Genomic DNA, 57,671 nt, shown 5'->3' with positions numbered 1-57,671 from the left:
TACGCCTACAAATAGTACAAAAGCAGATATTGTTACAATGGACTGGTCGCCAATTATTACACCACCTTATACGTATTGGGCAGTTCACAACTGGAATCAAGGAGGAGAAGGAGGAGGTTATGCTGGCTTTCAACAAAAAACAGGGACAACTAGTGACGGTCTTAGAACGGTTCATTTTGCGATCTGGGATCCGATTGCGGTCAGTAGTCCGATCTTAGCAGAGTATATGCTTCCTAATGCAACGACTTCGCTTTTCGGTGGAGAAGGTACTGGTCGGAATGTGGCGACTCCTTATAAGTGGGATAACAATGAATGGTACACGATGACGATGCGTGCTTGGCAAGAAAATGGACGATCTAAATTTGGTCAATGGGTTCGCGACAATCAAACAGGGGTTTGGGAGCAAATTGCGGTGTTAGATTTCCCAGTTGCAAGTGTCTACTTTAACTATGGATCACTTATGTTTCAAGAAGACTGGTGGAATACTCCAGACGCTTTACGTAGTGCTCGTATTAAAAATGGTTATAACCGCAATTATCAGACGAAATCTTGGGTTTCATGGAACTCACAAAAAGTGGCAAGCCAAGCGAAAAATGCTTCAAATTGGGATGGCGGTGCGACCTCTGAGTATTTTTGGTTCCAATCTGGAGGAAATCAAGATTCAAGTATCGGTAGTGGCAAAGTGTTTACGATTAATCAGCCTGCAATGCCTGATCGAGGACAAATTAAATTTGATAAAATACAAGCTAAATATGAAGCAGGTCAATTAGATGTACTTTGGAAGTTAGAAAATACAAGTTCTCCGCAATTTAAAGCTGCAGCTTATATTAAGGATAAAAATCAAAATATCGTAAAAACCATTACGGATATTAAATCTTATCAATCGACTTTAAGTGAAAGTCTTACACTGGGAAATGACTATACACTTACACTGCAAGTGACAGATATTTTTGATCAAACGGCATCATTTAGTGTACCGATTGAGATGGGGAAACTTGATATTACACCACCAACGATTACCCTTGACCCGATACGTGCAACCTATACAGTGGTTACAGGAAAAACAGAAGCTGGTGCAAAGGTAGAGGTTTATGTGAATGGTAATAAGATTGGGGAAGGTGTGGCTGCTACTGATGGAAGCTACTCAGTTGTAATTCCTAAACAAGCTGTTGGAACAACTGTAAAAGCAATTGCAATAGACGAATCAGGGAATGAAAGTGAAGCAGTAAGTCAAGTCGTGAAAGGAAGAACTTTTGTATCTACACCGATGCTTAATTCGATCTCTGATAAAGATGCGGTTCTTACAGGGGAATCTGAATTGTTTGCTGGTATTGAAGTACGGATTGAAGAATCGGATGGAAGCACATGGATTAAAACGGGGGAAACAGACCAAACAGGTACTTTCAGTATTGATATTGGAAAATGGCCGGCTGGAACGAAGATAGACGTTTATACGGTGGTTGAGGAAGTCTATTCGGATAAAGCAACAGTCACGGTTACGGATAAAACGGCTCCAGATATGCCTTCTGTTGATCCAGTGACATCAAATGATACTTTGGTAAAAGGACAAGCAGAAGCAAATTCTTTAGTTCAAATCAGTGTAAATGGTAACAAAATTGCAGAGGGAAATGCGGATGCAAGCGGTAAGTTCTCGCTTATTATTTCTGCCCAAAAAGCAGGAACGATTTTAAGCGTGACGGCAACGGATGCAGCTGGAAACACGAGCGAAGCGAAGACAACTACGGTAAGCAGTGCGGCGCTTGCTGCTCCGGTCGTAAAGCCAGTCGGCGATAGCGATATGTTTGTCGAAGGTACGGCAACACCTGGGGCATTGGTTGAACTCATAATTCCACATGAAAGCGGCGGTTACTTGGCATTTGAAGGAACTGCAGATTCGGATGGGAAATTTAAAATTGCGATTTCTAAGCAAAAGGTTGGAACGGTAATTTCTGCTGTGGCGAAAAAAGGGACATTGACAAGTCCGAAAAGTACGTTAACAGTAACGGATAATACGCCACCAGAAAAGGCAACGATTGATCCGCTCACGGAAGATTCAACAATCGTTTCGGGAACCGCTGAGCCTTATGCGACTGTTATTGTCTATGATACGTTTGGCAATATGATTACTGCTGGAGGTGCGGATGGAAATGGACGCTATCAAGTAGTAATTTCTAAACAAGTGGTAAACTCGGTCATACAGGTTGCAGTTATGGATAAGGCTGGAAACATGAGCGAGCGTGTTAGTCAAACTGTTTTGGCGGCGCCGCTATTAACGCCGACTGTAAATGAAATTTTGGATACGGATACGGCTGTAAGTGGGACTGCCGCGCCGAATGCTTCTATTGAACTTGCAATTCCAAGAGCTGATGGCGGTGTTTTGACTTATTCTGGCAAGGCAGATACAGATGGAAAGTATTCGATTTCGATTGTGGCACTGCAAGCAGGGGCAAAAGTTGAAGTAACAGCTTCTTTAAACGGCAAAAAATCGGATAAAGTGACTGCAATAGTTAGGGCTTCAGCAAAAGCGGATTACAGCTTGACGGTTCCAGCTGGATACACGATTGGAAGCAGCACGATCAAAGGCACATTCGGTAAGGATGTTTTCCGTGTTCGCCTTTGGGTAAACGGCAAAGTCGTAACGCAAGCTGTAACAGATGCGCTTGGAAATTACACGATTAACAATGCGGCTCAGTATATTTCAAAGAAAACAGATCTTGTTGAGATTGTCGGCGTGGATAGCGGCTATGCAGAAAAAATTCGCAAGGCTGTAACTGTGGAAGGGGAAGAAGCCGCGGACTTCTCGCTTACTGTTCCTACAAGTTATAAACTTGGGAGTAGTACACTTACTGGGAAGTTTGGCCAAGATATTTTCCGTGTCCGCCTGTGGGTAAATGGTAAAGTAGTAGCGCAAGCCACAACAAATTCATCGGGCACTTATACATTCAGTAATGTTGAAAAATATATTACGAGTGCAAGTGATAAGGTTGAAATTGTCGGTGTAGATAGTCGCTACGCGGAACAGGTGCGCGAAACGGTTGCTGTAGAAAATAATACATTTAACTATGCTCTAACGGTTAGCCAAAACCCGTATGAGATCGGAGCTTCAACGTCAATCACTGGAACGATTGGCAAAGATCTTTGGAAAGTGCGTTTGAAAGTGAATGGAACAATTGTTGCACAAGCAATGACGGATGCGCTTGGAAATTATACGTTTACGAATGCGGCGCAATTTATCGCTTCTGCATCTGATGTGGTTGAAATCGTAGCGGTTGATACGCAGTATGTTCAACGTGCAAGCATTAGTGTAGCAGTGAAACAAAGTGGAGCAGAGATATATGCACTTACTGCTAATCCGTACAAATTAAATCAAGCTGATTTGACTGGAACTTTTGGAAAAGGAATTGCCAAGGTACGTCTTTTCGTAAATGGTATTGTTCAGAAACAAGCGGTAACTGATACAGCCGGAAATTTTAAGTTCACAAGTATTGCCTCTTTTATTAAAGCAGGCGACAAAGTGGAGCTTGTTGGTGTTGACAGCCGTTATGTGGAACAAGCCCGCATTGAAGTAGTGTTTTAAAACAAGTCAAAATTGCAAGGAGATAGGGGGCGGGACGCCCCCTATCCTTTTTTGTTGAGCAAAAAAAATCCCCCGCCTAGTTTTTACCAAGCAGGGGTTATTCTTTGGTCAATAACCTGTTTCTACGGAAGCGTTCACGATGTACATCATTTCATTTTTATCTTGTTTGTCGGGAAGAAAAATACCACTCGTTGTGACCATACCGCCATCCATGACTTCTACTTCAACCGATCCGTATGGGATCAGTTTTTTAATTTCGGATTTGTCAACGGTATCTTTATCGGTCGGAACGGCGAGCTTAACGCGGACGATCATCTTATTTAAATCACCATCCGGTAGCATTGCTTCGATTCCTGGCATTGAATTGTGATAGATTGCATGTCGGACAGCACGTACTGCTGCTTTTGTGACATCTTGTCCATGAACATCTACGCCAAATCCAGTTTGAATAAAAAGTAATTTCTCCATCTTATTTACCTCCTAAAATTGATCAATAAATGGCATTCCTGAACGATTTTTAGCGAATTCTTTTAGCACCGCCGAAAATATTTTTCCTTTTGGATCACCTGCATTTTTCAGTGCATCGCCAAGTTGTTTGCGTTGAACCGAGTCAAGTTCGCTTATGAGACGAAGCCCTGCTGATGTGAGGAATAGTGTTCGCTTTCTTCGGTCTTGTTCGCTCATGCCGATGTGAAGCAGTCCCTTTTCTTTTAAATCTTGCAATGGTTTTTGTAGTGCTTGCTTTGAAATCTCAAGTAGTTTAATCAGCTCACCGGTTGTAACACCTGGAATTCTAGCAGTGAAAAACAAGATGCGGTGATGAAGCCGGCTTAATCCATGTGTAGTAATGAGCGTATCTGTTGTGTCGCTAAATGTTTTACAAGCTAAATAAAACAATGCGATTTGCTGATGAAGCTGTTTTTCGCTATCCATTTTTTTACCCCTTTTTGTTCGATAAATTAAGTATAGCACAGCTTGAATCATCAGAAAAAAAGAAAGGATTTTATGAAAACAGGCGTAAGGGAAGAGGAATGCGGGTAAAGAAAAACAGGGAATTCAACTTAGGAGGTTAGGGTATGGAAAATTATAAACGTATTTTAGTAGCGGTGGATGGATCAGATCAAGCGGATCGGGCTTTTCAAAAAGCGCTCGAACTAGCAAAAAAAATATGAAGCAGCACTTGCAGTAGCCAGTGTAGTGGATTTAAGATCGTTTTCACCGAATATTTCGTATGACGGAACGCTTGAAAAGCGGGCGGCAGATCTTGCAAAAGAGCGTGTTGGAGCATACCGTGTTATAGCGGAGCGAGCAGGGATTAAAGAAATCGTTACTTATGTGGAAAGCGGAAATCCGAAACTTATTCTTGCTAAAGATATTCCAGATGAATTTCATGCAGATTTAATTGTAGTCGGAGCAACGGGGCTGAACCGGGTGGAGAAGATTGTGCTTGGAAGTATCTCGACATACATTTTGGCGCATGCCGAAGTGGATACACTGATTGCAAGATAGAGGATAGTAAAAACCCGGCGGCTGAGAGATACTTAGCCGCCGGGTTTTTTACATCATACTTATTTATTAAAGAAATTTGGCAAATATTCTTTGTGTGCTTCAAGCAGTTCATCCAGAAGTACACGAGCTTCTGCGTCACTTGGAGTAAGCGGATTGATCGTCATTGCAAGAAGAGCTTTATCGTAGTCGCCTGTAACTGCTGCTTCAGCAGTCAAGCGTTCAAACGTTTTGATTTCTTGAATAATCCCGTTGATTGCAATAGGAAGATGTCCGCTTGCTAGTGGGATTGGACCTTGGCGCGTAATCACACAGTTTGTTTCAATCGCAGAATCTGGATCGATATCAAGAATAGCGCCGTTGTTGCGTGTATTAACAATTTGAATATCACGTTTGTCATTATAAATCGAGTTGATTAAATTACATGCTGCTTCACTATAATAAGCTCCACCGCGTTGTTCAAGTTGTTTTGGTTTTTCAGCCAATTCTTCTTGTTTATAAAGCTCAAAAAGTTCAGCTTCCACTTTTTTCACAACTTCTGCGCGTGTGCCATGTTCCGCATACGCTTTTTCTTGATCTTCAAGCTGTTGCTTCGTTTGCCAGTAGTAACGCAAGTAATCGATCGGAATCATATTAAGCGTACGCAAGAATGTTTTATCCCAACCAGTAGCGTTAATATTTTTCAGTGTAGAACCAGAATCGCCTTCCGTCATTTTATAAACAACGTCGCGCGTTACATCTTTCCCTTGATAATAAACCGTTTTCGCAAAAACCATGTGATTAAGCCCAACAAATTCCACGTAGATATCAGATGGATCAACACCAAGCGTTTCAGCGATATTGCGTTCGATACCAATTGGCCCGTTGCATAATCCGACTACTTTCTTCTGATTACTATAGCGTAGCACAGCTTCTGTTACCATTCCTGCAGGATTTGCGAAGTTAATCAGCCAAGCATCCGGACAAAGTCGCTCCATATCTTTACAAATATCAAGAATAACAGGGATTGTACGGAGGCCTTTAAACATACCGCCAGGTCCGTTCGTTTCTTGCCCGACAACGCCGTGTGAATTTGGAATGCGTTCATCTTTAATACGAGCGTCCAACAAGCCGACACGGAGTTGCGTTGTGACGAAGTCTGCGTCTTTCAAAGCTTCTTCTCGGTCGAGCGTCAAATGAATTTCGATATTAGCTCCAGCCTTTTTCACCATCCGTTTTGCAAGATTACCGACGATTTCAAGTTTTTCTTTACCTGCTTCGACATCTACAAGCCAAAGTTCGCGTACAGGAAGTTCTGCTTGGCGCTTGATAAAGCCTTCAATAAGTTCAGGTGTGTAGCTCGAACCGCCGCCGATTGTTGCAATTTTGATACCATTTTTTTTCATAATCGCTTCCTCCAATATTTTAGGCGCATCAGTTGTGATTGCGCTTTCTATTTTGTTTACGTTTGTTCTTTACAAGATCAAGTATAGAAAGAATAACAGAAAAAAGCTAGCCTTTTTCCACTTTTAGGTAAGCATTTTCAAAGATGGAAATTGTCACATTTGAGTAACAAGGTGTTACATGGTAAAATGACGAAAGGAGGGATTGGGATGCTGTTTTTGGAACAAAATATCGAACTAAATGATACTGAATTAGAAATCTATAATTACATTACCGCAAATCTGAATCAAGTCGTGTACATGCGGATTCGCGATTTGGCGGACGAGACGCATGTCAGTACCACAACGATTTTACGTTTTTGCCGCAAGTTTAAATGCAATGGTTTTTCGGAATTTCGCGTCAAATTGAAATTATACGCTGAAAAGCAACGCCGAATTGCGATTGACATGTCGGATGAAACAACATACATTGATTTTTTTAAAAAAGGACAGCCGGGGATGAGTTCCAAAGCCAACTTCAAGCGGCAGTTGCAATCCTTCGGAAATCCGAGCTGGTCTTGTTCGCGGGAATTGGTTCCTCAGGTGTTATTGCTGAATATGGAGCCCTTTATTTTTCCTCATTATTTACTCTTGCACTTCATATCGAAGATCCGCTTAATCACCCGTTTTACCATCTTTCAAGTAAACTATCTGATAAAATTTGTCTTGTAGCCGTTTCAGTCGATGGTGAAAATGAAGATATCATCCGTTACATCCATGAACTTAAAACTCAAAAATGCCATGTCATCTCGATCACAAACAGTTCAAAATCGACGATTGCGCGACTTTCAGATGCCAACATTGCCTACTATATCAACAAAGAAATGTATCAAGACGCTAATATAACGTCGCAGCTTCCTGCACTCTATACGATTGAATGTATCGCGCGAGAAATCAGGCGTCAAATTGATCAGGAAAACTAGAAAGTGTTCGCAGAATCAGGTGTAAAAGTTAATAAAAAAGCTGTTTTTCAGCAGTTTCAATAAAATGCGAAATGTTATTTGAAAAAATGTAACATATCGCCTGTTTTTTGATATAATAAATAAGTAATTATGAATATCACATCATGAGGAGGCAATCAAAAATTTGATTGCTTTTTTAAAGTTTAAATTTGATAAATGTAATACAATATCTAGGGGAAGATAGAAAAGAGGGATGAAAAATGATGCCGCGAGCAGCGAGAACAAGGAAAAAACGAAAATCCGAAGATATCAAGCTGTTCTTTATGCGTCTGCTATCATTTTTGACTCCCGGAGCAACTGCTGCACTTGGTGTTCTCGTTGTTGGCATCATTGTACTGTTTATCCCGCCATATATTGGAATAGCGGATAATGGCGATTTCTTTCGTGTATTCTCAAGCAATGGCCTTTATGTCAACCAGTCTGGTTATGATGCTTCGCAGTTTGGTTATTTTGTGAAGCAGTTTGGTATTTACCAATACTTTAATGAACAAGGCGCTGCATTCATTTCTTCGCAAAGCCTATTCATTCAACTGGCTATTTTTTTCAATAAATTATTCTTTTCAACAGAAGTATTTGATGTGCGCTTCCTTGCAGCAGTCCAGTTCTCCTTGTACATTCCCACCGTTTATTTGTTGGTGGAGGGACTTACTGCTAAGCTGTCAGGTGCTAGAAGATACGTAGTAGCCGTTTTTGCTGTCTTGATCTTCGGCGATACAGCTTATCTCGCTTACTTTAATTCCTTTTTCGGCGAGGGGATCATGTTGATTGCTATGATGTTGATCGCCGCTTCATTTCTTTTATTTTACACAAGACGTTACCCCGATTATTTTTTACTTGGGCTTTTTACCGTAGCGAGCCTCTTACTTGTCACCGTAAAACAGCAAAATTCTCCCATGGCTCTCATTCTCAGCGTACTCGGAATACTTTTCGTTTTTTTAACAAGAGAAAAGAAGTTTCGCATAAGCGTCGTAATTTCTCTTGTGCTTATTCTGGTTACCGGTGTGCTGATGTATGCTTTCATTCCGAAAACCTTTGTTACAATTAATCAATATCAAACAATGAGTCGTGGTATTTTATTAGAATCTAAAGAACCAGAGCAAGCTTTAAAAGATATGGGAATGAATGAGCAGTATGCACTTTTAAAAGGAACAACTTATTATCAAAAGTATAAAATGATTGATCCGGATGATCCGTTTCTTGAAAAAGAGTTTTATGAAGAATATGGCTTTGTACCTGTTCTGCAATTTTACTTGACACACCCTGACGAATTTTTATCCTTGCTGAACTTGTCTGCTAAGCATTCCTTCCAAATTCGGCCGAATGAAATGGGAAACTATGAAAAAAGTGTCGGTAAGCCTTTTGGTGAAAAGACTCAGTTCTTTACGCTTTATAGCAACTTTAAGCCGAATTTAGCTCCCTCTTCTATCGGGATGATTGTTTTGCTTGCTGTGGCTCTCTTAATTGGGTACGGACGTGGACTTTTGATTCGCTTCAGGCTGCAAGATTACCGCGGATTGCTACGTTTTGATCTAGTACTGGTTTTAATTGGAACTGGATTCGCCGTTTTATTGATTACGCTTGTCGGCGACGGGGAAGCCGATCTTGAAAAACATGAGTTTTTATTTAATGTCTGCTATGATATTGCGCTTCTGATGGTGCTGACTTCGCTTGTTGATTACTTAGCGAAAAAATGGCAGAAAAGGAGGCGCACAAAAAATGGCAAATAAGCGTTTTTTTCTGATACTCCTAGCAATTTTGCTGCTTGCCTTTCCATTAGATGGACACGCGAAAGAAGCGGAGCATCCGGATACTCTTGTGATTTATGATAGTCTAGGGAAGGAATCGCAAAATAAAGATAATGTTGAGACATTAATGCGGATGCTTGCCTCGGCGGGAAAAACCGTGAAGCTTGCATCCATTCGAGAAAAATTCGATTTGAACGTGTATCAGCACATTATTGTTCTTAAAAACAAACCGGATGCATTGCCGGAACAGATTAGCGCGGCGCTTGAACAAGCTGAGACTCCAATTATGTTGGTCGGTGAAAATCCGCCAGAATGGTTCAGCAACCGGATGCATTTAACAACGCATGACGTTCAAGACGTTTCGCTGGGACTTAAAAATGCTGAAGGACGCGAATTGACACCATTTCTCGTGAAAGAAGCTACTATTATCACGGACTTTCAAGGCGAAAAAATCGGTTCGCTTCACACGGATGAATTTTCAAACCAAGCTTTTGCTGTGAAGCAAGGACAAGATATTTACACAAGTTTTTTCTGGAAAGGAACGCCAAGCGAGCTTGCTTTTCTCGATGTCGTTCAAAAATTTTATGGGTTAAAAGTAAGCCGTGCGCAGTTCGTTGTTATCCGTGATGTGAATCCATTTGTCGACTTTGAACGTGTAAAAAAAACGGCTGATGCCTTCTATGAAGCAGGTATTCCATTTGTCATTAGCGCTGGTCCAGTCTTTGAGAACACCAAGTTGCCAGCTGCGAAAAACTACGCGAACCTTTTAAAATATGTGGAGACACGAGGCGGGCGAATGGTGTTGAATGTGCCGGTCGTTACGTATGGCGACAGCCCGCAAGGTGAACTTACATCTGTAATGAAAACTGCAATTCGCTTTTTTGCTGAAAATGAAGTAGCTCCCCTTGGTGTCAGTGCAGAAAACTACTGGCTACGCGATCAAGTTTATCAAACAGAAGGACTTAGCCCATTTTCAGCCGGAATTTTCTTTCCAGATGAAAGAGTAATTTTTACGAAAGAAACGAACCAAACGGTGGCACTTGATTCAGCCCCGTATTATATAGACGGTTCAGACTATGAAGGAATGCTTGATACCCTTTCTGAGAAACGATCATTCCCAGTTGATATTGCGATCGGGTTTTCGCTTTTCAAAACAGATCATGCACTGAAAGAAGCCGTGAAGTGGCTGAAGATGCTTTCGCTGAATGATTTTGCTGATGTGGATCGAAAAGTTACAACGAGCGAAGATCAAATTATAGCAGAAAACGGTTATATCACGATTGATGGAGCCGCACTTGATCCAAATATGCAAGAGGATAAATTGGCTAGTGCATCTAAGCAGAAAGAAGCGGCATCTTTAACCGGATTCTTTTCCGTCCAATCAAAGGTTTTTAGTGTGATCATTAGCATTACGCTGTTTGTATTTGTCGTGTTATTTATCTTTGGTTATCAAATGTACCGCCGAAAATATATGAAATGAGGGATGAAAAATGACTGCTGCCGATTATATTTCACTTTTTGCAGTAATTTGTATATGGGGACTGCTGCTTGTGAATATTGCGCTGATTGTCGCCGGCTATGTGTATTATTTACGCAATGAACGCCGTGCCGTCCCTCAAGTTGAAGGGGAAGCCCCGTTTGTGTCGATCATGGTGCCCGCACATAACGAAGGAAAAGTGATCGTCAAAACGGTTGAATCGCTGCTTGCATTTGACTATCCGCATGATCGCTATGAAGTGATCGTAATCAATGATAATTCCTCAGATAATAGTGCTGAACTGCTTGCAGAAGTGAAAAAACGTTATCCAGATCGCTTTTTTACCGTGATCAACACGGATGCGGAAACCGGTGGGAAAGGCAAGTCAAATGCACTTAATATCGGCTTTGAAACGAGCCGAGGTGAGTATATTGCCATTTATGATGCAGACAATACGCCTGAAAAAACAGCGCTCCGCTACTTAGTCGGCGAAATCACACATGATGCCAAACTCGGCGCTGTGATCGGAAAATTCCGCACTAGGAATCGTGATGCGAGCTGGCTGACGCGCTTTATCAATATCGAAACCTTATCATTTCAGTGGATGGCGCAAGCAGGACGCTGGTCGCTCTTTAAGCTTTGTACAATTCCTGGGACGAATTTCATTGTTCGCAGATCAATTCTCGAAGCAATCGGTGGCTGGGATGTCAAAGCGGTTGCCGAAGATACAGAAATCAGTTTTCGGATTTATATGATGGGCTACCGCATCAAATTCCAATCCAAAGCCGTGACATGGGAACAAGAACCGCAAACATTGCCAGTTTGGTTTAAACAACGCTCGCGCTGGGCAAAAGGTAATATCTATGTCATTCTTAAAAATGTACCGCTACTGTTCCAAAAATCAGCTCGTCGTATTCGTTTCGATATTTTATATTTTTTATCAATTTACTTTTTGCTACTAAGCTCGCTTTTATTAAGTGATACACTGCTCATCTTGCATTTGCTTGGCTACGTCCATACAACGCTCGCCGGGTTCAGCTCAACGCTTTGGATACTTGCGATTATTTTATTTGTAACCGGAACGTTCATCACGCTTTCGACAGAAAAAGACGAAATTTCGCTATCCAATTTCTTTTATATCTTATTGATGTATGTGACTTACTGCCAGTTGTGGATGATTGTCGCAGCTTATGGTTTTTATATATTTTTAAAAGATACGATTTTAAAACGGGAGACAAAATGGTACAAGACAGAGCGATTTTAGGAGGGAAACTATGAAAAAAGTACTGGCAGGATTATTGCTTGGCTGTTCCTTGTTATTCTTTGCCAATTTACATGCCGAAGCGGCCGATCATTCCTATCAGTTTGTTTTAGGAAACGACCAGGATGCACGGGGAAAATACACAACAACGAAACAAAATTTTACGCTTGAAGATTACTGGGACACAGATTCGGTCAAGTTTAAAATGATCTATAAAGTAACACAGCTTCTTGAACAAGAGGCTTCTACCATTACTTTTAGCATCAATGATGTACCGTTTTACTCATTTAAACCGGATAAAAATGATCCAGGGACGAAAGAAATTGAAGTCGAAGTACCAAAAAACAAGCTGAAAAAGGGTGCCAATGTCCTGACAATTGAAGGCTATGTGTATACGACGTTGTCTGATGAACGTTGTACGATTGATGAAACACCTGCCAACTGGCTACATATTGATAAAGCAACGACCATCAACGTACAGTATAACGAACGGGCTTTTAAAAATACGATCGCAGATTTCAGCAAGCGTTTCACCGGCATTGACACGGTGAAAAACCATTGGAGCGGCATCTTCACCTCTGCGAAGAATACAGATGCGGAACTGGAAAGCGGCTTGCGCGCGTTGTCCGCTTATGCGGCACGAAATCCGCTTGATGATGAAGCGCTTGGATTTTCGAGTGTGGCGGACAGCGAGCGACGCGGAAAAACAGATTATCAGCTGGTGATTGCCAAGTTTAAAAATCTGGATGCTGACTTTCAAAATGATGTGACAGACAGCAGCCGCTTGAAAGAAGAAGCGCTTGTGAAGCTTGTGAATCATAGCGGCAAGCACATTCTGATCGTGACATCAAAAAATGATGCGGCACTTGAGACGGCCGGGCGTTTACTCGCGAATAAAGATTTGACGGCACAGCTTGGTTCAGATGAAAAGTGGGTGAAGCAAGATGAAGATGTGGCGACGGAAAAAACGAAAATCGACCGTGAAATCAAGCTAAGTTATGCGGGGGATAAAGTGAAGGGCATTGGGCATGTGGAGCAGGAATACTTCGTCAAAGTTCCTTCGAACCGAATGGTTGCTGATGGTACAAAAGTGAATCTGCGCTTTCGTTATTCGCAAAACTTGGATTTCAAACATTCTCTTGTGACCATTTTAATTAATGGCAAGCCGATTGGCAGTAAGAAACTGACGGCAGATAAAGCGAATAACGACAGTTTTACGATTAATGTACCGAAGGACATGAATATCATCGGTAATTTTAATGTTACAGTTGCTTTTGATTTGATTCTAGAAGATAATTATTGCGGTTTTATCGGAGATTCAGAAATTCCGTGGGGCTATGTAACGTCGGATACAACATTTGATCTCCATACGAGCGAGAAACAAGAGCTTCTATTTAACTACTATCCATATCCGTTTATTACAGACGGCGCTTATGAGAATACGCTTGTTGTTTTACCGAATAAAGTTGGTTTAACTGAACTGGCAACACTTGAAAATTTATTTAACTTGCTCGGTCAGTTTACAGACGGTAACAATGGAACGCTTAATGTGGTAAATAGTAAAAATCTTACGAACCAAAATAACAAACAAAACATGATTGCGATTGGAAAGATGACGAGCAATCAAGTTCTCAAAAAAGCCAATCCAAATTTGTACTTTGCCTATAACAAGACTGGAACAAGGTTTGTTTCCAATGAAAAAATGAAAATTGATTCGAGTTATGGCGACCGCATCGGAAGTGTCCAACTACTTCCATCTGTCTATAATAAAAATCGAGCGCTATTAGCTGTCACTGGAGCAACACCTGAGATGACTGAACTAGGTTCGACGCTACTGAGTTCGAGTGAAATGCTCAGCAAGACATATGGGGACGGGGTGTTGATTGATCAAGATGAAAATATTCACGCCTATCGTTTCAAAAAAGTTGCGGGTGATACTGAATCGTTCAACTTAAAACGGGCGCTTGAAGAAAATAGTTCGGCGGTTCCTTTTCTTATTGTTGCAGCTCTTGCTCTTGGAATTCTAGTTGTTGCAGTCGTTCTTTTAGTTCGAAAATATCGGAAGAAATGAGGGAGGAGAAATTATGAAGAAAAATCGCGAAAATTTAATCACTGATATTGGTTTCTTACTTTTCATCCTTCTTTCTTTCATTTGCATCGCTTTTGTAGCGAGTAATCCCGATACGTATCTCGATCATTTAATTTTCCTCACATTGGCACTATTAATCGCAGTCATTACTTATTTTACGAATTTGACGCTCGGTTTAGTGCTCAATGTAGTATTTATTTTCGGTTATGCGAGTTTCATTTTATTCACGAGCTTGATGAAAGGCGTGGAATACTCGGCAAGCGCCTATTTTTGGCTGATTATGACACCACTTTTGACACTTGCTGTATTTTTATTTACACGCAATACAACACAGTTGCAATCGGAAAATGCACGTATTCGCAATCAAAATGAATATCTTGGAACAATTGATCAGGATACGCTTTTAAAAAATATTGTTTCCTTTCAAAATGATGAAGCGATTTTTGCAAGCATTTCGACACGCTATGATTTACCGCTCAGCTTGCTGATTGTGAAGGTGAGACACTGGAAAGAATTGAGAAGATTTCAGAGCAGTGAAGAGATGCGTATCGCCATGCAGGATATATCGTCGCTGCTTGAGTCATCAATCCGAACAAGTGATGTGCTTTATCTGCTTGATAAAGAAGAAGCAACATGGGGATTGCTTCTTCTTACAGATGATCCTGGCAGCAAGCTAGTGATGAACCGGATAAAAGAACGAGTGGCTGAGGCGAATAATAATGAATTTGCGACTAAATACCGCGTTCGGATTGAACTACGGATTGGTGCAAAAGTATTTGATCCGAAGACAATTCAAACGCCATTCGATTTTATCGAACAAGCGGAAAAAGAATTGGAATATGATGTGTAGAAAAAAGTTTACTAAAGTGAAAAAAGCTGTAAGTCTGTTTTGCGAAAGCAGAGCACTTGCAGCTTTTTTTTCTTTTTCAATAAAATAAAGGAGAGTAAATTTATTCACATATTATGCTATAATGAAGTGATGAAGAATAGAGATTTTACAAAGCGAGGGAGAACTGAAGAATGATTTCAGCAACTAAAATAGTGCTAGATGAAACGAGCCAAACATGGCAGATTTTTATTCCCAAGAAAAAGACATTTACAGCTGTTTTGGCTTTTTATAAAGAGCGGCGAGAGTTTATCCGTCCTGCTAAGAAATTTCCGTTAGAATTTAAAGAGATTAACGGAGAATACTGCATTTCTTTTCCATTTGAATTAGCGGCAAAAAATGCGATTCCTGATCGAGAAACCATCTGGCGTTTTCTCATTCAAACGAAAAATGAAGAATTTGAGATCAAAGCAGAAAATCCGCTTTCTTTTGAAACGATTGTCTCAAATGAGTGCTTTCATACATTTGCTTTTGAATTCCCAGAAAAAGCATTCACATTTACGAGCCGCCCAAAAGTTTTCAAAACCATGTTGCAAAAATTCGATTTCACTGAGAAAAAAATCAATTTAACCATTCGTTTTGAAGCGGATTTTCCAGTAGACGGATTGACCGGCACACTACTTTTGAAACGACGTACCCGCCCTGAACTGTACCACTTTTACGAGCAGACCAAGAGCTTTGATATAGGGAAAATAAACGGAGGAGAAGCAAGTCTTTCAATTCCACGTGACGCCTTTTCAACTGATTTCCTGATTGATGCCACGAACAACATTGATCCAGTGATCGAACTCATATCAAGCTATACAAAATCGAAACAAGTATACATTGAGATTGATCCTGCAGCAAAAATGATGATCGCCAAAAAAATCCAGTTGAAAGAACCATACGACAGTTCACTTGAGGCTTACGTGACCGGATCAAACCGACTTTCATTTTACTACCGTAAGGAATTGAATAAAAAAGCAGAACTCACTAGTTTGAAAGAGGGCCTCGGAAACTATCAGCTGAGTTTCAAATTCTCCGAACGGTTGAAGCCGCAATCGTTTGTACTGAAACGTCGTGATAAGAAATTTTCTGCTGTTGAATATTTAGAAGAAGCACTTTTTAAACTCGACAAAGGCTTTCGTTCTTACAGCGTGAAACTACCTAAAAATTCGATTTATCCGCTTAAAACCTATAATCCTCATGAAATATGGGATGCTTTTATTCGGACAGAAACTGGACTTGATTTGCCAATTTTTGCACCGAATGACATCCAACTAGGAGCAAAATTCGAGGATGTGAATAACGGCGAGTACCGCTTGCGAATGAAGCGAAACGGCATCGGCAACCTTCTGTTCAACTTCATTGCTGCACCAGCCAAAAACGGTGATCCAAAACCAATTGTCGTGATGGGAACCTGCTTTAGTCGCAACGCATTCAATTCCTCGGATTATTTCAATCCGAACTATAAATCGTTCTTCAATGTGGCTTTCACACAAACTCACACATCTTTGATCAGCGCAACAACGCCGAAATACCAAGGTGAGATTCCATTTAAAAAACATGCGGCGTCCATTTCGGCTAATGAAATGAGCTACATCCAAGATGATGTCCGCAAGGACTTCTTCGAGCGGCTTGAAGAAGCAAACCCAGCGTACTTCCTGTTCGATTTGTATCCCGATGCGATTCGTCCAATCATCTGGTTGGATGAAAAATCGGCTGTTACAGGAAGTTACATTCTTGAAGGAACTAAGCTGTTTGACGACATTCCCGTGCATCATATTCTTGACCATACGAACGATGATGCGTACTTTAAAATTTGGCAGAAACATGCGGATGAATTTATCAAACGACTGACACAAATAATTCCTCAGGAACGAATCATTTTAAATAAAGGCGGCTTTACGTATACTTATTACGATCAAACTGGGAAAATTGCAACCTATCCGAACAAAATGGCAATCGAAAAAGCCCAATATCTCTGGGATCGCTTAAATAATTATGTCCTATCAATTGCGCCGAATGTGCGTGTGATCGACTTCCAAAACAAAGGGTACATCGGCGACTTTTACTATCCATTCGGCCATTCATTTTCACATTTTGAGTCTGACTACTATCGTGACTTCTTGAAAGAACTGATTTATATTGATCAAACTTCACAATTTCTTGACTCTTGATAAAAAAAGTCAGTCTAACCTTTGGAAAACAAAAAGTTGGACTGACTTTTTTGTTCGATCTGTTCAGCAAAGAACTATGTAAAAATGTTTTTAGAAAAGGTACAACTTTTAAGATTCTGCATCCTTCAACATTTCTGTAGCTGTAATCTTTGCACTAGTCAACACGATGGGGACTCCGGCTCCTGGATGAGTGCTTGCTCCAGCAAAATAAAGATTTTTATACTCAGAACTTACATTCTGCGGGCGATAATAATTACTTTGTTTAAGTGTAGGTCGCAATCCGAAAGCAGCTCCGTATTGGGCATTATAGTCTTCTTTAAAGTTTTGCGGGGTGAAAACAGTCTCGGATACAATCAATGATTCCAAGTTTTTGAGCGCTGGAATTTCAGCTAGTTTTTTAAAAATATTTTTTTTAACTTTATCAATTAGCGCAGGATCATTCCAGTTTAGCGGAGCTGACTTTAATTCGGGAACTGGCATGAGCACATAAAGTCCAGTTTGCCCTTTTGGTGCTAGCTGATCTTCTATGATGGAAGGTGCATATAAGTAAAGAGAAGGATCATTTGAAAGGGTACCGTCAAAAATCTCTTTAATATTTTGATCAAAATCACCGGAAAAAAGCACATTATGAACATTGAGGTCATCCTTCAAGTCCTTATTTACACCTAAATACAGTAAAAAGGCAGAACAGGAATAATCCATTTTCTCTATTTTCTTTTGTGGGTATTTTTTCAATGTAGGAATGAGCTTGGATGCAGCATATGGAAAATCAGCTGTACAAAGGATTTGATCAAATTAAAATTTTTTCCGTTGTTTCAATTCCAATAGCAGTTTTTGTTTGTTCATCTGTCAGTATTTTTTTTGACGGAAGTATCAGTAAGGATAGTAACGCCAAGTTCACCAGCTAATTGTTCCAGTGCACGTGCCATACTATACATGCCACCTTTGATATAATGTACGCCAAACATTAGCTCAATCATTGGAATAATTGAATAAAGAGAAGGTCCCTGTTTAGGATCAATACCTATATATAAAGTTTGAAAAGCAAGTAATTTTTGTACTTTATCGTTTGAAATATACTTTTTGATTAATTGGTCTGCACTATCAAAGGTTTTTAAGCGCAACCCTTGAAATAGTGTATATGGATTATAGAAATCTCCAGGTTTACGGAAAGTTCGCTCCAAAAAATGCTTCCTTGCAATTTCATAACGTTTATAGATGTCTGCTAAAAATTTAAGAAACCCTTGAGTTGTTCCAGGTTCAATGGTCTCAAGTAAATTTTGAAGCTGTGGTAAATCAGTCGGAACGGTAAATTTGTCTTCGTTTGGGAAATAAATGTCATAGATAGAAGGCAATTGCTTCATTTCAATGAAATCATCAAGTTTTCGGTTGGCTGCTTGAAATACATCTCGATAAATTTCTGGCATCATCACAATAGTTGGACCCATGTCGAACGTGAAGCCGTCTTTTTTTTAGTTGGTTCATTCGCCCACCCACTTGAGTGTTTTTTTTCAAATAAAGTCACATGGTGTCCTTTTGAGGCTAGTCGAATAGAGGCGGCAAGCCCAGTAATACCAGCTCCAATAATAGCAATTTTCTTCATTCTTTTCCCTCTTTTCTTTTCTAATTAGGAATAAAAGTCTGTCTATCCACATTTCTTGGTTTTTAAATTACTCTTTTTCGGCTATAGAAGAACAGTGGTTGAAAACCATTATATTTTTTTACTTTTGATTTATCAAGCGATAAGCGTAAGGAGGTTGACGATGCGAGACGCATTAGAAGAATCTTATAAATACTGTTACCAAGTCATGGAAAAGTATTCCAAAAGTTTCAGCTTTGCTTTCAACCATTTACCACAAGAAAAAAAAACAATCCATTTGGGCAATTTATGCTTTTTGCCGCCAAGTAGATGACAGCATTGATTTAGAAAAAGATGCCAATAAATTAAAAATTTTAAGAAAAGTAATAGTTACTTTATTTGAAAATGGCGATAAGTCAAGTGAAATAGAGCATACGCGTCTTAACTATGCGTTAAGAGATACACTTCAAAAATTTTCATTTCAAGAAGCTCCTTTTCTAACTTTAATAGATACCGTTAAACAAGACTTGGCATTTCAACAGCCAGAAACAGAAACAGAGCTGATGAATTATTGTTATGGAGCTGCTGGGACGGTAGGGGAAATGCTTTTGCCTATTTTAGCAAGAGAAAACCTAGAACTCGCACGACAATCTGCCATTTCATTAGGACAAGCTATGCAGTTAACCAATATTTTACGTGATGTCGGAGAAGACTTTTTTGAAGGAAGGATTTATTTTAGTAAAGAAAAAATGAGGGAGTTTGATGTTGATCTTTATAAAGTTCTTCAGGGTGACAATAAAGAAAACTATATTCAATTATGGGAATATTATGCCGAGCAAGCAAATCACTTGTATCAGAAAGCCTTACAAGGCATCAATTTGTTTGATTCAGACAGTCAATTCGTTATCCAGCTTGCAGCAAGGATATACGGTGGGATTTTAGATGAAGTACGTGAAAATAATTATACATTGAAAAAAAGAGTGAAAGTCAGTTTTCTTAAGAAAAAGCAAATTTTCAAAGAGATACAAGCGAATAAAGTTTATAGTAAGTAGCAATTTTATCTAATGGCAGTAGAAGAGTATTGATAAAACATGATGGAAATATATCAATACTCTTTTTAATTAGAAAAACAATTTATATAAATAAAACATAATTCTCTTTAGTAAACATTGAGGCATGTTGTTCTAAGTTGTTTTTCGTTCCACCAAATAAAACTGCAATTTAAGCAAGTCTTCCGTTTCATCGACGAGTTTATTATGGATGATCGTGAAGGCATTTAACGCTTGCTTATCAATCGGATAGTGAATCGTCGTCATGTCAAGCAAATGTGCGACTTCCATATCATCAAAGCCGCAAACCGCGAAATCATCTGGAATTTTTAAATGCTGTCGCCTAGCTTCTGAGATAATACCGGCGGCTAAATAATCATTCGGCGTGAAAAAAGCATCGGGTTTATCATTTGCTGTGCGAAAAAAGTGAACAAGTTCTTCGCCTTGTGCGCGTGAACCCATCCCGTAGAATTGTTTTACCGCATGTGGATTAAGATCATGCCGCTTGCAGAAGTCTTGATAGGCTTGCATACGGCTTTGCGTATTTAAGCCGCTTGTCATACCGTAAACGTTGCAGATACGACGATAACCTTTCTGATAGAGATGCTCAAGTCCGAGTGTGTAGCCCTCATATTGGTCCATAAAAACAGAAGAGATTTGTTTGTGCTCCACTCGCTGCCATGTCACAATTGGTCCGTATTTCGTATAAGGCGCAATCACGTCCCAATCATTTTGCCGTATCACTAAAACTAGCGCATCAATCTGCTTCCGGCGCAGCATTTCCAAAGCTTCAAGCTCTTTTGCCTGGTCGCCTTTTGTCATAAAAAGCGTCACATTATAGCCGTGTTCTTGTGCGGCATTAGTGAAATTTTGCATGAAAATACCCGGCGAATCCATGAACATCGGTGCGACGATTCCAATCAGCTTCGTTGCTCCTTTTTTAAGCGACACCGCATTTAAATTCGGAACATAATCTAGTTCATCAATGACTGCTTGAACCTTGATACGCGTCTCTTCACTAACATAGTCGCGTTTATTGATGACGCGGGAAACCGTAGCCGAAGAAACACCAGCTCGTTTCGCGATTTCTTGAATATTTGCCAACATTTACACCTCGCCTCTTTAACCTCTTTCAGTATAGCATAAAAGCAATAAAAAACATTTTTTTTAAAAAAGTGCTTGACCTGTAATGCATTACATAAAATATCATAAGGGTGTACGAAGAAAGCGCTTTAAAATTTATTTGGGAGGTTTTCGAGTTATGAAAAACGGTGTAAAAATTGTGACAATCGGCGGGGGATCAAGCTACACGCCGGAGCTTGTGGAGGGCTTTATCAAACGCTACAGCGAGCTTCCAATCAAAGAACTTTGGCTCGTTGATATTGAAGCAGGAAAAGAAAAACTTGAAATCGTCGGCAACATGGCGAAACGAATGGTGGAAGCAGCAGGAATCAATTGTGAAGTTTATTTAACGCTCGACCGTCGCGAAGCTTTGAAAGATGCGGATTTTGTTACGACGCAATTCCGTGTGGGACTGCTTGATGCTCGCATTAAGGATGAACGAATCCCGCTTTCGCATGGAATGATCGGTCAGGAAACAAACGGTGCCGGGGGAATGTTTAAGGCTTTCCGAACTATTCCTGTCATTTTGGGTATCGTAGAAGATATGCGTGAATTATGTCCGAATGCTTGGCTAATCAACTTTACAAATCCAGCTGGGATGGTAACCGAGGCGGTTCTTCGCTACGGGAAATGGGAAAAAGTCATTGGGCTTTGCAACGTTCCGATTGGCGCTGTTAAAAGTGCATCAGATGTTCTCGGAAAACCAGAAGAAGACTTGTTTTTTAAATTTGCAGGTATCAACCATCTGCACTGGCATCGAATTTTTGATAAAGACGGCAGCGAACTGACTGAGAAGGTAATAGACGGGCTGTACGCGCCGGATGCGAATCCAGAAACTGTAGTTGAAAACATCAAAGATATGCGTTTCCTTTATGAACAAGTGAAACATTTGAAGATGCTTCCTTGTCCGTATCACCGCTATTATTATATGACAGATAACATGCTAAAAGATGAACTGGCTTCCTTCCATGCTGAGGGAACACGAGGCGAAGTCGTGAAGCGCCTCGAAGAAAGCTTATTTGAACTGTATAAAGATCCAAATTTGGATCATAAACCAGAAGAACTATCGAAGCGCGGCGGTGCGCATTACAGCGATGCGGCTTGTGAAATCATCAATTCGATTTATAACAATAAAGGAACCAAAATGGTTGTTTCAACGCGTAATAACGGTGCAATTGACGATGTACCGTATGAAAGTGCTGTTGAAATTACAAGCATTATCGGAGCACACGGAGCAGAGCCAATCAATTTTGGCAAATTCCCTCCAGCACAGCGCGGGCTTCTTCAAGTGATGAAAGCGATGGAGGAATTAACAATCGAAGCAGCGGTCACTGGTGATTATGCTACAGCCTTGCAAGCCTTCACATTAAATCCGCTCGTGCCAAGCGGCGATGTCGCACAAGAAGTACTTGACGAAATGCTCGAAGCTCATAAAGATTATTTGCCGCAATTTTTCGTGAAACAACGCGTATAATGATTTTTTAAATGAATAAAAAGGAGCTTTTGGCGGATATTAAATCATCCGCCAAAAGCTCCTTTTTTGATAAGCCGTCAAAATTCGGCTTTCAAAGCAGCTAAATTCCCGTTATTTCAGCTGCCCATCTATTAGAGAGAAAGGTTTGAATAGTTATGGGTGAGTAGAACTTGTATCAAAACTATTTTGCCAGAAGGAAAGCAAAATCGACTGTTAGGAACGACAAATTACTGAACATCGACCTCAAAGGAAGTTGAAAGATCGCCGCCATACGATAAATTGACATGTGTTTTCCCTTGAACACCGTCTTTTGCAGTGATTACGATACTGGAATCTTTTGCTGTAACTGAAACATTGTCATTATCTGTTTCGATCTTCATGTTCTTCCCGTTTACAAAATCTTGCTGATGTTTTGTGAAGCTCTCAAATGGCGGGAAGTTAGTACCTTCTTCGACCCATTCGATCGGAAGCTCTATTTGTTTTCCAGCCTCAAGTGTTTGATTCGACCATTTTTTAATATCATTTTGGAACTTTAGTCCATGTCCGACAATGAAATTGCCATTCAAATCGGCCGGTCTAATTTGTGCCGCAAAATCAGGATAAGTAGTGAGTAAGTTGTGAGCTAAGAAAATACTTGGCGGATTTGGAAGATCCAGCATTTTCTCGATATTCGTATAATCTTTAATTTTATTTCGATCTAAAGAAAGAATACTTAAATTTTTACTATGCGACAAATCTGGAGCTATGCTGATATTATTTCCTGAAAAACTAGCATAATCGAGCTTAGAAGAAGCTTTTAGCGTAGGAGCTGTCGTTAAACCAGTGTGCAGAGTGATTTCGATCAAAGCCGGCAAATCATCCAAGCTTCCAACGTCTCGAACCGCTTCTCCTAAATCAAAGTAACTAAGAGTAAGTATTTGCAAGCTTTTCAGAGAATCGACTACTTTTTCAGACGCATCCGCAATAGGCTGAGCGTGAATTTCTAAACGTGTTAAGTCTTTCCCTTCAAATGGTTTCAGTGAACTTAGTTGACCATCAGAAAACCAAAAAGTAAATTCTTTCAGTTTGTCTAAATGGCTGAGCGGAGTGGTATCGAATGTTTTCGCTCCTGCACTTGCAGCCAGATTAACGGTTTGCAAATTCGGCATGTGAGCTAAATCATCCAGTGTTTTTAAAGCAGAACCTGCAAAAGTACCTAAATAAGTAATTTGATTTAAATTCTCTTGTGTGAAATCAGCATCTGTTGCTGGGCGTCCTAAAATTACACTCAACTCGAGCGTCACCATGGCTTTGATGTTTGAATCTTTAAATTCAATCACATCTGCTTTCTTTATTTTCTGCTCGATTTTCTCTTTTTGTCCTTGAGCAGCAGTTGCTGAAGCTTGTGGAAGACTTAAGAAACTTCCCAATGCCACAGCAGGGACTAAAACGGAAATTACAACTGTCTTTTTCATTTCATCATCTCCTATTTTTTTTACACATCACAATTCTATTTTTCGCCTCCCCGATTTTATCCCGTCATTGTGATGATATGCACATTATAACGCGCCATCTGGAAAATAAGTTTGACAGCTACCAAATAAATAGAACACAAAAATGAAATTATTGTGAATGAAAATATATTTTTCAGAAAATCGTGGTTATAAAAAGCCGAAATTTGGTTAGACTTTCGCTTCTGTCTTTTCAGAGCGCCAATTTCATGCTACGCTTAAAAGAACGAAAGGGGAGATCCATGTGGAAACCGAATCATCACTTCAAACTGAAAAGCATCCGAAAGCGTGGCTTGGCATTATTTGGGTGGTACTCTTTTTCATCCTGGACACAATTGGTCAATTTTTCGCTATCTTCCCACCGGTGATAGAAGCGATTCAAAGCGGGCGTTCGGTGGAAGCTACGCTTGATACTATTCAAATTTCTTGGTACTTTAATGCAGCCGAAGCATTTGCAATTGCAGTTGTACTATTTCTTGCCTATCTGACCGGAATGAAATTTTTTTCACTTCGACCATTCACGAAAAAAGTTTGGTTCCAGTTTATCTGGATCAGTCTGGCAACCCTGATTCTCTCAAGCGGAGTGGAAGTCCTGATCAACTATTTGAGTCCAGATTTTACAACAGCGAATCAATCCGGTCTTGAAGAGATGATCATTCAAGCAGCGCCGCTCACTATTTTTGTTTCGGTCGTCATTTTAGCGCCTATTGTTGAAGAAGTTATTTTTCGTGGTTTTGTTATGAAAATCATTTTTTGGAAGTATCCGAAAATCGGCTTTGTAGTGAGCACCTTGCTGTTCACGTTCGCTCACATTCCGACAAATTTTTCGAGCTTCCTGATTTACTTTGTGATGGCGTTTGGGCTTGCGCTGATGTATTACAAAACGAAACGGCTTGAGGCGTGTATTCTGCTCCATTTTGCTAACAATTTAATCGCCTTTTTCTTTCTCTTTTAAGCATGAAAAAAAGCCCTCCGGCACAGGAGGGCTTTTTTATTTATTTTTCAACTACATGAACATCTTCAAGTGTGCCGTATTTTGTCCACCATGGAACAGCACCTTGGTCAAGCAACGCGTTGAGCGATGTGATATTTTCTTTACCTTGTGTACGAAGCCATTCACGAAGTGCGTCATCGCCTTGTTTACCGTAAATTTCAATGCCGTCTTTCCAAGTAGCGCGACCGCATAATACACCGCTGTATTCGACATTATGCTTGTTCGCAAATTCAATGGTTTTGTGGAACATCTCTGCTGTGACACCTGCACTTAAGTAGATAAAAGGAAGCGGGCTTAAATCCGAGCATTCTTCAAAGTGACGTGCAGCTTCATCTTGCGAATAAGCCGTTTCGCCTTGTGCGAATCCTTCCACATAATTGAAATTGACTGGAACTTCAAGTTTCAAAACGTCAACCCCATAACGCGGTTTTGAAAATTCTTTGATAGCTTTTTTAACTTTAGTCGGTTTTAACTTGGCATATTCAAGTGATCCGGAATCCGTCACTTTCGAATCATACGTAATCGGCTCAAGGAAAAATGGAATATCAACTTCGCGACATTCCGCTCCGATTCTTTCTAAGAAAGCATATTTGATTTCATTAATTTCTAGAGGTTCATCCGGGTCATAATAAACAAGGATTTTTACTGCATCGCCGCCATTTTCCTTGATTCGAAGAGCCGAAAGATTTTCAATCAAGTCAGGTAATTTACCTGGGATTGTTGTATCGTAACCAGTTTTTTCATAAGAACTAAGCAGTCCACATCCGGCGTGGCGTGCTTTAATAGCCGGTGTACCATATTCATCATCTAAAAGAATGGCAGAAGCGTATGGTGTAAGTTCTTCTGAAACCATTTCCTTAAAGTCTTCTACATCTTTTTTATCTTCTGTTCCTTTTGCAGCTTGAATCATTTTTTTTTAGTGAACCGCGCTGATCAATCGCAAGCGCTGCGATGACACCTTTATCATTAGAAAGCCGATTCAAACTGTCGAATTTTCCTTTAGTCATGGTAACCATCTTACATCAAACTCCTTCTCGTGTTTTCACAGATTTATCACGCTTAATCCATACCCTTTGTAGTTTTTTTTAAAACCTGCCGAATTAAAAATGAAAGATTAATTCAAAATTGCTTTTTAGCGATTTTTCCACTACTATTCATATATGGAGTTATCGAAGTTTTTGGGAAGATAAGCATTTTTTCGATAAATAACAAGCTAGGAAGTGTTGTTGTGATAGAAAATCGGAGAAATCGGGGAAGAACAAAAAAAGAAACGGCTGAGAAGGCAGATTTTCCTGTTCAGCGGAAGTTTGATGATTTTACTGGCCGTTATTTATGGAGCGATCTATATTTTAGCTCCTGAAAAAATTGAGGAACCATCTAAAGCAAGTGAACATCCAAAACCTGAATCAAAACCGACGCCGAAAAAAGAAACACAAACGGAGTCTGAATCAAAAACGATCATGAATAATTCAACCATTGATGAATATTTAAAGAGCATCAATTTTAGCGGTACTGCTGTTGTTGTACGTGAAGGTAAATTTGTTTTGAATAAAGGTTATGGCTATAGCAATCGGGATACAAAACAACTTAACACGCCGGATACGCGTTATTATATCGGCTCAGCTCAGAAAGCTCTTACGGCAGTTTCCATTTTACAGCTCAGTGAGCAAGGTAAAATCCAAGTGGATGATCCGATTTCACGTTACTTATCTGAATTTCCAAATGGCAGTCAAATTACAATTCGCAACTTACTAAACCATACAAGCGGTATCAAAGGACACATCGAAACAAACGATGTTATTACTCCCCTTGAGCTCGTGCAGGATATTGAAAGACGAGGAATCAAACGCGGACCTGGCAAATGGAACTATCAAGATTCAAACTATACAGTGCTTTCTTATCTTGTTGAAAAACTAAGTGGCGAAACGCTAGCAGATTTCTACAAGCGACATATTTTTGAACCGGCAGGCATGAATCAAGTTGGATTTTACTCCAGTTTTAAAAACGAAAAAGATCGGTCAGTTGGCTACTTTTTGAAAAAAGATGGAACATATAGTGTACCGTCAGTGCCTGATTTATCGCAACTATTTGGCGTCGGCAACTTATACATGTCTGCAAGCGATATGTACCGATTTGATCAAGCACTAAGTAGCGGAAAGCTGCTGAAGCAAAAAAAGTTTTTCAGAAATGTTCACGGCTGGTAGTAGTTCGGGATATGGAATGGGTTTTTATGTTGATCCTGGGAGCTACAATAATCATGGCGTAATGAACGGCTGGAATGTATCGAATAGCATGAGTAAAACCGGAAAAACATTCGTGGTGCTGTTCTCGAACATTCAAAATAATATTGACTCGTTTGGAAAAGTTAATAATAAGATTTATGAGTTGCTTAATCAAACAGAATAAGAATAGACCTTGCTTTCAATGTATGTTGAAAGCAAGGTTTTTTTTAAAATGTTGATAGATTGACATATTTCTCTTGAACAAAATAGACTTTGGGCTATAAAACGATTTTTCTCCTTTTGCTAAGATGGAATTGTCGCACCTAGACTACTTTAAGAAAGGGAGTTTTCTATTTGAATAAAAAGACAAACATGAAAATCGCAAAGGTAGGTCTTGCAACGCTGATTGTCGGGAATTCTTTTACTATTCCTGCCTTTAATGTTTTAGCTGATCCAGTTGAAGCGAAAAGTGATGTGAAAAGCAAGACAGCCGCTGCTCGGGCTGCAAATGTAGTTCAACTGGTAAATGGAGATTTTGAACAGCCGCTTCTAGTAGGAAAAACAATGGATTTCATAAATGCTAGTTCTGTGCCAGGATGGAACACAACGGCAACGGATAATATGATTGAAATCCAAGCAAATGGTCAAGGCGGAAAGACTGCTGCAAGTGGAAGACAGTGGGCGGAGCTTAATGCCAATCAAATTTCAGCACTCTATCAAGATATTCAAACAACACCTGGTCAAGTTATTCGTTGGCAAGTTTATCACCGTGGTCGTATTGGAACTGATAGTGCCATTGTAGAATTTGGGGCACCAGGGGGTCAACTGATTCAACAAGCGTTGATGCAAACAAATAGTGTAGCTTGGAAAAAATATTCAGGAACTTATGTAATTCCGGCTGGACAGACGACTACACGCTTTCAATTTCGCGGAGTGACTGGGCAAAGCACTACAGAAGGAAACTTTTTAGACAATGTTATTTTTAGTTCTAAAGCTGAGATTGAATTAAGCGGGGGCTTCCGCACAAATCCAATTTACTTAAATGATCAAGTAGATTATGATTTACGTCTCACGAATACTGGTGGGATGACTGCTGCAGATAATAATGTAACGGTTAACCTTCCGGCTGAGACTGCATATATACCAGGATCAATCGTTTCTTCTAATGGAACGGTTTCTAATCCAATCTATAATCCAGCATCTAACACGCTTACCTTTACAGTAGATCGTGTGTCAACTTCTTCTCCAGTTGATGTTAGCTTTAGACTTTCAGGGACAGCGCCTGGAGTGAACTTATCGTCATCTGCTCAAGCTAACTATCATGATGAAGGTTTTACAGATTTAACGTATACATCAAACGGTATTAATAGTCCGATTACAATTCTCGGTGGTTCGAGCCCAACTATTGCTGGTGATGACATGAGAATTCGTGTGGGTACGTCATTTGATCCGATGAGCGGCATGTCTGCAAATGACAATGAAGATGGGAATTTGACTTCGCAACTTGTTGTTGTGAATAATCCAGTGAACAATATGGTACCGGGAACTTATACGGTGACTTATCAAGTAACAGACAGTCATAATAATACGACCACATACACACGTCAAGTTATTGTCGAATCAGATAATCCACCGACGATTACTGGTGAAGCGGAAACACGTTTAAATCCAAATGATAACTTTAATCCTCGCAGTACAATGGCTGCAAGCGATGCTGAGGATGGAGATTTGACTTCTGCGATCGTAATTACAAGCAATAATGTCAACACGGCTGTGCCGGGAACTTATCAAGTGGAATATGAAGTGACGGATTCAACAGGAAATAAAGCCCAATTTACACGTAAGGTTATTGTGACAAATCCGCCAGTCATTACTGGACAGCAAACGGTGTACTTGCGTGTAAATGAATTATTCAACGGTTTAAGTACAGTTACCGCATCAGATGTGGAAGATGGCAACTTGACTTCTGCGATTCAGATTCAATCTTCGAATGTAGATGTGACAATGGCTGGTACGTATAATGTGATTTATTCTGTTAGAGATTCGGATGGCAATACAAGCACCTTTATCCAAACTGTTGTTGTGACGGAAGCACCGATCATCACTGGGGACAAAGAAACGCGTCTTAATGTTGGTGCAAGTTTTGACCCGATGAGTACGATGCAAGCGATGGACAAGGAAGACGGTAATATCACGAATAAACTTGAAGTAACTTCGAATAATGTGAACACGGCTGTTCCGGGTACATATCAAGTGGCTTATCAAGTAAAAGATTCGGATGGGAATGTAGCGACATTTGTACGAGTTGTAGTCGTAACGGAAAAACCGGTGATTACCGGCCCGACGATGACGCAAATTAATGTCGGCGGAACGTTTGATCCGCTTTCGGACATGAAAGCAAATGATAAGGAAGATGGAGACCTCACAAGCAAACTGCAAGTCGTTTCGAATAATGTGAACACGGCTGTAGCTGGCACATACAAGGTTGAATATTCGGTTGTGGATTCAGATGGCAACACCGCAACGTATTCGCGTACAGTAGTCGTAACGGAGGCTCCGGTGATTACCGGTGAAGCCGAAACTCGTCTTAACCAAGGGCAGGCTTTTGATCCAATGAGCACAATGAAAGCCATGGATAAAGAAGACGGCGATTTAACGGCGCAACTTGAGGTAACGAAAAACACGGTCAATATCAATGTTCCAGGCACATACGAAGTGGAATATAAGGTTTCAGATTCGGATGGCAATGTTGGTACATTTACACGTAAAGTAATTGTGACGGAAAAACCTGTTATTACGGGTGAAGTAATTACGAACTTACAGCTGAATGAAGCGTTTGATCCGATGAGCACGATGAAGGCGACTGACAAGGAAGACGGCGACATCACGAACAAACTTCAAATTCTTTCTAACAATGTCAACACCGCGGTTGTTGGCGAATATCAAGTGGTTTATCAAGTGACGGATTCGGATGGGAACAAGGCGACATTTACGCGTGAAGTAAATGTTTTTGGTGGACCGAAAATTACTGGGGAAGCAACTACACGCTTAAATCCTGGTCAAGCATTTGATCCGATGAGCACGATGAAAGCTGAAGACAAAGAAGACGGTGACTTGACGGCGCAGCTTAAAGTGACGAAAAATACGGTGAACGTGAATGTCCCAGGCGACTATGAAGTGGCTTATGAAGTAACGGATTCGGATGGGAATAAATCAACGTTCACACGTCTCGTGACGGTAACTGAAAAGCCAGTGATTACCGGCGAACAAGTGATTTACGGCAAAGTGAATGAACTTGTGGATGGGAAAGCTTCGCTACGTGCGACTGACAAGGAAGACGGAGATATTACGAACAAAATTGAACTAGTTTCGACAAACGTGAATATTGCGGTTCCAGGTACGTATACGAATGAATTTTCAGTGACGGATTCGGATGGCAACAAGGCGTACTTTACGCAAACTGTAATTATCACAGACGGTCCGCAAATCACAGGAGAAAAAACCACACGTCTCAATCCGAATGCGGTCTTTGATCCGTTAAGCACGATGAAAGCATCGGATACGGAAGATGGCGACATCACAAGTTCAATCCGTGTAGTGAGCAATAATGTGAATACTGCAATTCCGGGCACATACCAAGTGTCTTATGAAGTTTCAGATTCAGATGGGAATAAAGCGACGTTTATCCGCGACGTGATTGTAACGGAAGCTCCGACGATTACAGGGGAGAAGACGATTACGCTTAATATTGGTCAGGCATTCGATCCAATGATGCAAATCACAGCCGCAGATAAGGAAGACGGCAACTTGACAAGTGCGCTTAAGGTAGTGAGCAACAATGTGGATGTGAATACAGCTGGTAGCTACAAAGTGACGTATGAAGTGACGGATTCGGATGGCAATAAAGCAACATTTACTCGCGATGTGATTGTGACAGAAGCACCAGTAATTACGGGTGAAAAAATCACGTATCTGCAACCGAATGCAAGTTTTGATCCGCTAAGCACGATGAAGGCGATGGATAAAGAAGACGGTGATCTTACAGCGAAACTTCAAGTTGTGAAAAATAATGTGGATACAAAAACGCCTGGCACGTATGAAGTGACTTATGAGGTGACGGATTCTGACGGCAATAAAGCGAATTTTGTTCGCACAGTTGTTGTGGCAGAAGGTCCAGAAATTACGGGCGAAGTATCTACCCGACTTAATCCAAACGCAAGCTTCGATCCGCTAAGCACAATGAAAGCGATGGATAAGGAAGATGGCGATATTACGGCAAAACTTGTGGTAACGAAAAATACGGTTGACACAAAAATGCCGGGTACGTACGAAGTGAACTATGAAGTGACGGATTCTGACGGCAACAAAGCAACATTTATCCGTGAAGTGATTGTAACGGAAGCGCCAACGATTACGGGTGAAAAAACGACACGTCTAAATCCGAATGCGGCTTTCGATCCGCTAAGCACAATGAAAGCTGTGGATAAAGAAGACGGCGATTTGACGGCCAAACTCGTTGTATTAACAAACAATGTGGATACAAGTGTGCCGGGTAATTACCAAGTGACGTATCAAGTAACAGATGCGGATGGCAATAAAGCAAGCTTTACGCGTACTGTAGTTGTAACGGAAGCACCAGTGATTACGGGTGAAAAAACGACACGTCTAAATCCGAATGCTGATTTTGATCCACTAAGCACAATGAAAGCTGTGGATAAAGAAGACGGCGATTTGACGGCCAAACTCGTTGTATTAACAAACAATGTGGATACAAGTGTACCGGGTAATTACCAAGTGACGTATCAAGTAACAGATGCGGATGGCAATAAAGCAAGCTTTACGCGTACTGTAGTTGTAACGGAAGCACCAGTGATTACAGGGGAAGCTTCGACGCGTCTAAACCCAAATGCCGACTTTGATCCACTAAGCACAATGAAAGCGGTGGATAAAGAAGATGGGGACTTGACTTCAAAACTCGTTGTTGTGAATAATCCTGTGGATACTGCTATTCCTGGTACGTATCAAGTAGATTATCAAGTAACAGATGCAGACGGAAATGAAGCTGTGTTTACGCGTGAAGTGATTGTAACGGAAGCACCAACAATTAAAGGTGAACTGGTTACGCGCTTGAACCCTGGACAAGCTTTTGATCCAATGAGCACGATGGAAGCAATGGATAAAGAAGACGGTGATCTAACTGCAAAACTTGAAGTTGTGAATAATCCAGTTGATTCACTTGTTCCGGGTACATGCTTTGTGACATATCAAGTAACAGATGCAGATGGCAACAAAGCGACATTTACGCGTGAGGTTATCGTGACGGAAGCACCAGTGATTACAGGAGAAGAATCTACACGTCTGAACCCGAATGCTGACTTTGATCCAATGAGTACGATGAAAGCAGCAGATAAAGAAGATGGCGATTTGACTGCGAAGTTGATTGTTCTCACGAATACAGTAGATACAAGTATTCCGGGAACGTATGAAGTGACGTATCAAGTAACAGATGTAGACGGCAACGTGGCTCTCTTCACACGTGAAGTTGTTGTGACAGAAGCACCGACGATTACAGGAGAAGAATCTACTCGTCTTAATCCAAATGCTGATTTTGATCCGCTAAGTACAATGAAAGCAACGGACAAAGAAGATGGGGACATCACAGATAAGTTGGTTGTACTCGAAAATCCTGTAGATACTTCAAAACCAGGCACATATTATGTGACATATGAAGTGTTGGATAAAGATGGCAACAAGGCAACATTTACACGCGAAGTAATTGTGACTGAGGGACCAAAAATTACGGGTGAAAAAGAAACAACTTTAACAGTTGGCGATTCTTTTGATCCAATGAGCACGATCAAAGCAAGCGATCTTGAAGACGGTGATCTAACTGGTGATGTAAAAATCATCGAGAATACAGTTGACCTTACGAAAGCGGGCACGTATAAAGTTGTTTATGAAGTAACCGATTCTGACGGCAACAAAGCAACATTTGAACGGGTTGTCATTGTAAAAGCTCTTCCGGTTACAGTTGATAAACCAGAACAACCGCAAAAAGAAGTAGCCCAATCAGAAGCTCCAAAACAAGAGCAGTCGAAACAAAACTTGCCGGAAACAGGTGATGAATCGAATTCACTTTATCCGTTTGCAGGACTACTTCTTGCTCTTGCTGGAATTCGTCGATTGTTTTCAAGAAAAAAAAGAAAATTAAATGGTAAATAGGCAGCAGTGAAGTTCTCTATAAGTAGAAAAAAATCCTCGTTCATGCGAAGCATGGACGGGGGTTTTTTAGATTACTAGTTTATTTGCAATTAAAATAGAATAAAAAACAGAAAAATAACATCGGCTTTATTTGGAGTTCCATTACTTTTTGTGCTTAGCGGTTGTGCGTCACCCGAAAGTACTTGTCGACAGCTATATCTATCAAGAAAAACAACAGATCTTGAGACGATTTTTGGCGTTAAAAGTGATCATGTTTTAAAAGAAAATGAAGAGGTAATGTCAGATGCGATTATTTCGGAGGTAGACGATGTACCAAAAGCTTGAAGAGCTTGCAAAAACGATTGAGAGGGAAGTGACGTCAGAGACATCAGAGGTCGAAGAAGATCCGCTAACCAATCAATATGCCTTTGAAGCCATGAAATACATGCTGCTAAATAGTCCTGCGGCTGCTAAAAAAAACGACTGTGACGCTACACCTTAAACAAGACCCTGACGATAAAGAGAAGTGGGAAATTAAGGATGACTTTCTACAAGATTTATATGATGCGTTCGGTTTGTAAATTAATGGATCTCGATAAATAATATTTACTACAGAGTGGAGTCGATTCACTCTGTTTTTTTTTTATGGACATTCTAACTAGTAAGAATCGACCGAGGTTTTCAGTTAGCGGTTTTTGTATATTTGAACAAAGGCTGAAGACGACTATTTTTAGGCGAATAGAATGGAACTGGTTTGGACTATTTCTTTACAAAAAATAGACAATCAACCTCTAGTTTTTAAAACATATTTTCTGCTATACTTTTCCTTATAGGCTTCAAAAATTTGTGTGAACAAAACATTCTCAAAAAAATATGGTTTAGAAGAAGTTTTTTGAATTACCTGTGCTCTAATAAAAAGAAACCAGATTGACAAAGTCCGTAACGATTCGACATCGTGAAATAGATTGCGATTAAGGAAAGGGATGAACATGAGATGAAAAAACTATTTTTAGTATCCTCGTTTGAAGAAGTTTTTAGTGAGTTGCGATCGCTTGATGAAGCATTAGTAGGAAAAACTGTTACTTTCATTCCAACTGCCAGCAAGGTGGAAGAAGTTACTTTTTATGTAGATTCAGGAAAGCTTGCTCTGGAAAATCTCGGATTGATTATTGATGAGCTTGACGTCTCTCTTGCTTCAACGAAAGAAATTGAACAGAAGCTAAGAAAAAATGAGTATATCTATGTTACGGGCGGTAATACCTTCTTTTTGTTGCAGGAATTGAGAAAGTCTGGTGCTGATCGAATTCTTACAGAAGAAATTCAAAACGGGAAAGTTTATATTGGTGAATCCGCAGGAGCTATTGTCCTTTCTCAATCAATCGAATACATGAAGATGATGGATAATCCGGAAGAGGCTCCAGATCTTGTTTCTCTTGACGGATTGGCTGCTGTAGATTTTTATGTAGTACCTCATTATAAAAACCCTCCTTTTGATGTGGTGACGGAGCAAGTAGAGATGGAGTTTGGCGAAAAGATAAACCTTTGTCTGATCAATAATCACCAAGGAATCATAGTTGAAGGTAGCGATAGGCGATTGGTGAACGTAAATGAAGTGACAGGAGAATAGTCAGATTCAGATATGACAAATTAACGTATGTTTGACCATATAGCAACCCCCTCAAAAGCTAGCTTTTAAGGGGGTTTTATTAGTATGTTTATTTTTCATCTTGTAAGTTTTCGACTTCAACAACTCGGAAGCCTTTGCGGTCAAGGTGTTCAACGATATCATTTTTGACGCTCTCTGTCACAGACAGCGGAAGCGATACGAGAATGCGGCGGATGTAGTCGGAACTTTGATCATCCAGCGTAATGATACTTGCAATTGTCGTATATTTGTCAATGATTTTCGTGATTTTTGTCATGGAACCGGGAACTTCGCCTGTTGCAATTGTCAGCATATAGCTGGTTGTTTTCACATTCCAAGCATCTGCTAAAAGTCCAAGCAGTTTGCCGTGCGTTAGAATCCCGTAGAAATCACCGTTTTCTTTTAAAACAGCAATATAAGGGAGTTCTTTGATTGTGAAAAATACTTTGAAAAATGAGGAGTTGATGCTGATGTGTTTCGTTGCGTTTTTAAGCAAAGACGTTACAGGATCATCTAAGCTTCCGCCGTTTGCTTGATGGCGATAAATATGCATTTTATAAATGTTTCCAAGGAACTTTTCGCCCGTCTTATCGAGAATGGGTACACAGCGGTAGCCGGATTCTTCAAGCAAAGCAATCGCTTCTTTTAAAGTAGCCGTTTCTGGAACCGTCGTTAACTTTATTTTTGGTATGCAAAGATTTTTAATCAACATGTCAGTCACTCCTTCTTATTTAACCTTCCAAATCTATTTTAGCGTAAATGGTACATCAAGTACAAGTAAATTTTTATTAGGAATCATTGACAATGAGATTCATTATCAATTAGAATGGTGTTGGGAACCTAATTGATAATATTCTCAATTAAATAAAAGGAGAGGTAGAATGAAGCGATTAGGACTTATTTTCGCATTTCTATGTTTAGCAGCCGTTTCTCTTTTTATCGGAGTTGAAAAACTTCCTATACATATTGCTACATGGACGAATCATGAGCTAGACATATTTCTTTTTAGTCGTTTTCCGAGACTTGTTAGCATTATCATTGCTGGAGCAGGTATCAGTATTTCCGGAATGATCATGCAAAGCTTGACGCAGAACAAATTTGTTTCGCCGACCACGGCAGGGACAATGGATGCAGCGCGGCTTGGCGTATTAGTCTCGTTGCTTTTTTTCACAGGGGCATCGCTTTTTGTCAAGATGGGCGTGGCTTTTATTTTCGCGCTCCTCGGCAGTTTGGTTTTCATGAAAATTCTTGACTCGATTTCAATTCGCGACACAATTTTTATTCCGCTTGTCGGACTCATGTTCGGGAGCATCCTAAGCTCGATCACGACGTTTTTTGCGTTACGCTTTGATCTTGTTCAAAATATTTCTTCATGGCTTTCAGGCGACTTCTCGATGATTATGAAAGGTAGATACGAAATTCTTTATCTGTCCATTCCGATGTTGATTCTCGCCTATCTGTATGCGGACAAATTCACTGTGACCGGTCTTGGTGAAACATTTGCAAGTAATCTAGGCTTGTCATACCGTGCGGTGATGCGCATTGGGCTGATTATTGTTGCTTTTATCACGGCAACCGTTGTGCTTACTGTCGGGATGATTCCGTTTCTTGGCTTGATCGTTCCAAATATCATTTCGATCATGCGCGGGGACAATCTGCAGAAAAACTTGCCGGATACCGCACTGCCGGTGCAGCTTTTCTGCTTGGATGCGATATTATCGGGCGCCTCATTCTCTATCCATATGAAGTCTCGATCAGTTTAGTAGTGGGCATTATCGGTAGTGTAATTTTCTTGTTCCTCTTGTTTAGGAGGAAATCCTATGCGTAAAAAGATGCTCTTTCTTTTGCTTTTAGCGCTGGTATTCTCCGGCTGTTATTTGTTTTTGTTTCTTGGTGGCAACATCGAGTTTGCACTCAAACTGCGCGGGACAAAGTGGCTTGCGATGCTTGTTACTGGGGTTGCGATAGCTGTTTCAACGGTGGTTTTCCAAACAATCACGGGAAACCGAATTTTAACGCCAAGCATTATGGGACTTGATTCACTTTATCTGCTATTTCAAACAGCACTGTTGTTTATTTTTGGTCAAGCCGTATTGATACATGTCGGAGCACAGCTGAATTTTATTCTTTCAAGCGGCTTAATGATTGCTTTTTCAGGCATTTTCTATTATTTGCTGTTTAAGCGGGAAGGGACAAGTATTTACCTGCTGCTGCTTGTTGGGATTATTTTTGGAACCTTTTTCGGCAGTTTTTCTTCCTTTATGGAAATGCTGATTGATCCGAATGAATTTCAAATTGTCCAAGACAAAAGCTTTGCGGGCTTTGGTAACGTCAACGTGGCGGTTCTTTTCTTAAGTTGTGTACTTATCGTACTTGTTTTGCTTTATTTATTCCGGTTAGAGAAATTTCTTGATGTATTAGTACTCGGCAAAGCGGAAGCTATCAATTTAGGGGTGCCTTATAATAGCATTGTCAAGCGACTATTAATTGTTGTTGCTGTCCTAACGAGTATCGCGACGGCGCTTGTCGGACCGATTACTTTCCTTGGGTTGATCGTAGCGAATATCGCCTATCAGCTTTTCCCAACGTATAAACACCGCGTTTTGATACCGGCTGCGGCTCTTATTGCCATCATCACGCTGACATTCGGTCAAGTTTTGGCGGAAAGGCTATTTGCTTTTAATACACCCATCAGTGTGATCATTAATTTAGCCGGCGGGATTTATTTTCTATACTTGCTTCTGAAAGGAAGGAAACTGACATGAAAATCGAACAGGTTACGAAGAAATATCAGGATAAAGTCGTTTTAAAGGATGTCTCGCTTGAGATTATGCCACGTGCCATTACTTCATTGATTGGTGCAAACGGTGCCGGCAAAAGTACGCTCCTTGGGATTATGAGCCGCCTAATTAAGCCGGATCATGGAGATGTACTGCTTGATGGGCAAAGTATTTCCAACTGGAAAAGCCAGGCGCTTGCCAAGCGAGTTTCTATTTTAAAGCAAGCGAATCATTTGACGGCGAGGCTTACGGTACGTGATTTAGTCGATTTCGGCAGATTCCCATATTCATCAGGTCGACTTACAAAAATCGATGTAGAAAAAGTGGATGAAGCTCTTCGCTATATGGAAATGACAGAAATGCAGCATGTTTTTTTAGATGAACTAAGCGGCGGTCAGAAGCAACGTGCCTTTATTGCCATGGTAATCGCGCAAGATACAGATTATGTTCTTTTGGACGAACCACTTAACAATCTTGATATGAAACACGCGGTTTCGATGATGCAGATTTTCAGAAAGCTAGTTGATGAACTGGGAAAAACAGTAGTACTTGTTTTACACGATATTAATTTTGCTTCTTGCTATTCGGATCAGATTGTAGCGCTTAGGGACGGAAGGAAAATTGCTGAGGGAAGTACGGCGGAAATGATGAATGAGCACGTTTTAAAACGGGTTTTCTCGATGGACATTCCGATCACTGAGGTTGATGGAAATAAATTTGGATTATATTTCAATGTAAAAAAACAAATTAATTACTAGGAGGAAAATAATGAAGAAATTAGCGGCATCTTTAGGGGTTATTTTATTGGCAATCGGTTTGGTTGCATGCGGTGAATCGGGCGACAAGAAGGAAAGAGTGAAGGCGGATTCTAAAGAGATTACAGTAAAACACGAGCTTGGCAAGACGACGGTGAAGCAAAATCCGGAAAAAGTAACGGTTTTTGATTTTGGGACGCTTGATACGCTTGAAAAGCTTGGACTGAGCAGTAAAGTAGCGGCTCTGCCAAAGCAAAATTTGCCAAAGTATTTGAAAGCATTTGATACGGATAAAGCGGTAGATGCAGGTGGGCTTAAGGAACCCGATTTTGAAGCCATCAACAACGCAGGGAGCGATTTAAATATCATCTCTGGACGCCAAAGCGATTCTTATGATAAATTCAGCGAAATCGCACCCACGATTTATCTTGGTCTCGATACGTCAAATTACTTGGATTCTTTTCATGCAAATGTGAAGACAATCGGTAAGATTTTTAATAAAGAAAAAGAGGCGGAAGCTGAATTAGATAAAATTGACTCACAAATTAAAGAAGTGAAAGATGCAGCGCCGAAAGATAAAACCGGGTTAATTATTTTAGCGAATGATGGTAAAATCAGTGCTTATGGTTCGGGATCGCGATTTGGTTTGATTCATGATGTGCTTGGTGTTAAACCTGTTGATATGTCGATTAAAGCTTCGACGCACGGACAAAGTATTTCGATGGAATATATATCGGAGAAAAATCCAGATTATATTTATGTGATTGACCGCGGCGCTGCGGTTGGCGGAGAATCTTCGGCGAAAAAGACTGTTGAAAATGATCTTGTGAAAACAACGAATGCCTATAAGACGGGGAAAATTATTTATTTAAACCCGGAATACTGGTATTTATCTGGAGGCGGCTTGGAGTCTGTCTCGGAAATGGTGAAGGAAATCGGGGATAGTTTCTAAGAAAAAAGCTGGGGCAGCGACGCTGCCCCAGCTTTTTTAGACACAAAAAAACTCCATCAAAAATGTGAAGGAGATTGCAAAACAGGGTATTATATGCTATACTGAGAAATACTTTAGGTGATTTTCTGTTTTAAATCACAATTAACACAATTTAATTATACATCATTTAAATGTGTTTGTCAATATTTTTTGGGAGGTTTTTTCATGGACGAAGAGAAACACGAACAAGAGCGAATTGATTATACGATTGAGCAAATCAAAAAACAAGAAGAGAAAATTAGTGATTCGCTTGTTTCTGTCAAACAAGAAGCGAGTGATATTCGTTCCAATTTTTGGGATGATGTACGTGTGAATTTGCTTGAACCAGATGATGTTTCGGAAACGAATATCAGCATTCGCCAGCAGGAACACTTTTTGCGCGAGCGGGAACGAAATTACGAGCACGCTGAGAAACAGCTGGCTGTTTTTGATAAAATGAAAAACTCTCCTTACTTTGCACGGATTGACATTCAAGACGCGGAGACACCGCGTGAAGAAATTTATATTGGGATTGGTTCGGCACTTGATGAGAACGATCAATTTTTAGTGTATGATTGGCGAGCACCGATTTCAAGTGTTTACTATGATGGCGAAATTGGCGAGGCAAGCTACGATACGCCGCAAGGGAAGTTGACGGTCGATGTGCTGCTCAAACGCCAATTTTCAATTAAAGACGGAAAGCTCGTTTCGATGTTCGACACGAGCGCGGCAATTGGTGATGAGATGCTCCAAGAGGTGCTTGGCAGCGGTTCGAATGTGCAGATGAAAAATATTGTTTCAACGATTCAGCGGGAACAAAATCGGATCATTCGTGATACGAAAAGCGAACTATTATTTGTACAAGGTGCGGCGGGAAGCGGAAAAACCTCGGCGGTGTTGCAACGAATCGCATATCTGCTTTATCGCTTTCGTGATGGACTTGATGAAAAACAAATGATCATTTTCTCGCCTAACCGGCTTTTCAATCACTATATTGGAAATGTGCTTCCGGAACTTGGAGAGAAAAATATGCAGCAAACCACTTTTCAAGACTTTATTACGAGCCGCCTAGGCAAGCTTGAGGTTGAAAGTTTGTTTGAGCAGTTTGAAGATAAGGAAAACAAGTTGCGGCAAAATATTATCGGGCTGAAAGAAGAAATACGGCTTTTCGCTGCCATTTCTCGTTACCAAAAGGCACTGCAAAAAACGGGGCTTTGTTTTAAAGATATTCGTTTCCGCGGTCGGACGATTATCTCGAAGGAGCGGGTTAGTGAGATTTTTTACAACACACGTGCGGATTACGGGCTTTCGGCACGGCTTGAACTTGCAAGGAAAGCGCTGCGCGAGGAAATTTATGTGTTTGCGAATGAAGAAATTAAGCGCGATTGGGTGAAAGATGAGATTGAACTTTTGAGCGAGGAGCGTTATCAGGAGCTTGTACCGCTTGATTTGGAATTCGACGGTTTTGATGCGGAACAGGATTATTTAGCGCGGAAAATTGTTCGTCTGCGGCTTAAAAAGGTACACCAAGCAATTAAAGAAAATCGCTTTTTCCATATTCGCCAGCAATTTGTTCATTTCATGCAGTCGGTTCCAAAGCTTGTTTCTCTTGAAGAGGCTCGGATAACGGATGCGGACTGGAAAGCAGAAGTGAAGCGGGTTGTTGCAAATCTTAATGCGAATAAATTAGCGCTTGAGGATACCGTTTTTTACTTAGATTTATGGGATGCGGTAGTTGGGAAAAATGCCAATCGGGCAATGCGTTTCTTATTTATTGATGAAATTCAGGATTATTCACCAGCGCAGATTTACTATTTAAAAACGCTTTTTCCAAGCAGTAAATTTACGTTGCTGGGGGATTTAAACCAAGCGATTTTTAAGACGCAGGAAAAGGAACGGACGCTACTTGAGGAAATTAAGGAACAATTTGATCCGGAGAAAACCGAAGTTGTACGGCTTAGCAAGAGCTATCGTTCAACGGAACAGATCACAAATTTCACCAAGGGAATCATTCAAGCGGAGGAAAATATTGAGGCTTTTTCCCGCAAAGGAAATCTGCCAAAACTGATTGAAAGTCAAAGCTTTGTTGCGATGATGGACGCGGTATATGAGGAGGCTTTGCGGCTGCAAAAAACCGGGAAAATGATTGCTATCATCGGGAAAGATCAGGAAATTTGTGAAGAAGCGTATTTGTCGCTTTATAAGAAAATGAAGGTGCGGCTTGTGCATATGGAGCATCAAAAGCTGCAGGAAGGCGTGATGATTATTCCGTCGTATCTGGCGAAGGGGCTTGAATTTGACGGGGTGATTGCGCTTGATGCCTCAAGCGCGACGTATCAGCATGAAAATGAGCGGACGCTTTTGTACACGATTTGTTCGCGCGCAATGCACGAACTTGTAGTGACGGCAAACGGATCGCTTTCGCCGCTGTTTGACGGGATTCCGAGCAAGTTGTATGAGATCCATAGAGCGGCGCCGGAACCTCGTATTCAATAAGGTCGAGAACCGAATTTTACTGATTTGACAGGCGTAGTTTGGAGCAAAAATCTTGCTACGATACGAACTTAGCTTTTTTTGAAAGAAGCCTGAGCAGATCATTGATAGGTTAAAATAAAAAAATCAGTTGATCGCTCTGCGGTCAACTGATTTTTTTTATATTTTTGATGGCTCGGCTTAAACGATTATTTTTAGCTAGATTTATACAATGGGATAGTTTTTAAAACTGTATTTGTATAAAATGTCACATTTTATTTTACGAAACGCCCGAATTTATAACCTGTAATAATTTTCGCTTTCTTTTTCGGTTATGATAAGAGTGTAGAGAATATGAAAGCGAGGTCGACGAAATGAGAGAAAATAGTTTAATGCAAACCAAGCCTTTGCGGGAGACAGAAGTGAAGATGGGTGATTATATCTTGTTTGAACGCGATGAAGTTCAGTACATTGGTAAAGTATTAGGTTTCTATACAAACTCTGTCTTAGTCGAAGTGGAAAACGAACCAGATAAATTTGGTACAACTTGCCGGACAGTGGTTAATTTTGCCCGCTTTACACTGTTTAAAAAAGCACAAACTCAAACTGCCTAACTCAAAAAGCATCCATATAAAATGCTTTTCTAAAATATTGTTATCCCTCACACAGAAAAATGACTCAGTCGATTGGCTGGGTCATTTTTCTTTTGGATTTGCGCCGTTTTAGCGTATAATATTTTACGAAACAGAGATTAAATCTTATAGAATCGGGGGAACGAAAATGAATCAGGAAATAGCCAATTTTGATTATTATAATCCGACGCACATTGTGTTCGGGAAAGATCGCTTAAAAGAGCTTGCAACACTTATTCCACAAGGGAAAAAAGTACTTTTGCTTTACGGCGGGGGTAGTGTAGTCCGCTTTGGAACGCTTGATAAGGTCAAACAAGCATTATCGGGATTCGAGCTTGGCGAATTTGGCGGCATCGAAGCGAATCCAACCTTTGAAACATTGTCGAAAGCGATTGAACTGGTGAAAGCGGAAGGTTATGATTTTTTGCTTGCAGTTGGCGGAGGTTCTGTAATTGATGGAACTAAGTTTGTGGCTTCGGCAGCTAAGTTTGATGGTGATCCGCTTGATATTTTCGGAAATGGTGTTGGTGCGGGAAGACCGGTCACGAGCGCGCTTCCATTTGGAACCGTATTGACACTTCCAGCAACAGGTTCGGAAATGAACAGCGGTGCAGTGATCACAATTAAAGCGAAAAAAGCAAAAGTGAGCTTCGGTAGTGCTGTTACTTTCCCAGTGTTCTCGATTCTTGATCCGGAATTAACCTATACTCTTCCGGCGCGTCAACTGGCAAATGGTGTGATTGATGCGTTTGTTCATATTATGGAACAGTATATGACCTATCCGGTTGGCGCGATGGTTCAGGATCGCTATGCAGAAGGTTTGCTTCAAACCTTGATTGAAATTGGACCGGATGTGATTAAAGAAGACTTGCATGATTACAATTTACGGGCAAACTTCATGTGGACCGCGACAAATGCGCTTAATGGAACACTGAATAAAGGGGTGCCTCAAGACTGGGCGAGTCATAGTTTGGGACACGAAATTACAGCGCTGTACGGGATCGATCATGCGCGAACTTTGGCCATTGTCCTTCCTGCCTTGCTTAGTGTTCGTAAACAAGAGAAACGTGAAAAATTACTGCAATATGCGGAACGAGTTTGGCAGATTACAGAAGGGGATGCGGAAGAACGGATTGATGCAGCGATTGTAAAAACCGGTCAATTCTTTGAAGTGCTTGGCGCGGGCACGCATTTCAGCGATTATAATCTCGGTGAAGAAGTTGTAGAGGCGCTCGTGAGCCAGCTCTCTGACCATAAACTTACAGCGATTTCGGAACGCGGTGATCAAACGCTTGAAGTTAGCCGTGAAATTTATCGCAAAGCATTATAGAAAAAAAAGTCAAAAAATAATTTGGCGGCTTATTTCTAAGTTTTTCCTTAGAACTAAGCCGCCTTTTTCGCGTCCGCTGTTTGTGAGTGTGCCTTTTTACCTCTAGACAAACCTCTGGAAATTTAATACAATAATTTACGAACAAATGTTCTATTTTATAAGAAAAGAGTGTGAATGAGGATGGCATATCAAGATCGCGGAATCATGAAGTGGGGCGGTTTTTTCCTATCAGAGCATTCAGAACAGATGGAGCGTTTGAAGGAACAGCGCCCGTGGAAATCAGAAATGACAGAAACAGATATTCAAGTAGTTTTGAGAGAAGCGATGCTGCATCAAGCGCAAGTTGAAATTCAGTGCAAGTTAGCTGCCTATGATCCTGATAGAGAACCAGATGCAGATGTAGTCGGACGGATTGCCGGATTTGAGGACGGATATGTTATTTTACGGACGGAAAATGGCCTTATTCAAGTTGCACTTGACCGGATTCAACATGTAAGAAGCAAGCGGGGTGCTAAGAAATGGTACGAATGATGGATTACAGTCATGCACCGCGCCGCGACATTTTGTGTATTGATGTCAAAAGCTTCTTTGCTTCAGCAGAATGCGCATCCCGAGGGAAAAATCCGCTTGAAGAATATCTCGTTGTGATGAGTCATGCTGACCGGCCAGGCGGACTTGTGCTTGCAGCTACTCCGAAAATGAAACACGAATTTGGGATTAAAACAGGGTCGCGGCGTTTTGAATTGCCGAATGATGCGCGAATTCAGATTGTGCCACCGCGAATGAACTATTACTTGAAGATGCACGCTAAGATTCAAGCGATTTTCTTGCGCTATGTGCCGGATGAATTTTTACTGCCTTATTCGATTGATGAGGCTTTTTTAGACATTACGGGTTCACATGCATTGTTTGGCTCCACGAATACGATTGCAAAACGAATTCAATACGAGATTCTCGCAGAACTCGGTCTCTATGTTTCCGTTGGCATTGGAGACAACCCGCTACTTGCCAAGCTTGCACTGGATAATGAAGCGAAAGATTGTGAGGGGTGGCGAGCGGAATGGCGCTATCAAGATGTGCCTGATAAACTATGGAAAATGCGAAAGCTAACTGATTTTTGGGGAATTGGGAGGCGAATGGCAAAGCGGCTCGAACAAGTTGGTATCTATAGTGTATTTGATTTAAGTCAAGCTGAGGAAGCGCTGTTGAAGCATCATTTAGGTGTAATCGGTTCTCAACTACACTATCATGCGCATGGTATTGACTATAGCAGAATCAATGAAAAGCATGTTCCTGCTGAAAAAAGCTACGGGAAAAGCCAAATTTTGGAGCGCGATTATCAGGACCCGGCTGAGGTTGTGATTGTCATTCAGGAAATGGCGGAGGAGATTGCGATGCGACTTCGGACGAGCGGTGTAGATACGGCTGCAATTGCGCTTCATGTCGGCTATAGCCGTTACAGCAAACTGCATGGTTTTCGGCACCAAATACGCATTCAGCCAACTAGTTCTAGCAAAATTATTAAGGAGTTTTTAATCCAACTTTTTTGGAAATACTATGAAGGGGAGCCTGTTCGGACAATCATGATTTCTTTTGGACGAATCACGCCGAAAGCAGGACTTCAGTTAAATCTATTTGAAAATGCGGAACGAACTTTGCAAGAACAGCAACTTGATACAACAATTGATCGAATTCGGACACGCTATGGTTTTAAGGCATTGATGCATGCGAGTAGCTTGATGAACGGGGCAACAGGGATAAAGCGCAGCACATATGTAGGAGGCCATCAAGGTTAGGGATAATAGGGATTAGCGTATCAAAAAATTAAGACAATCTAATTCGCTTTATCAAGCCATTTCTTGGATAAGAAAACAACAAATGGAGAGGTAATGTGAATTATTTTTATCAATTTTCTTGTGTTTTTGGCTAAAGTATATTAATCTTAAATTGCAAATACTCGAAATAGTAGATGACATGACAACTGGTTATTGGTTAATACTAATACACTGGCAGAAAGTCAGATCAGCTTGATACAAATAATGAAGAGACAATCATCGTGGGAAGGCAGCAAATAGACAAAATCCCGGGAACTATACTTGATGCATACACTAACTGAGGAATGTAGTTAGTGTATCGGAAAACAATACACTAAAAAAGTGTATTGTTTTTTTTTGTGTGGCGGAGCAAGTGTTATATTGGGATTTGTAAATTAATACACTAAAGTTGGCATGAAAATTGCAATGTATTTATTAGTGGGCTTAATCCGCAAGAAGAGGTATAAGGCAGATTCTTTTGTGAAAAGTATCCGCATACATTTTCTTTTGGAAAGGCCGAAAAGCTTTGAGGGAAGTAGTATTGCCTTGAAGGGAGGCGGTGGAAAAAGGGACTATTTTGGGTTTCTGAATGGGCAAAAACGATCGAAATAAATAGATAGGACTTGTGTGAGTGATGTCTGTTTAGAAAATAACGATTAATTATTAGGAGGTAAAGAGATGGTAGGAATTATCCTTGCAACTCACGGGGAATTTGCTGCCGGCATTTTGCAATCCGGATCAATGATCTTCGGTGAGCAAGAAAACGTAAAAGCAATTACGCTTATGCCGAGCGAAGGTCCTGATGATGTCAGAGCAAAGATGGAAGCTGCAATTGCATCTTTTGACAGCCAAGACGAAGTATTGTTCTTAGTCGATCTTTGGGGAGGTACCCCGTTTAACCAAGCAAACAATTTATATGAAGAACATAAAGACAAATGGGCAATCGTGGCTGGACTTAACTTGCCAATGCTGATTGAAGCATATGCATCGCGCTTTACGATGGAATCTGCTCAAGAAATCGCAGCGCATATCATCGGTACTGGTAAAGAAGGTATCCGTGTTAAACCGGAAGAATTAGAATCGAAAACGGAAGCGGCAGGGGCTGCAGAAGGAACAGAAGTACAAGGAGCTATTCCTCCGGGAACTGTGGTGGGTGACGGCAAAATTAAATTTGTCTTAGCTCGTGTTGATTCACGTCTCTTGCACGGTCAAGTAGCAACTGCGTGGACAAAATCGACGCAACCTAACCGGATTATCGTAGTTTCTGATGCGGTTTCAAAAGATACTCTTCGTAAAAATTTAATTCAGGAAGCTGCACCTCCTGGTGTGAATGCGAACGTTATTCCTGTAGAGAAAATGATCGAAGTTTCAAAAGATCCGCGCTTTGGAAATACAAAAGCACTCTTATTATTTGAAAATCCAGAAGATGTTCTTCGTGTTGTTGAAGGCGGCGTAGATATTCAAGAAGTTAACGTCGGTTCAATGGCTCACTCTGTCGGAAAAGTTGTAGTAAGTAAAGTACTTTCTATGGGTAAAGAAGATGTTGAAGCGTTTGAAAAATTAGAGGCGAAAGGCATTAAATTTGATGTTCGTAAAGTTCCTAATGATTCACGCGCAAGCATGGATGAAATTCTTAAAAAAGCAAAAGCAGAACTGAAAGCTCAATAAAATAAATCAAAGGTAGGAGGCCTATTATGTCAATTATAGCGATGATTTTAGTAGTGATCGTTGCCTTTCTAGCAGGTATTGAAGGGATTTTGGATGAGTTCCAATTCCACCAACCGCTAGTGGCATGTACATTGATTGGTTTAGTAACAGGTAACTTAACAGCAGGCATTATCCTTGGCGGTACGCTTCAAATGATCGCACTTGGATGGGCAAATATCGGAGCAGCAGTAGCACCGGATGCGGCGCTTGCTTCTGTAGCATCAGCAATTATTTTAGTTTTAGGTGGACAAGGTGTCCAAGGTATCCCGTCAGCAATTGCAATCGCAATTCCACTTGCAGTAGCTGGTCTTTTCTTAACAATGATCGTTCGTACATTGGCTGTTCCAATTGTTCATTTGATGGATAGAGCAGCAGAACATGGTGATATCAGAAAAGTAGAATGGCTCCACATCGGTGCTGTATGTATGCAAGGTCTTCGTATCGCGATTCCTGCAGCAGCTCTTCTTTTCATTCCTGCAGAAACCGTTCAAGGCTTCCTTGAGTCAATGCCTGCATGGTTAACAGACGGTATGGCAATCGGCGGAGGAATGGTTGTTGCCGTTGGTTATGCACTCGTTATTAACATGATGGCGACAAAAGAAGTATGGCCGTTTTTCATCATCGGTTTTGTTGTAGCTGCAATTTCTCAATTAACTCTAATCGCAATTGGTGCATTAGGTATCGCGCTTGCTCTTATTTACTTGCAACTTTCTAAAATGGGCGGCGGAAACTCAGGTAATGGCGGCGGAGGCGGTTCAAAAGACCCGCTCGGCGACATACTGAATGACTATTAAAGTAAAAAAGGAGGAGAAGAGAAATGGCAGATAAAGTCGAATTAACGAAAAAAGATCGCCTAAGCGTTGCATGGCGCTCGACCTTCATTCAAGGTTCTTGGAACTATGAACGTATGCAAAATGGCGGCTGGGCTTTCTCGATGATCCCAGCAATCAAAAAATTATATAAATCAAAAGAAGAGCGTTCCGATGCTTTAAAACGTCACTTGGAATTCTTTAATACTCACCCATACATTGCTTCACCAATTCTTGGGGTAACACTTGCACTAGAAGAAGAGCGTGCAAACGGTGCGCCAGTTGATGATGTTGCAATTCAAGGGGTTAAAGTCGGTATGATGGGACCGCTTGCCGGTGTTGGTGACCCAGTATTCTGGTTCACAGTTCGTCCGATGTTAGGAGCTTTAGGTGCTTCGCTTGCAATGGGCGGAAGTATTCTTGGCCCAATCATTTTCTTCGTTGCATGGAACTTAATCCGTTGGGGATTCATGTGGTATACACAAGAATTTGCTTATAAAGCAGGTTCTAAAATTACTGATGACCTTTCAGGCGGTTTGCTTCGTGACATTACGAAAGGTGCTTCCATACTCGGGATGTTCGTACTCGCCGCCCTGGTGCAAAGGTGGGTATCAATCAAGTTCATGCCGGTTGTTTCTAAAGTTAAACTAGATGACGGTGCTTTCATCGACTGGAATAAGCTTCCAAGCGGCGCTGACGGCATTAAAACGGCACTTGAACAACAACAAGCTGGATTAGCACTTTCACAAACCAAAGTGACTACGTTGCAAAACAACTTGGATAACTTGATTCCAGGGCTTGCTGCATTACTACTTACATTCTTATGTATGTGGCTTCTTAAAAAGAAAATCAGCCCAATCATTATCATCCTTGGTCTGTTTGTAGTGGGTGTTGTTGGGCACGTAATCGGACTTCTGTAAAATCAATTTGTTTTTGCGGGACATGAGCGTTCACAAACAAAAGTGGATGGCGAAGTAAACGCCATCCACTTTTTTACTTGCTTGTTGTATAATGAAACTAGATAAACAAAAAGAAATGGAGCGGATGCAGTTGGTACAATCAATTAATACAAAGGTAGATATGACGATCGATGCTACCGCTTTTACAGGCCTGACGGATTACGGAAAAATCATGATCGGGGATAAGGGTTTCGAGTTTTTTAATTCTCGTGATGTGCGCAAATTCGTTCAAATCCCGTGGGAAGAAGTTGATCAAGTGATTGTTTCTGTGATGCTGCGCGGAAAATGGATTCCCCGCTATGCGATTAAAACAAAACGTAATGGAACGTTCACATTCTCTTCTAAGCGGCCAAAAGAGGTACTTCGAGCGATTCGTGTTTACGTCGATCCCGCCAACATGGTTCCGTCTCTAAGTTTCTTCGATGTAATCAAACGCGCTTTTAAATCGATCTTCAAAAAGAAGAATAAAGAGTAATAAAAAACCATCTCTATACCTATGGAGATGGTTTTTTTACCAGTCAAAAAGTTGCTTTTAAAATGTGCGATTGCTATCATGAGGAAGAAAGGGGCGATTTTTTTGGCTGGAAAGATACATTTTTATTTAACACGGCACGGCAAGACAATGTTCAACACGATGGAGCGCGTTCAAGGCTGGTCGGATACACCGCTTACAAAACCTGGTCGAGAAGTAGCAGAGAGCCTTGGAAGAGGATTAGACATCTGTTTTGATGCTGTTTATACGAGTGACTTGCGCCGTACGATTGAAACAGCGGATTTAATTTTGAGAGCAAGCGGTCAAACAAAACTGAAGCAAACCACTTTGGAAGAATTACGTGAGTTTTGCTTTGGCAAATTTGAAGGGCTGCCCGACCAAATGATGTTTGAAGAAGTTGTTCAGCACTTAGGATACGAGTCGATCGAAGAAGGCTTGCAGGCAGTAGATTATGGTATCGTAGCAGAAACCGTCCATAAGCTTGATGACACGGGGACTGCTGAGACATGGGACAAGATGCAAGTACGCATCAAGCAAGCACTCGACATTATGATCCAAAATGAAGAAGCAGAAAATGATAAGCATGTCCTCGTTGTCTCACACGGTTTGACAATCAATGCTTTTTTAGCCTTACTTGACCCTGAAAAAATCGATCCTACCATTGAAAATGCCAGCATTACGAAAATACTTTATGATAACGGTGAATGGATAGTAGAATCAGTAAATGATACAAGTTATATTTTGGCTGGAAGCATTTAAAAAGAGGGAATCCGCGGCGGATTCCCTCTTTTTAAATTAGATAAATTTGACACAAACAGGTTCTGGAACTGAAATATCTTTTTGAAGTAGCGTCAAGCGACCGGTTGCTTGATTAACACCAAAGATTGTAACGTTTTGAGTATTTTCGTTGGCAGCAAGCAAAATTGTGCCGCTAGGATCAAGGTCAAAATCACGTGGTCCAGCACCTTCGACTGAGATGGTTTCAAGCAGTTCAAGTTTACCACTTTGTTCGTCTATGCGATATGAAACGATAGCATCTTGGCCGCGATTGGAAACATAAAGGAACTTGCCGTCATTTGAGATATGAATTGCACTCCCTTTATTTTCACCTGAAAAATCACTTGGCAATGATGGAATGGATTGAATCGTTGTGAGTGCACCATTTGATGAATTATATTCTGCTACGATGACATCGGAAGTGAGTTCAGTCATAATATAAACAAATTTAGCATTTGGATGGAACACAAGGTTGCGGGGGCCGCTTCCTGGTGTTACAACAAGATCAGAAACTTGCTCTAATTTTCCGCCATCAGCACGGTAAGTAGTCACATGGTCAGTACCAAGATCGCATGTGATTACAAACTTTTGATCGGGTGTATATCCAGCGAAATGGGCATGCGGCTTTTCTTGACGCTCATGGATACCTTTTCCAGTATGCTGAATCTCAGAAATAGGCGCTAGTAAAGTACCGTTATCAGTAGGATAACTGATGATTGTGCCAAGGTGGTAATTAGCAGAAACAACAACGGAGTTATCATCGGAAGCATCTACATAACAAGGCGGGTTTCCCGTTTTAACTTGCGTATTTAACAAGAGGAGCGAACCGTCATCCGGATTAATTTTAAATGCAGCCAAGCCGCCTTTCTCTCCATCTTTGGCAACAGAGTAAAGATAGTTTTTATCATTGGATATCTTAATGTAAGTCGGATTATCCATTTGTCCTGCTAATTTATTTTCTAGAATGTCTCCAGTTTGTGTATCAATGACAAGACGGTAAATGCCTTTTGATTCCATTTTAGTATATGTACCTATATAAGCTGTCGCTGTTTGATTTGCCATTCGTTTCATTCCTCCTGTTTAAAAAATATTCACCCGTTCATTATAGCATAGTTCCTGAAAAGGATAGACCAATATTTGCTTGCACTTAAAAAAAAGACAGCCGTTTAAACAAGTCAAGTGTTTCCTTGAGTTAATCAGGCTCAAGAAAAACGAGCATGTTTGTTAGCGGCTGTCTTTCTGCTTTCTATTTAAATCACACCTTGAGCAAGCATGGTATCTGCAACTTTCAAGAAACCTGCGATATTTGCTCCGACAACTAGGTTGCCAGGGTGATCATATTCTTTTGATACGAAGCTGGCATTTTTATAAATATTTTTCATGATATTTTGTAAATGACCATCCACTTCGACAAAGCTCCAGCCCATTCGGCTGCTGTTTTGCGCCATCTCAAGTGCTGAAACACCAACACCTCCTGCATTGGCAGCTTTCGCTGGACCAAATAACACATTGTTGTTTAAAAAGACATCAATTGCAGCTAGTTCAGACGGCATGTTTGCTCCTTCCGAAACAGCAATCACACCATTTTTAACAAGCTCGCGAGCCTGTGCTTCATTAATTTCATTTTGAGTAGCGCAAGGAAGAGCAATCTCACACGGAATAGACCAGATGTCGCCATTTGGATGAAAATCAGCAGTTGGCCGTTCAGCAAGATATTCATGGATCCGTTTGCGTTCTTGTTCTTTTAAGCGTTTTACAATCGCTAGATCAATACCTTCCGGATCATAAATATAACCACTTGAATCACTGCAAGCGATAACTTTTGCACCAAACTCCACAGCTTTTTCCATCGCATAGATCGCTACATTACCGGAACCAGAGACAACAACACGTTTATCTTTAAAACTTTCACCCTTAGCCGCAAGCATTTCTTTCGTGAAATAGACGACGCCATAACCTGTCGCTTCTGTTCGTGCTAAGCTTCCACCGTAAGTCAGTCCCTTACCTGTTATAGTTCCAGCATCAAAAGAGCCGGTCATTTTTTTTATATTGTCCGAATAAATAACCGATTTCGCGTCCGCCAACACCGATATCGCCAGCAGGAATATCAATATTTGGGCCAATATGTTTCGATAATTCAGACATGAAACTTTGACAAAAACGCATAATTTCCATATCTGACTTTCCTTTCGGATCAAAATCAGATCCGCCTTTTCCACCGCCGATTGGAAGCCCAGTAAGCGAATTTTTAAAGATTTGTTCAAAACCAAGGAATTTAACAATGCTCCCGTTTACAGAAGGATGAAAGCGCAGTCCGCCTTTGTATGGTCCGATCGCACTATTAAACTGAACTCGAAAACCCCGGTTTACCTGAACATGTCCTTTGTCATCGACCCACGGTACTCGGAAAGTAATGAGGCGTTCCGGCTCAATCAATCGTTCAAGGATACCATTTTGTTCATAAGCAGGTTCCTTTGCAAGAGCAGGAACAATTGAATCTAAAAATTCTTTGACGGCTTGGTGAAATTCGTTCTCTTCAGGATTACGTTTCTTTACAATATCATAAATACGAGAAACGTATTGTTCGGCTGAAGTAGTAGCTGCAGCAGTTGAAGTAGATGGATTCATATAAATACTCTCCTTTAAAATCGACTCGTGGGAAAAAGTTATTTATGCTGTCACGACATATACTAAAAAACTTTTGCCACAAGACAAGTTTACAGTTTACGCTTAAATAGCGCAAGTGAAGACTTGAAAATGGATTTTGAAAACAAAAAAATCCTACACGGGGGGACGCGTAGGATAAAGGGAGTTATTGGAGTTATGCTTTCTTGAAACAAGACTAAGGGATAATTTGGGAAACTTAACGAGTTTTATGATTAAACTTTAAGAGTTATCTTGTTTCAGAGAAAACACAAGTTAGTCCTTTTGGGTAAAGTAACTTTCTCCGATAATTACAGTATAGCTTACTTGTTTTGAATAATCCTGTTACTTTGCTTACATTTTATAATTCATATGTGACATTTTTGTCACTTTGTCACAGGAACGACACACCAAGAAAAGGTGAGAGTATAGAAGAGCCAGCATGTAAAGAAGGATTGCATAAAAAAAGAAAGCCGGATGAGCGGCTTTCTTTTCGGGTCTAAGCAGCATTTTCTGCTCATGGAAAATCGGGATCCATATAGGTGCGGAAAGGCTAGTCTATGTTGAGGGATTGCTGCACCCATATAGATTACCCTAATAATAACACGCTTTTGACAAAAAGGAAGTCTTTATTACGAATGTTCAAAAAAATGTTGAAAATTACCAAAAACAAGATACAAAGTATCATTTGTTGGTACAGCGTTTTAAAAAAAAAGAGAAAAGGGAAGACAAAAGGTGTACGATAAATTAAAGGAGTGTTTGTTATGCGGAATCAAAGAGACTTGTATCCAGTGGAACGTGACTATGAGGGTTTTTTTTGACGATTTTAGACGGAATTTTTTCAAAGATTTCTATCCAAATCGCCGTGAAGCTAAACAATTGTCTCGCATCATGGATACAGACATTCATTTGAATGATGATGGAAGTTACACGGTTTATGTGGACATGCCGGGATTTAAAAAAGAAAATATCAAATTAAATTACGGCAATGGTATACTAACGATTTTTGCGGAACGTACGAAAGACAGCCAAAAGAAAAATAATCACCATGTTGTCAGTGAAGAACGGAGCAGTGGAGAATACCGACGCTCGTATCAAATCGGCGATATCGATCCTAGCAAAATTAAAGCTTCCTTGGAAGAGGGTATTTTGAAAATTGATTTACCGATTTTAAATGGTGAAAATAATACCGATATTAAGATTAATTAAATAGCTTGAATAAGGTCTGTCGGCGAACTTTTTCTACGCCGACAGTTTTTTTTATATATTCTTTTTAGAAATTAGTTTATACTTTTAAAGAAATCTTGTATAATGAAAAAAAAGATAGATTGGTGGAGGCGAATTTCATGAAATATCAATTTCCAGAAAAATTTTGGTGGGGCAGTGCTGCATCTGGGCCGCAAACAGAAGGAGCTGCAGATGTAGATGGGCGCAAGCCAAGTATTTGGGATCACTGGTATAACATTGAACCAGGGCGTTTTTTTAACGGCGTAGGTCCAGATAACACTTCAAATTTTTACTATCAATATAAAGAAGACATTGCACTAATGAAAGCAACAGGACATAATTCATTCCGAACTTCAATTCAGTGGTCACGCCTTATTCCAGATGGAATTGGCGATGTAAATCCGAAAGCAGTTGAATTTTATAATAATGTAATTGACGAAATGCTTGCAGCGGGCGTTGAACCGTTCATGAACTTATATCATTTTGACATGCCGCTTTCGATGCAAGAAAAAGGCGGTTTTGAATCACGAGAAGTTATTGATGCTTATGCAGTATTTGCAGAAACGTGCTTTAAACTTTTTGGCGATCGAGTGAAACATTGGTTCACATTTAACGAACCAATTGTTCCCGTTGAAGCAGGGTATTTGTACGATATGCATTTTCCAAATGTGGTTGACTTCAAACGTGCCGTTCAAGTAGCTTTTGGAACCACACTTGCCCATGCAAAGGCTGTTAGAGCTTATCATGCACTTGAGCTGGACGGGAAAATTGGAATTATCCTTAATTTAACGCCGTCTTATCCGCGCAGTCAAAATCCGGCTGACTTACGTGCGGCGCACTTGGCAGATTTATTTTTCAACCGCAGTTTCCTTGATCCAGTAACGAAGGGCGAATTTCCAAGTGATCTTGTGGACATTTTGCGCGAACGCGGTTTTCTTCCTGACTACGAGCCGGAAGATCTTGTGACAATCAAAGAAAACATTATTGATATTCTTGGTGTGAATTATTATCAGCCACGTCGTGTTAAAGCAAAGGAATACATGCCGCATCCAGACGCACCGTTTATGCCTGAGCACTTGTTTGACAACTATGAAATGCCTTACAGAAAAATGAATCCGTATCGCGGTTGGGAAATTTACGAACAAGCGATTTACGACATCGCGATTAACCTGCGCGACAATTACAATAATATCCCGTTCTTCATTTCCGAAAACGGCATGGGCGTTGAAGGCGAAGATCGCTACCGCAACAGTGAAGGCTTTATCGAGGATACGTACCGAATTGATTTTATTAAGTCGCATTTGAAGTGGCTTCATAAAGCGATCGAAGAAGGCGCAAATTGCAGCGGCTACCATCTTTGGACATTCATGGACTGCTGGAGCTGGGCAAACGCATACAAAAATCGTTACGGTTTCGTTGAAGTGAATTTAGATGATAACTACAAACGCACTGTGAAAGCATCTGGAAAATGGTTTAAAGAGCTGACCGATCAAAATGGATTTTGAGACACTGCAAAAGTTGTGATAGAATGGAAGAAGAAATCGATGAATGAGGTGGCTAGCGTGGCAAGGAACCAAACAAAATACAGCTATATTGCCGAAGAAGTACGAAATCGCATCAAGAATCATGACTATCCGCTTGATAAGCCGATCCCAGATGAAATGACACTTTCAAAAGAGTTTGAATGCAGTCGAATGACGATGAAAAAAGCACTTGAAGTTTTAGTACTTGAAGGTTTACTTTATCGAAAACGGGGACATGGTACTTTTATCATTAAATCTGCACTTGATGTAGATCGGCTTCAAATTCACAATCAAGAAGTTAACGGCTTTACCAAGCTGTTAAAAGGGCAAAAAGTAGATACAAAAGTGATTCGATTTGAAGTAATCTTTCCAGATGATACGATTGCTGAGCGGCTCAATATCGAGAAAGAAGCACCCGTTTACGATATTTTGCGTGTACGGAGCATTGCCTCTGATCCTTATGTTATTGAACACACTTATATGCCGGTTCATGTGATTCCGGGTTTAACAAAGCAAGTGTTAGAAGGATCAATTTATACGTATATTGAAACAGAACTTGGACAAAAAATTGCGAGTTCTTATAAGCAAATTCGTGCAGATAAGCCGAATGAGATCGATAAGGAATACTTGAATTGCCAAGCCGATGACCCTGTTATGGAAGTAGAGCAAACGGTTTACCTCAACAACGGGGTAGCATTCGAATATTCTCTTTCGCGGCACCGCTATGATAAGTTTGTCTTCACAACGGTAAATATTGCGAGAAGATAAAAAACAGCCAAACATTTAGCAACTCTGTGAGTTCGACCTTTTATAGAGTGGATTATTCCACTCTATTTTTTTGTTGCAATGAATAAGTTGATCAATCTAAATTTAAGTAGGACTCTTCTGATAAAACATTTCTTAACTTTGTGTAATTAACAGAAAAATTCACATAAAGTTCACAGACAGGTTGAAACGGTTATGCTATATTTAAATTTAATGACAGATCAATTTGAATGTGGGTGACGGGATGAAAAAAACAGGGTTAGTAGTACTTGGGCTTATACTGTTAATTGGAATAGGATTTGGAGTGAAAATGTATATGGATAATCAAACATTGAATGAGGATATGCAGGAAGTTGTGAATAGTGAAGAAGCAAAGAAAGTGTTTGAAGAAGGATTGAAGAATCTGGATAAAAATGCTTTAACTGATAAAGGGATAATTAAAACATACAAAATTGATGACGGTAGTATTGAACATAATCCTATGGGTGGGATAATGGTTAGATTATATATTAACGGTGATGACAAATTATATATTGATGACTCTTTAAATAAATATGATGGATCAAATTTAGAGGGTGGAGGTAGTGCGATTTCTCCGAAGCTTAGTAAGTTGCTAGAAAAGGGTGATTCTCAATGAACTACTTATTGACAGATAAGGATAGACAAGAAATTGCTGAACAAGAATACAAGCCTCTTGTGGTTGGCCAAGAGATTAGAGTAAATCATCAAAACAAAAAAAATTGGTTATGTTGCAGATATTAAAGATAAGAAAAGTACAGGAGAACAATCGTATATCATAACGGATAAAAGAATATTACCCACTGCGACAGCTTCAGAACGTGCGAAAGTGAAAGAAGTGACGATCCTTTACCGCGGTTCCACTGAAATCAATCAGATAAAAGAAGAACCGCGCGATGTGCTGAACGATTGGCTAGGAAATGATTTAATCATGGGTACTGCGATTTTGAATGGGGGCGAGGCTCCAGCTACTCCGCAATTAGTGTCTTCTGCGGATACTTTACAGACCGCGATGCAAACCTATCCGAATGCCAAGATTTATGTGTACGCGCATTCACTCGGTTCGATGAATGGTCAATATGCGTTAGCGAATTTAGATCAGGAAGAGCTTGCGCGTATTGGTGGCGCTTATTTCTAT

Annotated in this window: 37 protein-coding genes and 8 pseudogenes (1 of these 45 running past the window's edge); 35 read left to right on the top strand and 10 right to left on the bottom strand. The window is 40.5% G+C overall.

Features of this window, described 5'->3' with window-relative positions:
• Positions 1 to 3,577: the 3' portion of an Ig-like domain-containing protein gene (locus MFLO_RS14650; protein WP_051993561.1), read on the top strand. It extends 80 nt beyond the left edge of the window; 3,577 of the gene's 3,657 nt are visible here — the last part of the coding sequence; its start codon lies beyond the left edge, outside the window; its stop codon occupies positions 3,575 to 3,577.
• A 108-nt stretch (positions 3,578 to 3,685) separates the two neighbouring features.
• On the opposite strand, the gene MFLO_RS08335 is transcribed toward MFLO_RS14650, so the two are convergent.
• Positions 3,686 to 4,045, bottom strand: coding sequence for a Lin0512 family protein (locus tag MFLO_RS08335; protein WP_036097463.1), 360 nt, complete (start codon positions 4,043 to 4,045; stop codon positions 3,686 to 3,688).
• Positions 4,046 to 4,057: 12 nt separating this feature from the next.
• On the bottom strand, positions 4,058 to 4,510 hold the full coding sequence (locus MFLO_RS08330; RefSeq protein ID WP_036097462.1) for a MarR family winged helix-turn-helix transcriptional regulator: 453 nt from the start codon (positions 4,508 to 4,510) through the stop codon (positions 4,058 to 4,060).
• Between the two features lie 143 nt (positions 4,511 to 4,653).
• On the opposite strand from MFLO_RS08330, the pseudogene MFLO_RS08325 reads away from it, so the two are divergent.
• Positions 4,654 to 5,086 (top strand): annotated as a pseudogene (locus MFLO_RS08325) (universal stress protein).
• A gap of 59 nt (positions 5,087 to 5,145) precedes the next feature.
• On the opposite strand, the gene MFLO_RS08320 reads toward MFLO_RS08325, so the two are convergent.
• The gene (locus tag MFLO_RS08320; RefSeq protein WP_036097461.1) at positions 5,146 to 6,468 is read right to left on the bottom strand and encodes a 6-phospho-beta-glucosidase; all 1,323 of its coding nucleotides are present in this window, start codon (positions 6,466 to 6,468) and stop codon (positions 5,146 to 5,148) included.
• 207 nt (positions 6,469 to 6,675) lie between these two features.
• Here MFLO_RS08320 and MFLO_RS08315 point away from each other — a divergent pair.
• From MFLO_RS08315 to MFLO_RS08285, 7 genes and pseudogenes are all read left to right on the top strand, one after another.
• Positions 6,676 to 7,427, top strand: a pseudogene (locus MFLO_RS08315) (MurR/RpiR family transcriptional regulator).
• 242 nt (positions 7,428 to 7,669) lie between these two features.
• Positions 7,670 to 9,193, top strand: a complete 1,524-nt coding sequence (gene wsfD, locus MFLO_RS08310; protein WP_036097479.1) for a glycan biosynthesis hexose transferase WsfD — start codon at positions 7,670 to 7,672, stop codon at positions 9,191 to 9,193.
• Positions 9,183 to 10,691 carry a DUF2334 domain-containing protein gene (locus MFLO_RS08305; protein WP_036097460.1) on the top strand — a complete coding sequence of 503 codons (1,509 nt, stop codon included), beginning with the start codon at positions 9,183 to 9,185 and terminating at the stop codon, positions 10,689 to 10,691. The genes wsfD and MFLO_RS08305 overlap by 11 nt, the downstream gene beginning before the upstream one ends.
• A gap of 10 nt (positions 10,692 to 10,701) precedes the next feature.
• A complete protein-coding gene (locus MFLO_RS08300) occupies positions 10,702 to 11,952 on the top strand; it encodes a glycosyltransferase family 2 protein (RefSeq protein WP_036097459.1) in 1,251 nt (416 codons plus the stop codon).
• A 10-nt stretch (positions 11,953 to 11,962) separates the two neighbouring features.
• Positions 11,963 to 14,020: a cellulose biosynthesis cyclic di-GMP-binding regulatory protein BcsB gene (locus MFLO_RS08295; RefSeq protein WP_036097456.1), complete on the top strand. Its 2,058-nt coding sequence runs from the start codon at positions 11,963 to 11,965 to the stop codon at positions 14,018 to 14,020.
• Between the two features lie 13 nt (positions 14,021 to 14,033).
• Complete coding sequence (locus MFLO_RS08290) at positions 14,034 to 14,888, top strand: diguanylate cyclase domain-containing protein (protein ID WP_036097455.1); 855 nt, start codon at positions 14,034 to 14,036, stop codon at positions 14,886 to 14,888.
• Between the two features lie 170 nt (positions 14,889 to 15,058).
• Positions 15,059 to 17,083: a DUF6270 domain-containing protein gene (locus MFLO_RS08285; RefSeq protein WP_051993560.1), complete on the top strand. Its 2,025-nt coding sequence runs from the start codon at positions 15,059 to 15,061 to the stop codon at positions 17,081 to 17,083.
• A 108-nt stretch (positions 17,084 to 17,191) separates the two neighbouring features.
• On the opposite strand, the pseudogene MFLO_RS08280 reads toward MFLO_RS08285, so the two are convergent.
• Positions 17,192 to 18,686 (bottom strand): annotated as a pseudogene (locus tag MFLO_RS08280) (phytoene desaturase family protein).
• 233 nt (positions 18,687 to 18,919) lie between these two features.
• On the opposite strand from MFLO_RS08280, the gene MFLO_RS08275 reads away from it, so the two are divergent.
• Entirely contained in the window at positions 18,920 to 19,714 is a 795-nt protein-coding gene (locus tag MFLO_RS08275; protein ID WP_241433590.1) for a phytoene/squalene synthase family protein, read from the top strand.
• Positions 19,715 to 19,846: 132 nt separating this feature from the next.
• Here the strand turns inward: MFLO_RS08275 and MFLO_RS08270 are convergent, their stop codons facing one another.
• The gene (locus MFLO_RS08270) at positions 19,847 to 20,815 is read right to left on the bottom strand and encodes a LacI family DNA-binding transcriptional regulator (RefSeq protein ID WP_036097477.1); all 969 of its coding nucleotides are present in this window, start codon (positions 20,813 to 20,815) and stop codon (positions 19,847 to 19,849) included.
• A gap of 157 nt (positions 20,816 to 20,972) precedes the next feature.
• On the opposite strand from MFLO_RS08270, the gene MFLO_RS08265 reads away from it, so the two are divergent.
• A complete protein-coding gene (locus MFLO_RS08265; RefSeq protein ID WP_036097453.1) occupies positions 20,973 to 22,307 on the top strand; it encodes a 6-phospho-beta-glucosidase in 1,335 nt (444 codons plus the stop codon).
• A gap of 227 nt (positions 22,308 to 22,534) precedes the next feature.
• On the opposite strand, the gene MFLO_RS08260 is transcribed toward MFLO_RS08265, so the two are convergent.
• Positions 22,535 to 23,761, bottom strand: coding sequence for a leucine-rich repeat domain-containing protein (locus MFLO_RS08260; protein ID WP_036097452.1), 1,227 nt, complete (start codon positions 23,759 to 23,761; stop codon positions 22,535 to 22,537).
• 280 nt (positions 23,762 to 24,041) lie between these two features.
• Here MFLO_RS08260 and MFLO_RS08255 point away from each other — a divergent pair, with 280 nt between their 5' ends.
• The gene (locus MFLO_RS08255; RefSeq protein ID WP_036097451.1) at positions 24,042 to 24,752 is read left to right on the top strand and encodes a CPBP family intramembrane glutamic endopeptidase; all 711 of its coding nucleotides are present in this window, start codon (positions 24,042 to 24,044) and stop codon (positions 24,750 to 24,752) included.
• 40 nt (positions 24,753 to 24,792) lie between these two features.
• Here MFLO_RS08255 and MFLO_RS08250 read toward each other — a convergent pair.
• Positions 24,793 to 25,807 (bottom strand): annotated as a pseudogene (locus MFLO_RS08250) (tagatose-bisphosphate aldolase).
• Between the two features lie 231 nt (positions 25,808 to 26,038).
• On the opposite strand from MFLO_RS08250, the pseudogene MFLO_RS08245 reads away from it, so the two are divergent.
• The 4 genes and pseudogenes from MFLO_RS08245 (at position 26,039) to MFLO_RS08235 (ending at position 34,841) form a co-directional block, all read left to right on the top strand.
• Positions 26,039 to 27,197, top strand: a pseudogene (locus MFLO_RS08245) (serine hydrolase domain-containing protein).
• Positions 27,198 to 27,367: 170 nt separating this feature from the next.
• Positions 27,368 to 33,235: an LPXTG cell wall anchor domain-containing protein gene (locus tag MFLO_RS08240; protein ID WP_036097450.1), complete on the top strand. Its 5,868-nt coding sequence runs from the start codon at positions 27,368 to 27,370 to the stop codon at positions 33,233 to 33,235.
• A gap of 307 nt (positions 33,236 to 33,542) precedes the next feature.
• A complete protein-coding gene (locus MFLO_RS15575; RefSeq protein WP_156065844.1) occupies positions 33,543 to 33,716 on the top strand; it encodes a hypothetical protein in 174 nt (57 codons plus the stop codon).
• A 492-nt stretch (positions 33,717 to 34,208) separates the two neighbouring features.
• Positions 34,209 to 34,841, top strand: coding sequence for a Type 1 glutamine amidotransferase-like domain-containing protein (locus MFLO_RS08235; protein ID WP_036097449.1), 633 nt, complete (start codon positions 34,209 to 34,211; stop codon positions 34,839 to 34,841).
• An 88-nt stretch (positions 34,842 to 34,929) separates the two neighbouring features.
• Here the strand turns inward: MFLO_RS08235 and cbpA are convergent, their stop codons facing one another.
• Positions 34,930 to 35,571 (bottom strand): cyclic di-AMP binding protein CbpA, encoded by a 642-nt coding sequence (gene cbpA, locus MFLO_RS08230; protein ID WP_036097448.1) that lies wholly within the window; start codon positions 35,569 to 35,571, stop codon positions 34,930 to 34,932.
• A gap of 169 nt (positions 35,572 to 35,740) precedes the next feature.
• Between cbpA and MFLO_RS08225 the strand changes: the two are divergent.
• The 14 genes and pseudogenes from MFLO_RS08225 (at position 35,741) to MFLO_RS08160 (ending at position 50,339) form a co-directional block, all read left to right on the top strand.
• Positions 35,741 to 36,687: pseudogene (locus MFLO_RS08225) on the top strand (ABC transporter permease).
• Positions 36,680 to 37,624 carry an iron chelate uptake ABC transporter family permease subunit gene (locus MFLO_RS08220; RefSeq protein WP_036097447.1) on the top strand — a complete coding sequence of 315 codons (945 nt, stop codon included), beginning with the start codon at positions 36,680 to 36,682 and terminating at the stop codon, positions 37,622 to 37,624. The pseudogene MFLO_RS08225 and the gene MFLO_RS08220 overlap by 8 nt, the downstream one beginning before the upstream one ends.
• On the top strand, positions 37,621 to 38,397 hold the full coding sequence (locus MFLO_RS08215; RefSeq protein WP_036097446.1) for an iron ABC transporter ATP-binding protein: 777 nt from the start codon (positions 37,621 to 37,623) through the stop codon (positions 38,395 to 38,397). The genes MFLO_RS08220 and MFLO_RS08215 overlap by 4 nt, the downstream gene beginning before the upstream one ends.
• Positions 38,398 to 38,407: 10 nt before the next feature.
• On the top strand, positions 38,408 to 39,346 hold the full coding sequence (locus tag MFLO_RS08210) for a siderophore ABC transporter substrate-binding protein (protein WP_036097445.1): 939 nt from the start codon (positions 38,408 to 38,410) through the stop codon (positions 39,344 to 39,346).
• 204 nt (positions 39,347 to 39,550) lie between these two features.
• Complete coding sequence (gene helD / locus MFLO_RS08205) at positions 39,551 to 41,860, top strand: RNA polymerase recycling motor HelD (RefSeq protein WP_036097443.1); 2,310 nt, start codon at positions 39,551 to 39,553, stop codon at positions 41,858 to 41,860.
• A 350-nt stretch (positions 41,861 to 42,210) separates the two neighbouring features.
• A complete protein-coding gene (locus tag MFLO_RS08200; RefSeq protein WP_036097442.1) occupies positions 42,211 to 42,450 on the top strand; it encodes a DUF2187 family protein in 240 nt (79 codons plus the stop codon).
• Between the two features lie 166 nt (positions 42,451 to 42,616).
• The gene (locus MFLO_RS08195) at positions 42,617 to 43,798 is read left to right on the top strand and encodes an iron-containing alcohol dehydrogenase (protein WP_036097441.1); all 1,182 of its coding nucleotides are present in this window, start codon (positions 42,617 to 42,619) and stop codon (positions 43,796 to 43,798) included.
• A 180-nt stretch (positions 43,799 to 43,978) separates the two neighbouring features.
• The gene (locus MFLO_RS08190; RefSeq protein WP_036097440.1) at positions 43,979 to 44,329 is read left to right on the top strand and encodes a hypothetical protein; all 351 of its coding nucleotides are present in this window, start codon (positions 43,979 to 43,981) and stop codon (positions 44,327 to 44,329) included.
• Positions 44,317 to 45,594, top strand: coding sequence for a Y-family DNA polymerase (locus MFLO_RS08185; RefSeq protein ID WP_149023005.1), 1,278 nt, complete (start codon positions 44,317 to 44,319; stop codon positions 45,592 to 45,594). Before MFLO_RS08190 ends, MFLO_RS08185 begins: the two co-directional genes overlap by 13 nt.
• Positions 45,595 to 46,290: 696 nt before the next feature.
• A complete protein-coding gene (locus tag MFLO_RS08180; RefSeq protein WP_036097439.1) occupies positions 46,291 to 47,280 on the top strand; it encodes a mannose/fructose/sorbose PTS transporter subunit IIA in 990 nt (329 codons plus the stop codon).
• 26 nt (positions 47,281 to 47,306) lie between these two features.
• The gene (locus tag MFLO_RS08175; protein ID WP_036097438.1) at positions 47,307 to 48,113 is read left to right on the top strand and encodes a PTS mannose/fructose/sorbose transporter subunit IIC; all 807 of its coding nucleotides are present in this window, start codon (positions 47,307 to 47,309) and stop codon (positions 48,111 to 48,113) included.
• Between the two features lie 23 nt (positions 48,114 to 48,136).
• Positions 48,137 to 49,048 carry a PTS system mannose/fructose/sorbose family transporter subunit IID gene (locus tag MFLO_RS08170; RefSeq protein ID WP_036097437.1) on the top strand — a complete coding sequence of 304 codons (912 nt, stop codon included), beginning with the start codon at positions 48,137 to 48,139 and terminating at the stop codon, positions 49,046 to 49,048.
• A 130-nt stretch (positions 49,049 to 49,178) separates the two neighbouring features.
• Complete coding sequence (locus MFLO_RS08165) at positions 49,179 to 49,562, top strand: DUF956 family protein (RefSeq protein ID WP_036097436.1); 384 nt, start codon at positions 49,179 to 49,181, stop codon at positions 49,560 to 49,562.
• A gap of 102 nt (positions 49,563 to 49,664) precedes the next feature.
• Positions 49,665 to 50,339 carry a histidine phosphatase family protein gene (locus tag MFLO_RS08160; RefSeq protein WP_277619777.1) on the top strand — a complete coding sequence of 225 codons (675 nt, stop codon included), beginning with the start codon at positions 49,665 to 49,667 and terminating at the stop codon, positions 50,337 to 50,339.
• A 36-nt stretch (positions 50,340 to 50,375) separates the two neighbouring features.
• Here the strand turns inward: MFLO_RS08160 and MFLO_RS08155 are convergent, their stop codons facing one another.
• Both MFLO_RS08155 and gdhA read right to left on the bottom strand, forming a co-directional pair.
• Entirely contained in the window at positions 50,376 to 51,419 is a 1,044-nt protein-coding gene (locus tag MFLO_RS08155) for a lactonase family protein (protein WP_036097435.1), read from the bottom strand.
• Positions 51,420 to 51,607: 188 nt separating this feature from the next.
• Positions 51,608 to 52,985, bottom strand: a pseudogene (gene gdhA / locus MFLO_RS08150) (NADP-specific glutamate dehydrogenase).
• A gap of 819 nt (positions 52,986 to 53,804) precedes the next feature.
• Here gdhA and MFLO_RS08145 point away from each other — a divergent pair.
• The 5 genes and pseudogenes from MFLO_RS08145 to MFLO_RS14645 form a co-directional block, all read left to right on the top strand.
• Positions 53,805 to 54,209, top strand: coding sequence for an Hsp20 family protein (locus MFLO_RS08145; protein WP_051993559.1), 405 nt, complete (start codon positions 53,805 to 53,807; stop codon positions 54,207 to 54,209).
• A 137-nt stretch (positions 54,210 to 54,346) separates the two neighbouring features.
• Positions 54,347 to 55,732: a glycoside hydrolase family 1 protein gene (locus MFLO_RS08140; RefSeq protein ID WP_036097434.1), complete on the top strand. Its 1,386-nt coding sequence runs from the start codon at positions 54,347 to 54,349 to the stop codon at positions 55,730 to 55,732.
• A 57-nt stretch (positions 55,733 to 55,789) separates the two neighbouring features.
• On the top strand, positions 55,790 to 56,518 hold the full coding sequence (locus MFLO_RS08135) for a GntR family transcriptional regulator (protein WP_036097472.1): 729 nt from the start codon (positions 55,790 to 55,792) through the stop codon (positions 56,516 to 56,518).
• 241 nt (positions 56,519 to 56,759) lie between these two features.
• Positions 56,760 to 57,152, top strand: a complete 393-nt coding sequence (locus MFLO_RS08130; RefSeq protein ID WP_036097433.1) for a DUF1310 family protein — start codon at positions 56,760 to 56,762, stop codon at positions 57,150 to 57,152.
• Between the two features lie 210 nt (positions 57,153 to 57,362).
• Positions 57,363 to 57,671 (top strand): annotated as a pseudogene (locus tag MFLO_RS14645) (hypothetical protein); the annotation flags it as partial.

The organism is Listeria floridensis FSL S10-1187 (assembly GCF_000525875.1).
In the GTDB taxonomy this organism is placed as follows: domain Bacteria; phylum Bacillota; class Bacilli; order Lactobacillales; family Listeriaceae; genus Listeria; species Listeria floridensis.
This window is presented reverse-complemented; position numbering and strand designations above follow the sequence as displayed.

What these genes read in the sequence shown, in the direction of transcription:
- MFLO_RS08335 (WP_036097463.1), bottom strand. Translation starts at nt 4,045, where the DNA reads ATGGAGAAATTACTTTTTATTCAAACTGGATTTGGCGTAGATGTTCAT.
- MFLO_RS08330 (WP_036097462.1), bottom strand. Translation starts at nt 4,510, where the DNA reads ATGGATAGCGAAAAACAGCTTCATCAGCAAATCGCATTGTTTTATTTA.
- MFLO_RS08320 (WP_036097461.1), bottom strand. Translation starts at nt 6,468, where the DNA reads ATGAAAAAAAATGGTATCAAAATTGCAACAATCGGCGGCGGTTCGAGC.
- wsfD (WP_036097479.1), top strand. Translation starts at nt 7,670, where the DNA reads ATGCCGCGAGCAGCGAGAACAAGGAAAAAACGAAAATCCGAAGATATC.
- MFLO_RS08305 (WP_036097460.1), top strand. Translation starts at nt 9,183, where the DNA reads ATGGCAAATAAGCGTTTTTTTCTGATACTCCTAGCAATTTTGCTGCTT.
- MFLO_RS08300 (WP_036097459.1), top strand. Translation starts at nt 10,702, where the DNA reads ATGACTGCTGCCGATTATATTTCACTTTTTGCAGTAATTTGTATATGG.
- MFLO_RS08295 (WP_036097456.1), top strand. Translation starts at nt 11,963, where the DNA reads ATGAAAAAAGTACTGGCAGGATTATTGCTTGGCTGTTCCTTGTTATTC.
- MFLO_RS08290 (WP_036097455.1), top strand. Translation starts at nt 14,034, where the DNA reads ATGAAGAAAAATCGCGAAAATTTAATCACTGATATTGGTTTCTTACTT.
- MFLO_RS08285 (WP_051993560.1), top strand. Translation starts at nt 15,059, where the DNA reads ATGATTTCAGCAACTAAAATAGTGCTAGATGAAACGAGCCAAACATGG.
- MFLO_RS08265 (WP_036097453.1), top strand. Translation starts at nt 20,973, where the DNA reads ATGAAAAACGGTGTAAAAATTGTGACAATCGGCGGGGGATCAAGCTAC.
- MFLO_RS08260 (WP_036097452.1), bottom strand. Translation starts at nt 23,761, where the DNA reads ATGAAAAAGACAGTTGTAATTTCCGTTTTAGTCCCTGCTGTGGCATTG.
- MFLO_RS15575 (WP_156065844.1), top strand. Translation starts at nt 33,543, where the DNA reads ATGTACCAAAAGCTTGAAGAGCTTGCAAAAACGATTGAGAGGGAAGTG.
- MFLO_RS08235 (WP_036097449.1), top strand. Translation starts at nt 34,209, where the DNA reads ATGAAAAAACTATTTTTAGTATCCTCGTTTGAAGAAGTTTTTAGTGAG.
- cbpA (WP_036097448.1), bottom strand. Translation starts at nt 35,571, where the DNA reads ATGTTGATTAAAAATCTTTGCATACCAAAAATAAAGTTAACGACGGTT.
- MFLO_RS08220 (WP_036097447.1), top strand. Translation starts at nt 36,680, where the DNA reads ATGCGTAAAAAGATGCTCTTTCTTTTGCTTTTAGCGCTGGTATTCTCC.
- MFLO_RS08215 (WP_036097446.1), top strand. Translation starts at nt 37,621, where the DNA reads ATGAAAATCGAACAGGTTACGAAGAAATATCAGGATAAAGTCGTTTTA.
- MFLO_RS08210 (WP_036097445.1), top strand. Translation starts at nt 38,408, where the DNA reads ATGAAGAAATTAGCGGCATCTTTAGGGGTTATTTTATTGGCAATCGGT.
- helD (WP_036097443.1), top strand. Translation starts at nt 39,551, where the DNA reads ATGGACGAAGAGAAACACGAACAAGAGCGAATTGATTATACGATTGAG.
- MFLO_RS08200 (WP_036097442.1), top strand. Translation starts at nt 42,211, where the DNA reads ATGAGAGAAAATAGTTTAATGCAAACCAAGCCTTTGCGGGAGACAGAA.
- MFLO_RS08195 (WP_036097441.1), top strand. Translation starts at nt 42,617, where the DNA reads ATGAATCAGGAAATAGCCAATTTTGATTATTATAATCCGACGCACATT.
- MFLO_RS08190 (WP_036097440.1), top strand. Translation starts at nt 43,979, where the DNA reads ATGGCATATCAAGATCGCGGAATCATGAAGTGGGGCGGTTTTTTCCTA.
- MFLO_RS08185 (WP_149023005.1), top strand. Translation starts at nt 44,317, where the DNA reads ATGGTACGAATGATGGATTACAGTCATGCACCGCGCCGCGACATTTTG.
- MFLO_RS08180 (WP_036097439.1), top strand. Translation starts at nt 46,291, where the DNA reads ATGGTAGGAATTATCCTTGCAACTCACGGGGAATTTGCTGCCGGCATT.
- MFLO_RS08175 (WP_036097438.1), top strand. Translation starts at nt 47,307, where the DNA reads ATGTCAATTATAGCGATGATTTTAGTAGTGATCGTTGCCTTTCTAGCA.
- MFLO_RS08170 (WP_036097437.1), top strand. Translation starts at nt 48,137, where the DNA reads ATGGCAGATAAAGTCGAATTAACGAAAAAAGATCGCCTAAGCGTTGCA.
- MFLO_RS08155 (WP_036097435.1), bottom strand. Translation starts at nt 51,419, where the DNA reads ATGGCAAATCAAACAGCGACAGCTTATATAGGTACATATACTAAAATG.
- MFLO_RS08145 (WP_051993559.1), top strand. Translation starts at nt 53,805, where the DNA reads ATGAGGGTTTTTTTTGACGATTTTAGACGGAATTTTTTCAAAGATTTC.
- MFLO_RS08140 (WP_036097434.1), top strand. Translation starts at nt 54,347, where the DNA reads ATGAAATATCAATTTCCAGAAAAATTTTGGTGGGGCAGTGCTGCATCT.
- MFLO_RS08130 (WP_036097433.1), top strand. Translation starts at nt 56,760, where the DNA reads ATGAAAAAAACAGGGTTAGTAGTACTTGGGCTTATACTGTTAATTGGA.